At 56.5% G+C, this 52733-nt stretch carries 74 protein-coding genes and 1 pseudogene; 67 read left to right on the plus strand and 8 right to left on the minus strand.

The genetic code is table 11. From position 1 onward, the window contains the following. The 4 genes and pseudogenes from ACM14_RS31955 to ACM14_RS31110 all read left to right on the plus strand — a co-directional run. Window positions 1-429, plus strand: a pseudogene (locus ACM14_RS31955) (hypothetical protein); the annotation flags it as partial. Window positions 430-1431: 1002 nt separating this feature from the next. After that, entirely contained in the window at window positions 1432-1623 is a 192-nt protein-coding gene (locus ACM14_RS02170; protein WP_065345127.1) for a hypothetical protein, read from the plus strand. A gap of 1837 nt (window positions 1624-3460) precedes the next feature. Further along, window positions 3461-3802 (plus strand): hypothetical protein, encoded by a 342-nt coding sequence (locus ACM14_RS02180; RefSeq protein WP_065345129.1) that lies wholly within the window; start codon window positions 3461-3463, stop codon window positions 3800-3802. Between the two features lie 285 nt (window positions 3803-4087). Then, complete coding sequence (locus tag ACM14_RS31110) at window positions 4088-4840, plus strand: hypothetical protein (protein WP_139093292.1); 753 nt, start codon at window positions 4088-4090, stop codon at window positions 4838-4840. Window positions 4841-5185: 345 nt separating this feature from the next. Here ACM14_RS31110 and ACM14_RS31115 read toward each other — a convergent pair whose 3' ends face one another. After that, window positions 5186-5398, minus strand: a complete 213-nt coding sequence (locus ACM14_RS31115; RefSeq protein ID WP_139093293.1) for a hypothetical protein — start codon at window positions 5396-5398, stop codon at window positions 5186-5188. Between the two features lie 119 nt (window positions 5399-5517). Between ACM14_RS31115 and ACM14_RS02185 the strand changes: the two genes are divergently transcribed. The 33 genes from ACM14_RS02185 (at window position 5518) to ACM14_RS31965 (ending at window position 23122) form a co-directional block, all read left to right on the plus strand. After that, window positions 5518-6660 (plus strand): hypothetical protein, encoded by a 1143-nt coding sequence (locus tag ACM14_RS02185; RefSeq protein WP_065345130.1) that lies wholly within the window; start codon window positions 5518-5520, stop codon window positions 6658-6660. 159 nt (window positions 6661-6819) lie between these two features. Next, window positions 6820-8649, plus strand: a complete 1830-nt coding sequence (locus ACM14_RS02190) for a hypothetical protein (RefSeq protein ID WP_065345131.1) — start codon at window positions 6820-6822, stop codon at window positions 8647-8649. 117 nt (window positions 8650-8766) lie between these two features. Next, entirely contained in the window at window positions 8767-9426 is a 660-nt protein-coding gene (locus ACM14_RS02195) for a site-specific integrase (RefSeq protein WP_065345132.1), read from the plus strand. Continuing rightward, window positions 9426-9896: a helix-turn-helix transcriptional regulator gene (locus ACM14_RS31960; protein ID WP_175403221.1), complete on the plus strand. Its 471-nt coding sequence runs from the start codon at window positions 9426-9428 to the stop codon at window positions 9894-9896. The genes ACM14_RS02195 and ACM14_RS31960 overlap by 1 nt, the downstream gene beginning before the upstream one ends. Window positions 9897-9910: 14 nt before the next feature. Beyond that, window positions 9911-10294 carry a hypothetical protein gene (locus ACM14_RS02200; protein WP_065345133.1) on the plus strand — a complete coding sequence of 128 codons (384 nt, stop codon included), beginning with the start codon at window positions 9911-9913 and terminating at the stop codon, window positions 10292-10294. A gap of 17 nt (window positions 10295-10311) precedes the next feature. Continuing rightward, window positions 10312-10533, plus strand: coding sequence for a hypothetical protein (locus ACM14_RS02205; RefSeq protein WP_065345134.1), 222 nt, complete (start codon window positions 10312-10314; stop codon window positions 10531-10533). Next, window positions 10530-10844, plus strand: coding sequence for a hypothetical protein (locus ACM14_RS02210; protein ID WP_065345135.1), 315 nt, complete (start codon window positions 10530-10532; stop codon window positions 10842-10844). Before ACM14_RS02205 ends, ACM14_RS02210 begins: the two co-directional genes overlap by 4 nt. 378 nt (window positions 10845-11222) lie before the next feature. Further along, window positions 11223-11603, plus strand: coding sequence for a hypothetical protein (locus ACM14_RS02215; RefSeq protein WP_065345136.1), 381 nt, complete (start codon window positions 11223-11225; stop codon window positions 11601-11603). Window positions 11604-11622: 19 nt separating this feature from the next. Next, a complete protein-coding gene (locus tag ACM14_RS31120) occupies window positions 11623-11823 on the plus strand; it encodes a hypothetical protein (RefSeq protein ID WP_139093294.1) in 201 nt (66 codons plus the stop codon). A gap of 54 nt (window positions 11824-11877) precedes the next feature. After that, on the plus strand, window positions 11878-12081 hold the full coding sequence (locus ACM14_RS31125) for a hypothetical protein (protein WP_139093295.1): 204 nt from the start codon (window positions 11878-11880) through the stop codon (window positions 12079-12081). Window positions 12082-12749: 668 nt separating this feature from the next. Further along, window positions 12750-13016 carry a hypothetical protein gene (locus ACM14_RS02225; protein WP_065345138.1) on the plus strand — a complete coding sequence of 89 codons (267 nt, stop codon included), beginning with the start codon at window positions 12750-12752 and terminating at the stop codon, window positions 13014-13016. A 457-nt stretch (window positions 13017-13473) separates the two neighbouring features. Continuing rightward, the gene (locus tag ACM14_RS31130) at window positions 13474-13725 is read left to right on the plus strand and encodes a hypothetical protein (RefSeq protein ID WP_139093296.1); all 252 of its coding nucleotides are present in this window, start codon (window positions 13474-13476) and stop codon (window positions 13723-13725) included. Window positions 13726-13732: 7 nt separating this feature from the next. Further along, on the plus strand, window positions 13733-14002 hold the full coding sequence (locus ACM14_RS02230; RefSeq protein WP_139093297.1) for a hypothetical protein: 270 nt from the start codon (window positions 13733-13735) through the stop codon (window positions 14000-14002). A gap of 40 nt (window positions 14003-14042) precedes the next feature. Further along, window positions 14043-14405, plus strand: a complete 363-nt coding sequence (locus tag ACM14_RS31135; RefSeq protein WP_139093298.1) for a hypothetical protein — start codon at window positions 14043-14045, stop codon at window positions 14403-14405. 263 nt (window positions 14406-14668) lie between these two features. Then, on the plus strand, window positions 14669-14917 hold the full coding sequence (locus ACM14_RS02240; protein ID WP_065345141.1) for a hypothetical protein: 249 nt from the start codon (window positions 14669-14671) through the stop codon (window positions 14915-14917). An 862-nt stretch (window positions 14918-15779) separates the two neighbouring features. Beyond that, window positions 15780-16049 carry a hypothetical protein gene (locus ACM14_RS31140; protein WP_139093299.1) on the plus strand — a complete coding sequence of 90 codons (270 nt, stop codon included), beginning with the start codon at window positions 15780-15782 and terminating at the stop codon, window positions 16047-16049. Window positions 16050-16065: 16 nt separating this feature from the next. Next, a complete protein-coding gene (locus ACM14_RS02250) occupies window positions 16066-16308 on the plus strand; it encodes a hypothetical protein (protein WP_139093300.1) in 243 nt (80 codons plus the stop codon). Window positions 16309-16390: 82 nt separating this feature from the next. Further along, on the plus strand, window positions 16391-16597 hold the full coding sequence (locus ACM14_RS31145) for a hypothetical protein (RefSeq protein WP_139093301.1): 207 nt from the start codon (window positions 16391-16393) through the stop codon (window positions 16595-16597). A 271-nt stretch (window positions 16598-16868) separates the two neighbouring features. Next, a complete protein-coding gene (locus ACM14_RS31150) occupies window positions 16869-17069 on the plus strand; it encodes a hypothetical protein (protein ID WP_139093302.1) in 201 nt (66 codons plus the stop codon). Between the two features lie 164 nt (window positions 17070-17233). After that, window positions 17234-17437 carry a hypothetical protein gene (locus ACM14_RS02255; protein WP_065345144.1) on the plus strand — a complete coding sequence of 68 codons (204 nt, stop codon included), beginning with the start codon at window positions 17234-17236 and terminating at the stop codon, window positions 17435-17437. 15 nt (window positions 17438-17452) lie between these two features. Next, window positions 17453-17683, plus strand: coding sequence for a hypothetical protein (locus tag ACM14_RS31155; RefSeq protein ID WP_139093303.1), 231 nt, complete (start codon window positions 17453-17455; stop codon window positions 17681-17683). Between the two features lie 224 nt (window positions 17684-17907). Further along, window positions 17908-18315 carry a hypothetical protein gene (locus ACM14_RS02260; RefSeq protein WP_065345145.1) on the plus strand — a complete coding sequence of 136 codons (408 nt, stop codon included), beginning with the start codon at window positions 17908-17910 and terminating at the stop codon, window positions 18313-18315. A 38-nt stretch (window positions 18316-18353) separates the two neighbouring features. Continuing rightward, the gene (locus tag ACM14_RS02265; RefSeq protein ID WP_065345146.1) at window positions 18354-18959 is read left to right on the plus strand and encodes a YkgJ family cysteine cluster protein; all 606 of its coding nucleotides are present in this window, start codon (window positions 18354-18356) and stop codon (window positions 18957-18959) included. 217 nt (window positions 18960-19176) lie between these two features. Continuing rightward, window positions 19177-19722: a hypothetical protein gene (locus ACM14_RS02275; protein ID WP_139093304.1), complete on the plus strand. Its 546-nt coding sequence runs from the start codon at window positions 19177-19179 to the stop codon at window positions 19720-19722. Between the two features lie 19 nt (window positions 19723-19741). Further along, window positions 19742-19987, plus strand: coding sequence for a hypothetical protein (locus tag ACM14_RS31160; protein WP_139093305.1), 246 nt, complete (start codon window positions 19742-19744; stop codon window positions 19985-19987). A gap of 278 nt (window positions 19988-20265) precedes the next feature. Then, the gene (locus tag ACM14_RS02280; protein WP_139093306.1) at window positions 20266-20454 is read left to right on the plus strand and encodes a hypothetical protein; all 189 of its coding nucleotides are present in this window, start codon (window positions 20266-20268) and stop codon (window positions 20452-20454) included. A 10-nt stretch (window positions 20455-20464) separates the two neighbouring features. Continuing rightward, window positions 20465-20662, plus strand: coding sequence for a hypothetical protein (locus ACM14_RS02285; RefSeq protein WP_065345150.1), 198 nt, complete (start codon window positions 20465-20467; stop codon window positions 20660-20662). Between the two features lie 724 nt (window positions 20663-21386). Further along, window positions 21387-21620 (plus strand): hypothetical protein, encoded by a 234-nt coding sequence (locus ACM14_RS31165; protein WP_139093307.1) that lies wholly within the window; start codon window positions 21387-21389, stop codon window positions 21618-21620. A 56-nt stretch (window positions 21621-21676) separates the two neighbouring features. Further along, window positions 21677-21913, plus strand: a complete 237-nt coding sequence (locus ACM14_RS02290; RefSeq protein ID WP_065345151.1) for a hypothetical protein — start codon at window positions 21677-21679, stop codon at window positions 21911-21913. Window positions 21914-21932: 19 nt separating this feature from the next. After that, entirely contained in the window at window positions 21933-22382 is a 450-nt protein-coding gene (locus ACM14_RS32225) for a hypothetical protein (RefSeq protein ID WP_139093308.1), read from the plus strand. Between the two features lie 17 nt (window positions 22383-22399). Further along, on the plus strand, window positions 22400-22603 hold the full coding sequence (locus ACM14_RS02295) for a hypothetical protein (RefSeq protein ID WP_065345152.1): 204 nt from the start codon (window positions 22400-22402) through the stop codon (window positions 22601-22603). Between the two features lie 9 nt (window positions 22604-22612). Beyond that, window positions 22613-22864: a hypothetical protein gene (locus ACM14_RS02300; RefSeq protein ID WP_065345153.1), complete on the plus strand. Its 252-nt coding sequence runs from the start codon at window positions 22613-22615 to the stop codon at window positions 22862-22864. Window positions 22865-22972: 108 nt separating this feature from the next. Then, window positions 22973-23122, plus strand: coding sequence for a hypothetical protein (locus ACM14_RS31965; RefSeq protein ID WP_175403222.1), 150 nt, complete (start codon window positions 22973-22975; stop codon window positions 23120-23122). Window positions 23123-23732: 610 nt separating this feature from the next. On the opposite strand, the gene ACM14_RS31970 is transcribed toward ACM14_RS31965, so the two are convergent. After that, complete coding sequence (locus ACM14_RS31970; protein ID WP_175403223.1) at window positions 23733-23909, minus strand: hypothetical protein; 177 nt, start codon at window positions 23907-23909, stop codon at window positions 23733-23735. Between the two features lie 406 nt (window positions 23910-24315). Between ACM14_RS31970 and ACM14_RS31175 the strand changes: the two genes are divergently transcribed. The 22 genes from ACM14_RS31175 to ACM14_RS31215 all read left to right on the plus strand — a co-directional run bounded on the left by ACM14_RS31175 (window position 24316) and on the right by ACM14_RS31215 (window position 37918). Next, window positions 24316-24669 (plus strand): hypothetical protein, encoded by a 354-nt coding sequence (locus ACM14_RS31175; protein ID WP_139093309.1) that lies wholly within the window; start codon window positions 24316-24318, stop codon window positions 24667-24669. An 8-nt stretch (window positions 24670-24677) separates the two neighbouring features. After that, a complete protein-coding gene (locus ACM14_RS31180) occupies window positions 24678-25085 on the plus strand; it encodes a hypothetical protein (protein WP_139093310.1) in 408 nt (135 codons plus the stop codon). A 121-nt stretch (window positions 25086-25206) separates the two neighbouring features. Next, window positions 25207-25512, plus strand: a complete 306-nt coding sequence (locus ACM14_RS31185) for a hypothetical protein (protein ID WP_139093311.1) — start codon at window positions 25207-25209, stop codon at window positions 25510-25512. A gap of 22 nt (window positions 25513-25534) precedes the next feature. Next, entirely contained in the window at window positions 25535-26008 is a 474-nt protein-coding gene (locus ACM14_RS02310; protein ID WP_065345155.1) for a hypothetical protein, read from the plus strand. Window positions 26009-26548: 540 nt separating this feature from the next. Then, entirely contained in the window at window positions 26549-26779 is a 231-nt protein-coding gene (locus ACM14_RS02315; RefSeq protein ID WP_065345290.1) for a hypothetical protein, read from the plus strand. Window positions 26780-26794: 15 nt separating this feature from the next. Next, entirely contained in the window at window positions 26795-27055 is a 261-nt protein-coding gene (locus ACM14_RS02320) for a hypothetical protein (RefSeq protein ID WP_065345156.1), read from the plus strand. Between the two features lie 44 nt (window positions 27056-27099). Next, complete coding sequence (locus tag ACM14_RS02325) at window positions 27100-27696, plus strand: hypothetical protein (protein WP_065345157.1); 597 nt, start codon at window positions 27100-27102, stop codon at window positions 27694-27696. Window positions 27697-27708: 12 nt separating this feature from the next. Beyond that, window positions 27709-27954: a hypothetical protein gene (locus ACM14_RS31190; RefSeq protein ID WP_139093312.1), complete on the plus strand. Its 246-nt coding sequence runs from the start codon at window positions 27709-27711 to the stop codon at window positions 27952-27954. A 1-nt stretch (window position 27955) separates the two neighbouring features. Further along, window positions 27956-28246, plus strand: a complete 291-nt coding sequence (locus ACM14_RS31195; protein WP_139093313.1) for a hypothetical protein — start codon at window positions 27956-27958, stop codon at window positions 28244-28246. Window positions 28247-28261: 15 nt separating this feature from the next. After that, window positions 28262-28588 carry a DUF6283 family protein gene (locus ACM14_RS02330; RefSeq protein ID WP_065345158.1) on the plus strand — a complete coding sequence of 109 codons (327 nt, stop codon included), beginning with the start codon at window positions 28262-28264 and terminating at the stop codon, window positions 28586-28588. 8 nt (window positions 28589-28596) lie between these two features. Further along, a complete protein-coding gene (locus tag ACM14_RS31975) occupies window positions 28597-28743 on the plus strand; it encodes a hypothetical protein (RefSeq protein ID WP_175403224.1) in 147 nt (48 codons plus the stop codon). A gap of 18 nt (window positions 28744-28761) precedes the next feature. Further along, the gene (locus ACM14_RS31200; protein ID WP_139093314.1) at window positions 28762-28956 is read left to right on the plus strand and encodes a hypothetical protein; all 195 of its coding nucleotides are present in this window, start codon (window positions 28762-28764) and stop codon (window positions 28954-28956) included. Window positions 28957-29395: 439 nt separating this feature from the next. Beyond that, on the plus strand, window positions 29396-30028 hold the full coding sequence (locus tag ACM14_RS02340) for a hypothetical protein (RefSeq protein ID WP_065345160.1): 633 nt from the start codon (window positions 29396-29398) through the stop codon (window positions 30026-30028). Between the two features lie 18 nt (window positions 30029-30046). Next, the gene (locus ACM14_RS02345) at window positions 30047-30481 is read left to right on the plus strand and encodes an HD domain-containing protein (RefSeq protein ID WP_065345161.1); all 435 of its coding nucleotides are present in this window, start codon (window positions 30047-30049) and stop codon (window positions 30479-30481) included. 232 nt (window positions 30482-30713) lie between these two features. Next, a complete protein-coding gene (locus ACM14_RS02350) occupies window positions 30714-31049 on the plus strand; it encodes a hypothetical protein (protein WP_175403225.1) in 336 nt (111 codons plus the stop codon). A 232-nt stretch (window positions 31050-31281) separates the two neighbouring features. Beyond that, a complete protein-coding gene (locus ACM14_RS31205; protein WP_139093315.1) occupies window positions 31282-31521 on the plus strand; it encodes a hypothetical protein in 240 nt (79 codons plus the stop codon). A gap of 820 nt (window positions 31522-32341) precedes the next feature. Continuing rightward, window positions 32342-32830, plus strand: a complete 489-nt coding sequence (locus ACM14_RS31210; RefSeq protein WP_139093316.1) for a hypothetical protein — start codon at window positions 32342-32344, stop codon at window positions 32828-32830. 16 nt (window positions 32831-32846) lie between these two features. Beyond that, on the plus strand, window positions 32847-33065 hold the full coding sequence (locus tag ACM14_RS02365; RefSeq protein WP_065345164.1) for a hypothetical protein: 219 nt from the start codon (window positions 32847-32849) through the stop codon (window positions 33063-33065). A 2375-nt stretch (window positions 33066-35440) separates the two neighbouring features. Further along, window positions 35441-35722: a hypothetical protein gene (locus ACM14_RS02370; protein ID WP_065345165.1), complete on the plus strand. Its 282-nt coding sequence runs from the start codon at window positions 35441-35443 to the stop codon at window positions 35720-35722. A 363-nt stretch (window positions 35723-36085) separates the two neighbouring features. Then, window positions 36086-36508 (plus strand): type I-C CRISPR-associated protein Cas8c/Csd1, encoded by a 423-nt coding sequence (locus ACM14_RS32230; protein WP_217491949.1) that lies wholly within the window; start codon window positions 36086-36088, stop codon window positions 36506-36508. A 162-nt stretch (window positions 36509-36670) separates the two neighbouring features. After that, on the plus strand, window positions 36671-37111 hold the full coding sequence (locus ACM14_RS02385) for a hypothetical protein (RefSeq protein ID WP_065345167.1): 441 nt from the start codon (window positions 36671-36673) through the stop codon (window positions 37109-37111). A gap of 171 nt (window positions 37112-37282) precedes the next feature. Beyond that, the gene (locus ACM14_RS31215; protein WP_139093317.1) at window positions 37283-37918 is read left to right on the plus strand and encodes a hypothetical protein; all 636 of its coding nucleotides are present in this window, start codon (window positions 37283-37285) and stop codon (window positions 37916-37918) included. Window positions 37919-39639: 1721 nt separating this feature from the next. On the opposite strand, the gene ACM14_RS02400 is transcribed toward ACM14_RS31215, so the two are convergent. The 6 genes from ACM14_RS02400 to ACM14_RS02410 all read right to left on the minus strand — a co-directional run bounded on the left by ACM14_RS02400 (window position 39640) and on the right by ACM14_RS02410 (window position 42703). Then, window positions 39640-40158 carry a hypothetical protein gene (locus ACM14_RS02400; protein ID WP_065345170.1) on the minus strand — a complete coding sequence of 173 codons (519 nt, stop codon included), beginning with the start codon at window positions 40156-40158 and terminating at the stop codon, window positions 39640-39642. A gap of 224 nt (window positions 40159-40382) precedes the next feature. Further along, a complete protein-coding gene (locus ACM14_RS31220; protein WP_139093318.1) occupies window positions 40383-40709 on the minus strand; it encodes a DUF6283 family protein in 327 nt (108 codons plus the stop codon). A 9-nt stretch (window positions 40710-40718) separates the two neighbouring features. Next, window positions 40719-41165: a hypothetical protein gene (locus ACM14_RS31225; RefSeq protein ID WP_139093319.1), complete on the minus strand. Its 447-nt coding sequence runs from the start codon at window positions 41163-41165 to the stop codon at window positions 40719-40721. A 16-nt stretch (window positions 41166-41181) separates the two neighbouring features. After that, window positions 41182-41661, minus strand: a complete 480-nt coding sequence (locus ACM14_RS02405) for a hypothetical protein (RefSeq protein ID WP_139093320.1) — start codon at window positions 41659-41661, stop codon at window positions 41182-41184. A gap of 23 nt (window positions 41662-41684) precedes the next feature. Beyond that, a complete protein-coding gene (locus ACM14_RS31230) occupies window positions 41685-42077 on the minus strand; it encodes a hypothetical protein (RefSeq protein WP_139093321.1) in 393 nt (130 codons plus the stop codon). Window positions 42078-42217: 140 nt separating this feature from the next. Beyond that, the gene (locus tag ACM14_RS02410) at window positions 42218-42703 is read right to left on the minus strand and encodes a hypothetical protein (protein ID WP_065345172.1); all 486 of its coding nucleotides are present in this window, start codon (window positions 42701-42703) and stop codon (window positions 42218-42220) included. A gap of 84 nt (window positions 42704-42787) precedes the next feature. On the opposite strand from ACM14_RS02410, the gene ACM14_RS02415 reads away from it, so the two are divergent. The 8 genes from ACM14_RS02415 to ACM14_RS02450 all read left to right on the plus strand — a co-directional run bounded on the left by ACM14_RS02415 (window position 42788) and on the right by ACM14_RS02450 (window position 52658). Then, complete coding sequence (locus ACM14_RS02415; RefSeq protein ID WP_065345173.1) at window positions 42788-43417, plus strand: phospholipase D-like domain-containing protein; 630 nt, start codon at window positions 42788-42790, stop codon at window positions 43415-43417. A gap of 402 nt (window positions 43418-43819) precedes the next feature. Then, window positions 43820-44125, plus strand: coding sequence for an H-NS family nucleoid-associated regulatory protein (locus ACM14_RS02420; protein ID WP_065345174.1), 306 nt, complete (start codon window positions 43820-43822; stop codon window positions 44123-44125). A gap of 785 nt (window positions 44126-44910) precedes the next feature. Continuing rightward, on the plus strand, window positions 44911-45294 hold the full coding sequence (locus tag ACM14_RS02425; RefSeq protein ID WP_175403226.1) for a ProQ/FINO family protein: 384 nt from the start codon (window positions 44911-44913) through the stop codon (window positions 45292-45294). Window positions 45295-45633: 339 nt separating this feature from the next. After that, window positions 45634-49107, plus strand: coding sequence for a hypothetical protein (locus tag ACM14_RS02430; RefSeq protein ID WP_065345176.1), 3474 nt, complete (start codon window positions 45634-45636; stop codon window positions 49105-49107). A 300-nt stretch (window positions 49108-49407) separates the two neighbouring features. Continuing rightward, window positions 49408-49635: a translation initiation factor IF-1 gene (locus ACM14_RS32690; RefSeq protein WP_368072932.1), complete on the plus strand. Its 228-nt coding sequence runs from the start codon at window positions 49408-49410 to the stop codon at window positions 49633-49635. A gap of 107 nt (window positions 49636-49742) precedes the next feature. After that, window positions 49743-50645 carry a hypothetical protein gene (locus ACM14_RS02440; RefSeq protein ID WP_065345178.1) on the plus strand — a complete coding sequence of 301 codons (903 nt, stop codon included), beginning with the start codon at window positions 49743-49745 and terminating at the stop codon, window positions 50643-50645. A 144-nt stretch (window positions 50646-50789) separates the two neighbouring features. Further along, window positions 50790-52070 carry a transposase gene (locus ACM14_RS02445; RefSeq protein ID WP_139093324.1) on the plus strand — a complete coding sequence of 427 codons (1281 nt, stop codon included), beginning with the start codon at window positions 50790-50792 and terminating at the stop codon, window positions 52068-52070. Window positions 52071-52289: 219 nt separating this feature from the next. After that, on the plus strand, window positions 52290-52658 hold the full coding sequence (locus ACM14_RS02450) for a DUF1294 domain-containing protein (protein WP_084027259.1): 369 nt from the start codon (window positions 52290-52292) through the stop codon (window positions 52656-52658). Window positions 52659-52733 lie beyond the last annotated feature (75 nt).

Consider the following 52733-nt stretch of genomic DNA (forward strand, 5'->3'; position numbering starts at 1 on the left):
CAGCGGATGGTCAATATCGACCAGGTATCGGCTACCACTGCCATCGAGGTCCTGCGCGAGCGAGGCGACGGTGCTCTTGAGTTCTTGCGCAATAAGCTTCAGGAAGAGCAGGCCAAAGGCAAGACGAAGATCCGCCCTGCAGCAATTCGTGAGTGGTTTCCTCCCCGCAAAATTGCTGGGGGCATCATCACCTCAGTGCAAAGCGTGGTGGAGTCGTTGGATTCGAAGAAGCGGCGCGAGCTAGCCGAGCTTGAGAAGCTTCCTCCCTCAAAGTTGAAGGGCCGGAAGGTGGAAATCGACGCAGCGGTGATGCTCGAACTGGTTAGGAATTGGGGCAGCGCGATGGATGCACGAAAGGCAAAAGAGCAGTCAAAGAATGCTGAGAAACAGCGCCGAAGCCAGCAGACGATTCCCGGTACCGATGCCTAGTTCATCTCGGTAGACAGGAAAGGGCTCTCTTTCCGAGTACCCGGAACTCCAGCGTCCGACCACCTTTCGTTGCTACTCTCGGTCGCTTCTGTGATGAAGCCGCCGTGTTGGAAGCGAGGGCCTGGAGCTGGGCACGATTCATCTTCTATCCCGGCAAACTCCAGGCGCCAGTCCGGCGCCTGGATCTCCTTGCTGGGCTGCAGTAGTTTTTGCCCAGTGATGCAAGCCACGTCCTCGACAGATCACTCACTAGCCCTCTTAGAGGAGACAGCGGCCTATCTGCGCCGGTTACCACTCGTTCCGTCCACGCAGGAACTTATCCGCAAGATCGAGGCCCACCTGGCCAGTCCGAGCCTCCAGGCTGCGGCTATCGCCGCTCTCGAACCAACCGCTTGGGAAGGCCAGGTCACGACTGTTGCTGGGACCGTGCTGTTCAGCGTCTCTGTTGAAAATGGCCAAGCCTCCTTGTTGGCCCCGGTCTCAAGGCCAAGGGAGCATGGCATCCGGGGGCAGCAGGCCGTTCGTCGGCCGTTCCTGCCCACTGCTGGTTCCTCCCACCCAGACGACCCGATGGAAACTTTTCAAGGCCCGCCGCTTGACGCAATGAAGGCAGAGGCGGAGCTGGATCGCGCGCGGCTCCTGCGGCTTCACATGGGGGTGACGGTTGAATTGAAGCCTTCGCGATTCCCTTCAAGCCACGCACTCTTGGTCGAGGAGTCACGGTCCAACATCAAGGGGTGGCGTTAGCTGACTATCAGTCTTAAGGGCGCGGGACAAGATATCCAATGTCGCCCCCCACGCTGACGCCGTGTGCCAATTTCACGACATCTTGACTTAGGACGGAAGGTCAGTTGCGGGTGTCCTTGATGACCATATAGCTCGCACAACAGAAGTGATCCGGGAGGTGAGCGCGCAGCTGCCCTCGGATTTCCCGGAGCATGTGGCCGAACCGATCTTTAGCGGCCTGCAGGCCGCTGCCGTAAAACTGGAAGGAGTCCAAACATGATCGTTGAAAGCGACGAGCTCTACATCTTTACGAAGTCCGGAAATGAGGTGCGAACGATTTCCCGAGAGAAGCCCTGCATGAAGGCGCCCTGCTGGCTGGTGGAGCGGACGCAGGGGAAGAGCGTCGGCAAGCGGATGATCGTGCTGGAACGTGCGCTGAAGACCCGCGAGGTATTCGAGGCTGACTGAGCCGCGTCTACGTCGAGAGAACCCTCGCGCCCAACCACCTGCACTACCCTCATCACGCTATACGAACGGAACGAACGGAAGTTTGACGGGGGCTCTCGGTCTGAAGGGCCTTGAACTTAGCGCGGATCCGCGCTTGCCCCTGGCTTTCGAATGAGAGAGGGGCCGTGGGCGGCTTTGCGGCCCGATCATCAGCACCAGTCCCATCCGGTACTCAAGGGATCTCACCTGCGCTACGGAGAGCGTACTCAAGCATCTCGCTGAGCCTCCCCATCACAAGCCCAGAAGTAGACGGCCACAGGGCTCCTAGCGAGTCATTTGCCCGGCACAAAAGCCCTTGGATCGCAGTCAAGGGGACGACGACCTCATCAGCCAGGTGATGTACGAGCCTGTCATCTTGGATGCTGTATTCATATCGCGCCCAGGTAGCATGTCTTTCAATGGCAACGATCTGATGCACGGCCTCGCTCAGAGGCTGTGGGATGACGCCTACCTGCATGTCTCTTAGCATAGCGCCGAGATCTCTCAGGAGGAGCTGGAGGTTGTGAGAACTATGAACACGCTTGGCCTGACCTGGGGCCGGAAAGCCAGAAGACCGAATGCCCAGCCTCTCACGACGCGTTTGCACTTCGACTGCAAGTGAGAGCGGCGCCTTGAGGAGGAGCTCTGCCGCGTGACGCTGAAGGTAAAAAATGGGCAATGCGTGGTGGTCAAGCAGCCTCTTGTTTATGGCGGTTTGCAGCAATTCGCCCGCGCTCCAAAGATAGGCCTGGCAGTAGTTCGGTGTCCTTCGACCGCCCAGGCGGGCGACACCCGCCAAAACGTCACTCTCCGTGAGTTGAGGGGCCTTGCCCCAGGAGAACACACCGGCAGGCTCTTCTGGCCCAAGTGGGTAAAAGGTATACGGTAGCGTGGCCATCTATCCTCCGTGTTGTTCGAGCGGGAACCTGATCTCCATCGAATGCTGTCAGGCCGTCACGATCGCTTCATAAAACTCTAGAGCAGGCGCGGGACGCAGTCTCCAAGCCGACGTTGAACACGCCCATCGCTATCGGCACACCACCTACCCACGGGCTTGAACGACGCAACAGAGGCAGCTGCTTTGGGCGCGTCTCGCTCTTCGTGTAGGATTGACGCCCGGTCAGCATGCGACTTGGCAACGATGGCTTACCCAAGCCACACCTCGGAAGAGGGGGCTTGGGCAAATCTTCAGCCTGCCAGCGTGCTGCTGGTGGTAGATACGGTAGCTGCCGTGCCCTCGGGTGAACAAGCACTTTGCAGCGACGAAAGTCGCTTTTTCAAACCCCAGATAGGCACTTGATGCCTGATAGGGGCCAGTGTCTGTCACCTGCAACAGGAGACGGCACGTGAAACATGCCCTCCACCGCGTGGACCATGCGAGGGGGGCGGTACTGGAGCAAGCTGCACAGCAATGCGTAGGCTTGCTCGCTGGCGCCTTCCAAAGCGATGACGCCTGTGCATTCGTTCAGTAGCGATTCTTCATACCCTATCCTGCCAACGATTCAGGCCTGTACCAGCTTGTTGGATCGGGAGGATAAAGGCCCGTTCGAGGCTCAATCGCCGATATAGCTTCCTGGCAGTCTTGCTTGGCGGCGAGAAGGTGTTGAAACCTGCTGACGCTGATTCGAAAACGGATGCACTACCTTCCGGTATGTCGATGCCTTTCGGATGCCCGAGGAAACTCATACGAGTCCATTAAGTCTTTAGACGTTCAGTCTATTGACCGATCGCAATAACCCCAGCGCCAGCTGGTTTTTAACCCTGACGGGCCACAGCCCAAGGGGGCATGGTTCGTCGTTTCTGTAAAGGAGCATGAATCATGCAAGCAACTCAATTCCAAGGGGAAAATTCTAACCCTGCCAACGTTCCGAATCAACTCTATGCGGTGATTCGATTCAAGCGCCGTATTGCCCTTCCTCGCTTCACCATGGAAGCGGGCGAGCTCTGGGGCTTTGTGGTTTATGGCAAAAGCGAGAAGAGGTTAGAGCAGATAAAAAGCGGCGAACGCTTTGATTTTGCCGGTGCCCAAGTCCTGGCTCAGGATGTCGAAATAATCTATGAGGGTCAAAGCGGTCTCGAATATAGTGTCGCTTTAGGCTATATCACAGATTCTCAAATCATTGCGTCTTTGCGTAATAGCGAGAGGAAACATCTCCGCTGAAGCTCGGCGCTTTCTAAAATCCCGGCAGGAGCCGCAAAAGACACTTCTGCCCAGGTTTATGGAAGCAGAAAACTTCCTGAGGGTCCGGTTATGTCGAATCAACTGATAGCATACCAATCCTCTGAAGAACTCAGCAAAAATGGCGACCTCTGCTATTTACTATTAAATCTTGATAGCGACTCAGCTATGAAGGTTTAAATCATTAATCGGCTACGGCCGATCATTTTAAACCCTGACGGGCAAGGCCCGTTAGGGCTGCTGCCCGTCTCTCTTGGAGATGAAGCAATGTTGTTTGAAGAAAATCCGTGTGCAGAAGTAACATCCGCATGTAATGAAGCGGTCGGAAGGCTGATCATGCCGGAGGCGAAAAGCATCTCGATTCCTTCGCAGGTTTGGGCTGAGGCAGCCGACGCCTATTGCGGAGATCGGTTAAGCGAAACGGCTGTAGGCGATGTCGTGACGGTAAAGGAGTTCACGCACGGTGGCTTCCTATACGCCGTCTTTGCCACCAAGACAGGTGGATGGTCTGGCGACTATGTTGTGTATGCTTGGCAGCTTCATCCCTTGCAAGCCTATAGTGGGAGGACCACTGGGGCAATTTGTGCCTCAGAGTGGGATCGCCTGCGAGCGCGTGGGGACAAGACCGGAATGATCGTTAAAGTCCGAGGGAAAAAAATGGTCTGTGCCAAGCCGGTCAATTTTGTACGCTCGCTTCCGACTGTAACGCCACTCTCGATAGAAGAGGCCATCGCCTTTGAGTTGTCACTACGAAAAAGCGGCTGGCGAAGCTACAGTTTTCGCTATGCCACAACTATTTGGTCAAGCCTCGCCGGTCACCCCGTCTGTACGTATGCTCGTACAGATGCCACCCCGGAAGTTAATATCCTTTTCTGGAAGGGAAGTGGCACTATTCAGGAGCACATGCTCCAAAGGCGCGAACTGCTGAAGCTCCAGCAGGGGGGGGAACATCCCACTCCCACCCCGGTTTCCGTTAAGGAGGCGTCTACTCCCAATCTTTGTCAAGCCTCGCTATTCTGAGAGCGCTAGGCATATAAAGGGAAGACTGCTGCCGGCGTCCAAGCACGTAAAAATGGAAACGTGACTATCGAATCGAGTTGAGTAAGCCCCGGCTCGCAGACGCCGAAGCTCTAACCGTCGATTTTTAGGGCGAACACCTTTAGTTCCCCCTAACTCCTAAAAACAAAAAGCCCTGCGAACTTCGGTTCCGGGGCTTTTTTTTGTGCAGCTGATTCCGGAGTTTGCTTCACGGAATGGCTTATTGATCGATAGGTCCCTGTCCAAGTAGAAAGGAAAGTAGACGGCGGTTCATTTGTGAAGGAATGCTCGCTGTCGTAGTCCAAAAAGCCACTGGAGTTCCCGCTCTCAGGATGTCTTGCCTGGCGTCTTTTCCTTGACCGGCGCTGCATCGATAGCCGCGCGGAGCCACGCGCTGCCCAGGTGCTCGCGGAACTTGGCTTTCTGCGCGGCCGTAACGCTGCTGTTCAGCGATACCAGGGGTTCTCCATCGTCGGAGAGAGTTTTACGGCCCTGGCCGCGACCGGCGCCGCCATGAGTTGATTTCTTGTGTGGTTCCATTTCACGGATTCTATTTGAATTAATGCGCATGAAAACAACCCCGCAAAGGAGTCGGAAATGGGTAATCTTGATTTTATGCGCATACAATCAAAACATCGATTCTCCACCAGAGGTAGCACATGAAAACCACACACGACATCACCACATATCGCGGCTGGCTGGCGCTGGCGAGCGAGCTCCTTGGCGATAAGCCAGATTGGACAGCGCTTGTTCAAGGCGACCTTGGTTTCGTTGTGATCATCAACGGCCATGTTTGTGGTTTGGCGACTGAGGATGAGGGCCACATCTACAGCGAGCGCGATTGCTATGACTTTGATGCCAGTGCGTGGGACAGTGAGCGAGGATGTTGGGATGGGAGCACGCCCGAGGTGACGGCTAGTAGTGTGCTGGCTCCCAGGTTTGTGAATCTGGCGCACACTGGAGCCACTCTGGCTGCGCAGCCTATGCGGCAACAGTCACAGGTCGTTGGCGATTGCGGTGCCACGCGTTTGACGCTGCCGTCGCAACTTTCCTGGTTCACTGCCGAAGATCATCCTGCAATCGGTCTGACCATCGAAGACTATTTCGTGACGGACCCATACTACGATGTTGGTATGAGAGATAAGGTCGATCCGCAAGAATGCTGGGGCCTTAACGAGGAACAGGCGAAATTCATTGTGGGTCTCAATGAAGAGCTGCCTCTAGCGGTTCTTGATGCAATTAATGCTGGTTGCCAGCGTTTGCAGAAGTTCGCCGGAGTCTCTAAAGGCGTCTATGCCGATGGACACTTCGCAAACCCAGACGAATTCAATAAATTGATGGAAGTGTTCGCTTCTTACATTGTCGGAGAAATCAACAGCAATACGCTGACGAGCGTTAGTGTGATCGTGGAGAAAACTGGAGTTTTCCAGTCCTCCTATGAGCAGCATGCGGCGCGCGACGGACAAAGTTTCGTGCTGCTAGGGCCTGTTGACCCAGCTACCTACGATGCCGATGACGTTGGCCCGATGTACCGTGTGAAATTCGCAGACGGAGAGGTGATCGAGGCTTGGCCTGATGAGGTTAAATCAGCGTTGCCTCAACTCGGAGACGTGCAGGAAGATGCCAAGGAAGCAGCGAAGCATGAGTTGCAGAAAGCACTGAAGAAAGCCACGGAATGCGGCCTTCTGGATGACCTGGCTGGAGTACTTCACCCCGACGCCATCAATCGGTTCTGTGACGCTGTAGGTGCGCTTGATGAGCCTGAGAAGGCGCGTGACGAGTCACCGAGTCCAGGCGTGTAATTGCTTCTCAAACAAAGCCCTGAGAACTTCGGTTTCGGGGCTTTTTTCATGGTTAGCCGGTTTCCAACATTCCTAGATGTCGAGGCTTCAAGCGTCCGGAATGCAGAATATCCTGCCTCATGCAGCGTCCTGCCAATCGAAAACTAACCGGTAGTCACCATGGATCACGCCAAGATTTCCTACTACAGCGACCACCCCGACGAGGTTCCCGTTCCTGACTATCTTGCCCTTGCGATCCCCGTAACCGAGGAGGATTTCTCTTCCGGGCAACTCGCCCACCTCATGAGCGAGTTGAGCACGCACGGTGGGTTCAGGGACATGCAGGCTCAGCAGTTGCAGGCCTGCCTTGCCGCTGGGTTTGGATATGCCTCCTGGGATGCCCTTGTGGCACTGGACGGAGCGATGGCCGATGAAAGCCAGCTGCCCCCTAATAGCCAGAAACTGGAAGACGCGATCGCATGGCGAATGTATGTCGCAGGCTTTGTTGGGCTCTACGACGCGCTCGCGGCGGTCTCAGCCTCGTGGCGTTCTGGACTGCTGGCCGTTAGACGCTCGTACGGAAAATCGGGCTTCCGAGAGTCGCAAGACCACCGCAGCTGGGAAAACTTTTGCCACCGCCGAGTTCACGGTTTGGAGCCAAGCTGGTACATGTGGGACAAGATCGTCAAGACGGGGCCGGGGATGGTTCGAGTCAAATGTGCTGCCGAGTGCGCCTGGGAGGTGGCCAACATGTTTTGGTCTCCAGACTGCGGTGTCCCCCTGGAGAAATTGAATGAGGACATTGCGAGCGGCGCATACATGCCCACGCGCACCCTGACAGAGCGATCCTGGGGGCTCTTTGATGCATGGCCCACAGGCCTACAGCCCGTGCAGTTCGCGAACACTGACGGCACGCATGCAGGGTATGGCTGGGCTTGGCCGGAAGTTGGCCTGACCCATGGCAGTGTTTTTTCAACACCCTCAGACCTCAAGGAATCGGCGGTAGCCCTCTGGGAGCGACATCCGACGCAGGCTTATGCCCTGAAAGCCCTGCCCGAAAAGTTGGTGCAGGTGGAATTCAAAAATCCATGGTCTCCCAACGAATATCACGCAGACGTGACAGCCGCTCCGAACGCTCCTGTTGGTCTTGGGGACCCCTACCCGGAGGGGCCATTGCTGGAACTGCTGCCCACGCGCAATGGTCGGTTATTTCTTGGGCGCGAGTTGATGATAGATGGTGAGCCCTGGAGCGGGCCAGTACGCCTGATGCGGGCAGATCAGCTTGAGGGCATCATGGGATTGCAACTTCCATCGGTACTGGAAGCAAGACTAAAACTGCAAGGTGAGTGCGATTGGATGGAGGAGAAGGTCCCGTATGCTTTTGACCAGCATACCTTTGAAACGTCCCTCCGGCTGGCGGTGGCCATCACCGACCTGGCAGAAAGTGAGAGTATGTGGCTCAAGCAAGACCAGGCTGCGCTTGAAACCTTGAGCACGCTCCTAGCGTTGTCTGCCCTCAAGGCCAATCCGGTGGCCTCGCAAGAGGCACAGTTTGCGATGGAGGACCCCTGGGTTCGCGCGGTTGACGCTCCTGATGCCGCACGAGAGATGATCCATACCTACCCTGAACTCAGCCGCGTTAGTCCTGAAATTCTGGGCGACTATGGCGTGGCATTCTATGGCAAGGATGGTTTGCGTCATCACCATAAGCATACGGAGCGCGACGCGAAATTCATGGTCTACAGCGTATTGCGCAATCTTGGTACAGACCCCCAAATACAGACGCATACGGACATGATTGCGCTTTTCCGTCTAGTGAGGCTTCACACCCACGGCAAGGAAGCGGTGTGGCTGGACTCGAACCAGCGAGATACCCTGTCGCAACAGACGCGGGACCTCTGCGCTGAATTCTGGGCGTTGGCTTCGCTGTTTGACGTGCTCGACCACAGCCTCAGCCCATCCAGGTTGAGTAAGGCGGACGTTGCAGGGGCTGGTGAAGCCTCCGCATAGCCTTCGAGGCTCGTCCGACTTTCCTTGATGTGGCGCCGGCTCTCACGCTGCCAATAGGCAGGCACGCGCTCTACCGATACACTCTATGTAATTCGTCAACTACGCACAATTGCAAGAGTGCCAAAACCTCCCGTTATCGAAGACAAGCAGATCGAGCACCTGCTCAAGGCGACGGCTGCATGCAGCCGTGTCCCGCTACGCGATACCGCATTGCTCCTGACCCTATACGGCACGGCCATGTCGGTTACGGAGCTGGCCACCATCACGGTTGGCGACTATATCGACGCCAAGGGCAACGTCCGCGTCACGAGCGCAGTGCGCGTCGATGTCGCGCATAACGGAGTAGAGCGCCCCCTTTTCTGGTCGAATAGACGCGTTGTCGCGGCGATGGATGCCTACTTGATGTGGCGCTTGGAGCGCAAGCATGGCGCCACCGTCAGGAAAGGTGCGTACCGAGGTCTTGATCCCCAAAGCGCCTTGTTCCTAACCGAAGACGGCAGGCCCTATACCCTGACCAAGCGATTGCTCCCCTCTGGCGTATTGAGCTACTCATGCAACACGCTCGGTGCCTACATCTCCCGCCTTCATACGAACGCCGGAATCGAGGGCGGCAGCGCCCAGTCTGCTCGGCGCACCTTCGCAGTAAAGCAGCACCGCCAAGGCCGCGACCTGGTACACATCGCGGCGATCCTTGGGCATAAAAGCCTCAGCACTACGAAGCGGCTTGTTGAGGGCGATCCAGTGCGGCTGGCTGACATTGTGGCGAGGGCTGTTTGATGACGGGGCAGCAACTGGAAGCTATCCGTGAGCGCCTTGGGTTTACACAACAAATGATGGCTGAGCGCATGGCCTGTGACTATGTTGGCTACAAGCGGTACGCGACGGGTAGTAGACCTGTTCCGCGCTACATCGCTCGCTGCGCTCTGCTACTCGACCTCCTTCGCGACCGAGGAGCGCTTGAGCAGGTTGACCGCCTCTTGACAAGTAGCCAATGGCTACTAGAATCGGATCTACCTAACCACGAAGGCAAGCCAACTATGTTGATTGATTTGAAAGTATCTCGTCATCCTTCCGGGACGCTGACGCTGACGCGTAAAGACGAAGGTGACCGCATGGCTCGCGATTGCGAAGGCCCTCTGCACCTGAATAAAGACGGGGCGTCGTTCTATCGAGCCGTGGCCCACATGCTTCACGTGTTGCATCGCGAAGGGCATAACGTGTCCTACACCGATACAGCGACGAACTGATCGGAAAGTACGCAGTGGCTGAAAAGCTGTTTGATCGGCGGAAGTACAGAAAACAGGGGCGCTCGACCTTTAACGCCGGAGGGACTCTGCCTCCTGAATTTGCCGAGAGGAGTGAGGCCTACATTGAGTGGCACGTCGGTTACGAGGAGGCCAAGGCGGAGTCACAGGTTGGCGTCATGGCTCACGGCATTGCTCGCGCAGAATGGGATTGTCGCTTCAAGGCCCGCCTCGCAGAGCAGCTCGACCTGGCCAGTGAAGTCGATCCTTCATGGGCAGATGTCCCGGCGACCGAGCTGGCGAGCTGGCCAGAGCAGCCTATCGCGGCTTACCCACCCGAGTGGACAACCAAGCTACCCGAGGCGGCGGCAGACTTGAGCCTGAGCTACTGGACCTTTTGAGCAAAGAAAGCGCAGCCATGAGCAAGACCCTTGATGCGATCCGCATGCTGCCATACGTGTCAGCAGTAGACGATGAGCGTGAGGACGGTAGCTCAATCATTGTCACGTTGGAAGGCGAGTTCGAGTTTTGCAGCGAAGACCCTGGCTGTGGAGTCAAAGGCTTCGACACCGTGGCAGCGGCGCGTGCGGGCACTGCCCGTCGCGAAGTTCAACTGAGTGCGCCTGCGGGCGCGAAATGATCGGAAAAGTGGCTGTGCCGCGCTACAAGACGCCATCGTTCCAGGCGACATACGACGCCATGCTTTCGGCTGCGCGCGACCCATCGAGCGAGCTGTACTACGACGGCAAGCCGCATCGTGGCGCGGGCCACCGCACGGCGTTCTGGGACGGCTATGGCGGCTTGGCCAAGACCGCGAACGTGATCCCTGGAACGCTCAGCGCTGTCTGCTACGCGGCCGGCAAGGAGTTCGCACGGACGAACCCGGGGATTGCGTTCGAGGATGCAGTATGGACGCCCGGAGTGACCCACCAGGGTGGCTCCAAAGTCTGATCGGAAAATCATCATGGGTGTACGAGCTGGTCAAGGATATGGAGTCCCGAAGCCCAAGCGGCTGACGTGCCCAGAGTGCAAGAAACAAGGCGTGACGCAGTGGCGTGCGACAGGGGCAGGGCTGATGCGCTATTGCCAGTTTTGCCAATCCTCTTGGGGTGAGGCTGGATGGAAGGCTGTACTAGGCCATGCCGACCACTTGACGCACCCGTTCAAGGTCGAAGGTTGGGGGCCAACCATGCATGGTCGGAGAACGATGATTGGCCGAGCGATGTTCAAGACCGAGGCCGAAGCCGCAAGTTACGCCGCTGACGATGGTTTGCGCGTCCTGGCCTCAAAGCCCGGTGACGTTGAATTTGCATAACGAAGGAAACCACCATGAGTACCCCCGCACGCAAACACATTGCTAAGGCGATTTACTTCACCACATGGGTCGGGACTATTACCGTGCTGTGGCAAGCCGTCCGGTTCTGCCAAGGTCATGTCGGAGCAATAGCACTCGACCAGATAATTGCGCTGACAAACCAAATTTTGGGGGCAGATCCAGAGGCTGTTTCATCTGAGGTTGTTTCCTCGCCGTTGCAGATGGCCATGGTGCCCTATTTCAAGGCAATCTACTTCTTCGGTGGCATCGGCGCTTGGTTTGGAAGCGCTGGGATCGTTCTTATTTCTGGGCTGTCATTCGGCAAAATTATTGAAGTTGGATTCGAGAAGTTCAAAGCAGAGCGCCGATCCGCAAATGCTCCCATTGCAGGCTAAGAAACATCTAGGAAAGCAGATGAAAGTCAGTGATATAGAAGAGCGCATAGCCAAGATTGAAGCGGCTGCGTCAGAAACAGATGGTAAGGCTCACGAATTGGAGGGTGACTTATTCTTGGAGGTGCTAGAGGCTACTGCGAACGGGGCCAAAAATCCTAGAGCATTGGCAGCTGCGGCAATTAAATCCGCTGATTTGGAAATCAACCGCTGGTTTGAGTAAAAAAAACCTATCATAACCAAGGCGACTCAATATAAGTCAGACCACGGAAAGAACATGGCCATTTCATTCACCCCGCAGTACCACGTCCAGACCGAGCCGGGAATATGGCACAAGCCTTTGAACCCATTTGCTCCGTTCGGCAAATACCCATCGATGGGCGAAATCAAGCGGGTTTCCGAAGAAGCAGCAAAGATTGAAAGCCAAGGTGAAAAAGTCATCACCATGGCCTTCGACCCCAAGGGCGACTTTGGACGCTAAACGAGTAAGTAAAGCAGCTGGTCCATCGCGGCCAGCTCAAGGCCTCAGCGTTGAGCCCAACGGCTCACCAGTGCGGCTTTTCGCACGACTAAAGACCGGGGGGGCTATGAAAAATGGTTTGATCGCTATCGTTGCCATGGTTGCGGCCATGTCTGCCCAGGCTTCGCCTTCCAACGCGAAAGAAATTTACTGAGAGGAAAGACAGTGAATCAGACAACTCTGAAGTTCAATGCACAGCCTACCGTACTACATCTTTGCGGATGGAGTGGAACAGGCAAGTCGTTCCTTTTGGAGCGTTTCGCTGTAGAAAATCCTGGATCTATCCAGAGGCTTGTCCCATCTCACATGGGTGACATCTTTGAGCACTCGTTGGCGGACTTTCAGAATCATGCGGCTGTGGCAATTGATGACGTATGTATCTGGGAGCGCAACAGTCTCGTTGCTGGTGTCAGCGCGTTGGAGCTTGTAGCTCGGGCCAACGGCAAAAAACTTATTCTTGTTACAGAGACTCCTGATGACGTTCCTGCGGTTGGAGTACTCCTTGCAACAGAGCCATTGATCGTTCACTTGCACGGGCGCCAGGATGCACTGGACCTCCGCTTCGACGGCCGATCTATCCACGTCGCCAGGCCCACGGTCGTTTGACATCGCGTCTCAAAGGAAAGTCCATGGCTGTTTATTTCCACGCCAACTCGCTGATAGAGCTTGATGCAGACCAAGCTGCGCAAGCTTTGGCTCAGGGCTTCGAGCAGCTGAAAGGGCAAATCTGTGATCTGCCTGCTGGTTCGATCATCGTGGGCAGCACAAACGAGGTCGGGGGCTGGACTGGGGTGTACCGCAAGGAGGACCATCGCCAGTTGCCTATCCGTGTGGCGCGTTACCGCGACTTTTCCCGCACGCTGCGCCTTGCGCAACGACTGGCACCCAACAACTGAAAGGAAAGCTGAATGCCAGCCCTCACAGTTGCTGACGCTTTGCGTCTTGCGGTCAATGTTCTGAAGGATGCCGCTGAGTCGGCCGAATGCCATCTGGTATCGAACTGGATCAGTCCACGGCTAGTTTGCACGCTGATGCGGCTGAGACGCTGGAGTCGTCGCTAGCTGAAATGCAAGATCACGGATAAAGAAAGACGGAAAGCGCCTTATCCAAAGTGACACGCCAATTTTCATGGAAGATCAAGTAAAGCATGCAGAAGAATGCGTCAGGGCTTCCCAGTGAGACTTAGAGAAGGTGTAAGAAATGACATTTACTGGTTCAATGTTCCTTAGTGCGTGCATTTTTGGAGGGCTTTACGCGCTTGGAACTGAAATCAGAAGTGGATTAGTCCAAGCTGCTCAGATTGCAGCTCGGGCCCGTGAAGAAATTTCCGATGAGGAATAGGAAAGCAAACCCATGCCTATGACTCCAGAAGTTGCTCTTGCGCGAAAGGCTAAAAAAAGCAAAGAGAGCCGCGATTTTGCAGCGGCTATGGTCTTCGTGATTTCGTTGCTGCTCTTGCTGAATGTGGTCGCTTACCACTTCTTATTCGATTACAGTTGGGCTCCGCCCGCTCGCATAGCCTTACTCATTGCTGGCTTTGCAGGAACCGTTTATGTGTTTCTGTCTGCATTCAAGCGCTTGGGCACTAAACCAGGCCACAAATAGGAAAACAATGAAGCTGAACCCAGCACTCAAAGACCCGGAGATGAAGCATCCACGTCTGGCAAACGCTCTGCTGGACGTTGGGATGATTTTGATCATCGTCTCCTCGATTGCTCTGCTCTTCACGATTTTCTACGGGGGTGTTGGACAGTACATGTCTGGAGGCTTTCTGGCCTTGATTGCCGGTGCACTATTCGTTGCTGGTGCGAAGCGCGTATCAAAGACCCGCCGCCACCACACAATTTATGAAGTACGCCCGACCCTACGCCGGGGGAAGTGAAGAAGGAAACCAGATGCGAGGACTAGCAGCGCGGTGCCTGATGGCGCAAGCAGACATTGCCCACCTTGTGGGTGACCAATCCTGCCTGGTTACAGCATGGGAAGCGGAGATGATGGCATTCGCAGACGGCGCCGTGTCGGAAGCAACCGATGCGGAAGTCCCCCCGCTGCTCGCTGATGATCCTGGTCTGCGTGCGGCTTACCTCAATGGTCGCGAGAAGCGTTCGAACACAGAAGGCTTTGCCCGCGATGGCTGTTGGTACTGGCGTTGCTACCAGTGCAGCTCCTGTGACTACAACGGCGAAAGTGTCAGAGATGGACTTTGTACCAACTGTGCTTCCGAGCAGGAAGCTGCCGCCGCGCAAGACCTGCATGATCAGCTGATGTCAGCGTTGCTCCCGTGAATTTTTAAAGGTAAGCCATGATCGTTGCGCGCCCGGAAAGGGAAGATGAGTCGGATTTGCTGAATGGCCACGAGCACTGCGTTTTTCGCTTTGTCACAGGGGCTGGCGACCATGAGTTGGCGGCCCATCAGCCTCCCAAGGCAGGCTGGACACACGATGCACTCGACGCAATCGTCGTCCCCAAGGCTGAACCCTGGGACGCGTTTTTGGGCGCCCAGTGGGTCGGCAGTTCTGAGATTTGATTGGAAGGAAAAAGACAAGCCATGGACACCGGGCACATGGAATTTGCCGTGGTCGAACAGCAACTCTTGGTTGGCAACCAAGCGGAGCAAGATTGGTTGCGATGGTATCGCCAGGCCGAGCAGCTGCTGGGGGCCAACCTCGACGGAGACGGCGGATACGCGTCCAAGCTGCACGAGCTGGGCCTTGGTGATGCCGCTCGTGGTGTGTCGGCCGCAGCGAGGGGCCTTATTAACGCTGCCGAAAAAGCGGAAAAGCTGGCTGCCACCTGATCGAGGAAGAATGCTTGTGGCTTCGTACCGTTGTTTAGCATGCGATCGCAAGGTCGAAGCGGCGGGCGACGCGGGCTACCAGCCACCTACTGGTGGGCCGCGTCTTTACCCGGTCTTAGCGCTGGCCCCGGAGAAGCAGTCGCGCATCGGCCGAACAGTTTGAACATAAAAGGAGAGAGTGAAATATGCGATCGAGAATTTGGGTTGGCACTGCGGCCGTCGTGATCATGGCTTTGTCGGGCTTTCTTGCTCGAGTGCTTGTTGTTGATCTCGGTTGGCGCTGGACGTACCTGGTAGCCGCTCCTTTAGACGCTAGCAGCAGCATCCTTAGCTACTGGCTGATGGTCGGCGCGCTCTCGCCGATCGTCTTACTGTTCGGAGCGGTCATGCTGTGGTCATCGCTCAAGGGAGCTGCTCCTGCTGGGCACTGATTCCGGATGGAAGGAAAGCAGCGATGTTTGGAAGTAAAAAGGCCGATCTGGTTATCTCTGAGACTGATGTGCAGGCTGCACTGGATCACTTGCGCGGCTTGCCTTTCCGGCCCGCAGCACCTGCCGCCTGGGATCGCAAAAGACTGCTTGACCAGATAGGGGCAGTGACTGCGAAAGTTGAGGTTGGAGACTGCTTAGATGTTGCCCCCGGCGTGTACGCAATCATCAAGCCTTTCGGTGTTGACTTGCTGCGGGGTGAAGGTGGCTCCGATGGGCGCTTGCAAGTTTGGTTGTGCGTCCGCGCATGGGGCACAGACCCTGAGCGCGTGACCAGTTTGAATTGAAGGAAAGCCGCTGGCCCCGTCTGGGGTTGGCCCAGGCTCCAGCGGCAAGGCCAGAGTCTTGCCAGTGCAGCTTTAAACAGGAGAGGTATGCCTGAGTCTAAGAAAGTCGGAAAGAACGTCGCTGTAGTGTTTGCGTTCTTTGTAGCCCTTGTAGCAGGCTTTGCGGGCCTTACTGTTGGCGGGTACGTAGGCTACACGAAAGGCTACAAGCAAGGTGAGTTCGCTGGCCGATATGAGGCTTCGCGCTCAGCATCAGCAGCAACCGTAGAAATGATGGCTCGCGGTTTCGATGTCAAAAACTCCGATGGCTCGGTCAAGAACTACGTCTTGAAGCCAGTCGAATCAAAAAAGAACTGAGCAAGGAAAGCAGCTCGTGAGATCGCTGTCCGAGAACGAGATGACTGCCCTGCGACTGCTGGCTGAGGGAGGCGGGTCACTGATAGAGTGGCGTGTGCCAGAAACCAACGATAAAGACCCTGTTTTTGGAACCGTTACGCCAGGTCATACCACCTACCGCAGGCTGGAGAAGCTGGGGCTGGTGTTCTACACGGAAGAAGAGCCGTTTGATCTGCCCGGCGATCCTTTGGTCGGGTTCTGCTTCTCCCGTGATATCTAAATTGATGATGCGGGCCGCGAAGCGCTGCGGGTCAACCAGGCTGGCCGTGAGATGGCAAATTGAATACGAGAAAAGACGAAATATGACGCGTACAGCTATGAAATGGGGTTTTGTTTGTGCCGTTCTTAATACATCAGCACTCATCGCGGTAGCATTATTGACAAGATTTTTACCGTTATCTTATGGCGAAGCCATGTTAGTGGGATTAGGTTTCGTGATTGCATCGGCATGGCCGTTTCAAAAAGCGATCAATGCCCAAGACGCTGCTGATTCAGGGGGGGCGCCATGACTTGAAAAGTGACGGCACAAGCGGTTTTCAACAAGGCCTTTGAGCAGGGCGCGAGCCACGCATCGATGCATACAAGCAAGGTGTTCTGGCATGCCCGCGCGTTCGCATTGACGGCATCAAGCATGTGAAGAACCCATACCCGGCGTGGTCTGCTGAGTCCGTTGCCTACTATGTAGGTGCTTCCGAAGGCCACGCTCTATCCCCCGTGGTTAACGATCCCGAGGGCTTTGGTGGCCCGGTTTCAATAACGATTTGAAAGATAGGAAAGCCCATGACGCCAGATGAAATCAAAGGCAAAATTGGTCAAAAAATCACACAAGCAGAGATGGTAGACATGCTGAAGACCAACCCCATCGGCATCGGCCCGAACGATGTGCGTGTGCGCGGTGGAGTCCTTAGTTTTTCCTTTGGCCCTGAAGGGGTCAAGCTGACAGGTGCCGAGGTTCGCACGCCCCGCAATCCTGCCGAATAAGGGCAACCGGAGCGGATCATGGAAGCAGTAAGCATCGAACCCAACTACAATTGCAAGTAAACTGCCGGGATTTTCAGGGTTAGATATTCCGGCAGCTATGACGCATGCAAAAGCTGGCGTGCAGGTCAAGGCGAGTCAGTTTAGCGATCAAGGAAAGTGACACCATGGCTTTTGAAGAATTCAACGCACAGACTGCAGTGATGGACGGTCTCAAGGCGCACGCGAATGGGATCAAGGACCTATTGCTCGAAAATCCATTGCTAAAGGAACGTCGGTATTCCAAGGCGCTAGCGACCCTAGAAGAGGCTGTTTGCCTGCTCGTTCAAGCTCACGATGAAATTGGCGTTGTAGAGCGTCTACAAGACTGACCACCGGAAAGGATCATGGAGAAGAATCTCAGCGCATGGGTTGTCTTTACCTTGAGTGCGGCCGTTCTGTTCGCAGGAGTTGGCCCAGCTCCTGCGGAACTCAATCGCGCAATTGGCGTGGTCGCTTCGATGGTCAGCTTCATCATTGGATTCGAACAAGCGAGGAATGCGGCCCCGTCTTGCTTGCTTTCGTTCTTAGTGAGCGCGTCCGGCCTGGTCGTCGCACTTATTCAGTTAAACGGATAGAGCATGAAAAATATAGGACGTTTGGCTAAACGTATGGCCTTCTACTCACTAATTCGTCGAAAGGCACTGGGACTATCCGTTGGGAAGAAGATTGGATTTGTGGACCGTTCGGGCCGCCCGTTGGAATTGACGTTCGACTCGCAACAGCGCGAATGGTCCACAACAGTTATTGTGCCTATGACTGGCTCCGTCTAGCGACCCAAGAGGAAAGTTGAAGGAAAGACATGAAAGTAGATAGCGTTGGCATAGCCTTTCACCGAAAACTGGGCGCTGTACATATCGACCAAGCGTGCGTTGCCCTGCAGGTCAAGAACCCAGATGCCTCGACTGCATTTGTAGTGCATGAGGGAGACGTCAAGGAGGTGACCCGTGCGCTCCTGTTGAGCGTGGACAGCGGAGAGGCGATCGCAGCTGAAATGAAGGAACTGCTATGGCAGCGTGTCGAGCCACCTCTTTGGTGGCCCGCCATCGAGGATCACGTCATTGCGGATGGTGTCCTAGGTAGCCTGCGCGCGCACATGGTGCGTGGCCATGTGGAACCGGGGCTGATTGTTGACAACGCACATGTGATCGGCGAGGCGGACTGGCCTGATGCCTTGTACAGCAACGTGCCAAGTCACCTTTCCAAATGAACGAAAGTAGAAGAACTGTCCGCAAGGGGAACTCTGATATGACAGATAAGCCTACGATTGATACCGCTCGTTTGGAGGCCTCAGAAAAGTTCATGGAGCTTCAGCGAGCCTCACACATTAAGGCTCTTCCTACGGCATTCATTGTGGAAGCGACCGAGCGAACTAAGCAAATTGCCATCATGAATGCTTCGCCGCGTGCAAAGCTCGGCAAACTATATACGTTGGTTGATGAATACGCTGCTGTGCGCCAGCCGTACGTTGCGTGCAAGGAAGGTTGCGATTCCTGCTGCCACATGAAAGTTGAGCTCACGAATGTTGAGGCTGAGCGTATTGCGAAAGCCACGGGGATAGCAGCACGGCCTTTAGGGTTCAGTACAAACAATTCTGACGAGAAGTTTGCGGGCCTCCCGTGCCCTTTTCTCAAGGACCATAAGTGCAGCATTTATGACGACAGGCCACTGACCTGTCGTGGGCATGCCTCATTTGATTCCGACAGTTACTGGTGTGCAACCGAGCGCATGTTGGCTGTGAAACTTCCGATGGTGTCCATAGGTGAGGCGCTCGCGGTCAATCGTCTCATTGCGCAGACCACAGCCTATCCCGTTATTGCGGACATACGTGAATTCTTCCCATCACTGCAATGAGTGAAGATGCTTCAATGTTTAACGCCAAACGGAAGTCCTTGAAGCGCGCGGCGATGTACAGGCCAGTAGTAGCGACCTTTCTTGCCGTGGCCATGTTTGTCTTAATGCATCTCTTCGAAGTCGCGGACGCGCTTTCTGGCGCGCTGCCGAACATGGATCACGAGGGAGGCCTTTTCGTTGTGCCCGCGACTCGGGCTTAACGATCAAGGAAAAATCAGTGACTAAAGCTTCATGGAGCGTCGTTCGATTAATGTGTGCAGCTGTTGGCTTTGTTTTGCTTATAGCAGTCTTGGCTCATCCGCTGATGAATTCTCTGAGCGATAAAATGATGGAAATGCGAGGTGGATCACCAGGTGAGAAAGACGCCTTTAGCGGGTTGACCTTGTTTCTTATGTTCTGGGTTGGCTGCATTTTGATTTCCGGCGTATATATCATCGAAGGTTTGATTGATGCGGAAGATGCCTTTCGCGCGGACAGCTCGCTCGAAAGAGTTGATGTTGTGATTGACGGGAAGAGGTTGATTGGGGCAAACGCCAAGGTCGTCGCTCGATGCGAGAGTGAGATTGCAGCAGTTGGGCCCTTGCGAATTTCGCACCTGTGCCAAACCAACACAGGGCAGTGGTTTGAGCACAACATACAAGTTCCATACGGCCCTCAAGTAGAACAGAGATTTAAGTTCATAACTGAGGTTGAAGCTAAGGATTGGTTAGCAGGCAATATTGAGCTTTATGAGAAGAATTTCGGTAAACGTGAAGTCGCCTGAAGCAAGGGAAAACAGAACCGTGAGCAGCATGGCAGCACCAACTGGGCACAACTTGCGCCGCATTGCCCGGGTCGCAGCCAGGAACGCTTTTCGACGGGTGCAAATCGCTGATGCGCAGCTGCTGGACGAAGCTAGGATGACGGATCGCTTCAGCTGCACTGATGCCGAGATGCTAGTGCTGCTGCTTGCAGAACTGGCACGCGTGCAAGGTCAAAGTCGCGGCGGTCATGTGACTGCTGTTCGCCGCAAAATCACCAAAGCCTGATGAAGGAAAGCGTGAAATTCGCCAAGCTGCTTGATGACGCTTGCAGGTCTGTCTGAGAGCCTGTAGCGGTGCCTGGATGCGTGTCATTTGATGCGCGAGAGGGCGTTGCGCATGCCTGGGATGAGGATGCCCGTGCACTCATCGCTATGATGGTGAAAGCTCGCGTCGTTTGGATGGGTGCAGCAGGTATTCGACTGGAGGGCATGGCCCCTTGAAGGCCTTGATGGTACCCAGTACCGAGCCATGGAATGGCAGCAGATTTTCTGATGGGAAAACACATGAGCAACTTCAAAAAACAGGTACTGGTTCACGCGGCTCTTTTACTAATGATGGTGGGCTGCATGACCGTCGCGCAAAAGCCGGGAATGGAGTTGTTCTACTTCTTGGTAGGAATACTTTTTATGCCTGTGTTTGGTTCTATGCGCGATCTGTTTTGCACTATTAGCCAGCCAATCCGCAACTCCTAGGAAACATGATATGAAGAATGTGATTCCGAAGGATGAGCGTGAAGTCGTCGAAATGGCTGATGTGCTCAAGCAGCGCGTGATCGAAGGCCAGCCGGTGGTGGTGAGTGGCAAGCTGGATGACTCCACGGCAAAGATGCATGCGGCCACAGTCAATGGTCTGCTGGAAGGAACAGGCCAAGCGGTCTTCGTTGTGCACATCCCCCACTGATCGGAAATCAGATGACTCAGGAAAAGCTTCTCAAAGCGGAGCAACAGCTAAACGCCTTCAGCTTTGGACAACTGCCGTGAACTTGGCAACGCTGACAGTAGGAATTTCGGTGGCAGTGGCAGCGTTTCTTGGTTTCCTGCCTCCTTTAGGCTAGGAACTCACTGCCCGCAAGGATGGTGCGTAGGCCTTGGTGCAAAGCGGTCACGCTTTCAACAACCGTAGGGCAGTCTCAAAACCTTCGGGAGCCCTTGCGTGCTGCGGAGCGGCGCCGGTCCAGGTAGGCGGCATCGACCACCTGCAGCAGCTGCTGGTGCCCGGACCAAAGACTGGGTCCTGGGCCGCCCGGGGGGCTAACCTTGTCCAGCCTCATCTCCACCGCCTGCAACTCGTGCCACAGCTGCTACTGGCGACCTGGTGTGGCGTGGTGGAGCAGCTGGCGTCGGGCGACGGCCGAGGCCTGGGCAGCCTCACGGGCGCGGCATCGTCCAGCTGGAGCAGCTGCGGTGCACGGATCGAGGACCAAGTTCTCGGCCGCCCGGAGCAAATATCCCCGTTCTCATGTTGGGTCATCACTGCGGAGTGCCAACTACAGAGATTTCTCGACCGACCGTGGCCGATGTGACGCATCCATACACCAAGATGCCCACAATGGTAAATCGATGTGAGCAAAGAGACTCTGTGCCCCATGTTTGCCGACGCCGTATAGCTTTGGCACAATGGGTACATGAACCCCGCTAAAACAAACAACGACCGCCTGCGCGAATTAGTGGAGGCAAGCGGCCTCAGCCAACCTGCAGCACTTGCTGTTTTCAACCTTGGGCTTGGGCCCGCTGCGTACTCAATCAACACCTTCAAGGCATTCCTGGTTCGTGCCGACTCCCCAAAGTTCAGGGCTCTAAAGGATGAGCTTCTTGCTCATGCTGAAAAGAATTTCAAGCAGCACATCAAAACATCTTGACATAGGGTACAAGTACCCCAATAATGGAGGCATCAAACAGCGCTAGGAAGCCCGTCATGACCGTGGTTCTCACGCAACCGCAAGCCGAAGCCGTCTACCTGGCCATGCATGCGATGAACAATGTGGGCGCCACCATCAGAGCAAGCATCCCTCCCGCTGAGGAAGGTCGTCGGTGGGTTCCCGTTGAAGAGTGCGCGGACAGCGGGCAAATCACGCTGGCCACGGGCTTGCGCCGCGTCGCGTGTCACTCCAATCAGAGCACCTTCGCTGCCGCCTACGGCCTGGCCACGTGATCAAGGAGAACCGCAAGATATGAGCCTGGATTTGTTTCCTGAGACGCTGACCGAGCAATCGGCAGCACCTTTGCACACCGACTCTACCGAGTGGCGAGGAAACAGTTTGTGCAAGTGGGGACACCCTCGTGTTGAGGCTCGCCTCATACCCGTGTGGGACGCCGCGCGCGGGTGGACTGTCGGCTGGCTCGCTCATGTCGAGAGCTGCCTGGATGAGTGGCACCCAAAGAACCCGGACGGCTGGAGGTCACATTCTGGCTATCCGTGGCATCGCCTTGATGAAATGCCGAACTCGGTTTACCACTCCGTGGCATGTGGCAGTGCTTCCCGAGGCCTGCGGATGGTGCTGGAGCAGTTTTTGATGTCGGGCTACATCGCGCCCGAGCTGCACGCAGAGACGCGGGCAATCTCAGATCAAATCGAGGCACAGGCACAAGCTTGGCTGACAAGTGCGGCCACGAGCCGTTAGAAAGGAATCCTGCCGAGATGAACGAACTGACCGATGGCGGGTACGAGATGCTTCGGGCCGCAGTCAACGCTGCGCGGCAGTTCCAGTGCCAGAGCGTCCAGATACTGAAGGACCGCCTTCTGCTGACCTTTCCCGGCCGTGAAGTCGAGATCAACGAGGCCATCCAGTTTTGGGCTGAAAGCGTTCGCCAGAGGCACCCCAACGGCGTACCTGCCAACTGAAAGGAAACCATGCGAACGCTAGAAGTTGCCGAGGGCATCCTGTTCCATTACGACTCTGATGTCGAGACGGGTGATGTGATTATCGAAACTCCTCAAGGGGAAATTCGCTTGCAGGGTGCGCACATCTTGCAGTTCGTTGCTACGGCATTTGTTGCACCCGCGAAGATCGCGTTGCACGAAGAACTTGGTACGGACTCAGAAAAAACTATTAATGGCCTGCGGCATGCGTCTCCCAAAGAGTTGCTGGTCGGGGTGGTCTAATCAAGGAAAGCCGATGCGAGGACTAGAAGCGCGGTGCCTGATGGCCCAAGCTCACGTTGCCTACCTTGTGGGTGACCTATCCTGTCTGGTTACAGCGTGGGAAGCGGGATGAAGGCATTCGCAGACGGTGCCGTGTCGGCAGCCACCGATGCGGAAGTCCCCCCGTTGCTCGCTGATGATCCTGATCTGCGTGCTGCCTATCTCACCGGGCGCGAGAAGCGTTCGAACACAGAAGGCTTTGCCCTCGATGGCTTTTAGTTCTGGCGCTGCTATCAGTGCTGCTCCTGTGACTACAACGGCGAAAGTGTCAAAGATGGGCTTTGCAGCAACTGTGCTGGCGAACAGGAAGCAGCCGCCAGGCAAGACCTGCATGATCAGCTGATGTCGGCGTTGCGCCCGTGAGTTGTTAAAGGAAAGAAATGGCTACAAGAAAAGACTGGTCGGTGACTCTTGGACTGATCTGCGTGTGAAGTCTGGGCTGGTACAGGTGCGCCGGGGTCGAGACTTTGTAGTAGGGTCCACGCGCAGCTTTGACGAAGGTGAAATCGCTTCCGATCTTGCGTTTGAAGGTATGCCAAATACCTATGATGATGCTAGTAACCCAATTGCATGTCCTAGAAGCTATGAGGCTAACAAACGAAAAATAGAGAAATCGCGCCGCAACCTAACCCTTCTGCGGCGGCTCCAATGGTTTATTAGCTTCGTCACTCTAATTGGCGGGTTGCTTTGTATCGCGGGTTCAGTTTTGTTGGCAAAACTTCCATTGTTCTCTCTTTTGATACTCGGAATCGGTCTGTGGCTTATCTGGACGGCGTGGGATCTAGTGGGTGATGCATATGCTGACACGCATGGAACTCTACCCTGGTGGTCATTCCGCAGGATCGTGCCAAAGCGCCGCATGTGAGTAGAGGTCGCAGAAAGGAAAGCCGCCATGCAGGGAGTATCTATCGTCCGTGAGAATGCCGAGCAGCTGGGCATATTCATTGCTAAGCGGGCGCGCTTTCTTTCTGACGCCCGAGTGGCTGGATGAAAAAGTCATCACCATGACCGTCGACTCCAAGGGCGACTTTTTGCGCTAAACGAGTCACCTTTCAAAGTGAAGGAAAGAGATTCAATGAATATTTGGCTGTGGTGGAAAAAAAACTGGCCAGGAGACCCATCGTCACTGGCTACTGCGTCCGCTGCTGCAGGGGCGACGCTGACCTGGGCACTCTGGCACGGGTCAGTTAGGGGCTGGGGTATGTGGAGTTGGATATTTCTCAGCATATCAACCCTATTATTTCTTGTCTCAGCTGCCATTCAGTCAAACGTTTGGGGTCGTCTGCAGGAAGCGTCCAGAGATTCTGTTGTCTGTCCTAATTCCCACCAATGAAGTCAAGGACAGCACAGCGATGAGGAACCTAAAACATGGTGCGCTTGATGAACAGGTGATATCGAAGCGGCCCAATTAATTGTTGTTGAGTACCGACTGGCATTTTTTCGGTAAAGGTGAGAAGCATCGGGCTATTGGCGCCTTCCGCAACACACACGAGCATACGCTTCTGACTCTGTTCCGATCATTAAAGGATGATGTGAAGCGAGCCATAGTTGCAGGCTTAATTGGCGCTTCACCTGCATTGGTTGATCTGTCTGAGAATGACTTCGAAGAAGTGATGACGCGACACCTGGAAGCCGTCTGGCTAGGCGAGGACGTTACCTCGCTAGCAAGTCACTACAAGACATGCACGGCGGCGGATACCAACAAGAGCGGTGACTTCCGCGCTCTGCCAAAGGGTGCTACATCGACCGCAGATCAACCCATCTGACCAGCCCTATGCAATTGACCATACAAGACAGCGAGTACCGCTCCAATCTTCTCGAAGCACTTCTTGCCGAGGCGCAGCAACTTCTAGCGCTGAACAAGCATGCTGAGATCGCTGCCATCAATGCACGCATTGCTGAAGAAGTTCTAGGCTGGCACACGGAGGTTAGAGACCCGCGTCGCCTGTGGAGAGCGAAAAATGGTGAGCCAATAACTCTCAATTTTTCGTGGCTCACGTGTGTTCATTTTGTGTGTAAACATCCTTGGGTTGAGGGCGTAAATAGGCTAGAAGATTCGTCGTTTTCCCCTGGGCACAACTATCACAAAGATTTCCACGACTGGGTTCTATGGACACGCGATGCACTGCTGGACCCAGAACACCTTGCGGGACGGAAATCGCATTTCGTGATCGTGGAATAGTGACAATGGTGGAATTGGACGCAGCGCAGATAAGGGCATTGGATGACGAGCAGGCCGCGAGGAAAGTGATTTCAACAAGTGGAAGGAAAGCAATGTACTCTTTTTTTCGGTGATTCTTGGTTTGCTGTTCGCCTATAGTGCATTGGTTTTTGGTGCGGGAGCGGTCACGCCCAGAACAGGTTTTAGCAGCCGCCTTGGAAGCTCTTCTCTTGCGTTGGTTTTCACAGGAATGCTGTTGTATCTCACATTTGTGTCGGCTGACCGTGACGCCAATGTTGTTGTTTGGAATGCCTTTGGCATGTCCGCGAAATTGACCCGACAGACAGGTGAGGGCTTGTTTCGGCTTCACGCCTTCTCGCCGCTGTTGAGCTTCATTCCGCTAGTTCTTGGGCTCACGATTGGTGCTTTGATCCGCCGCGCCAGATAGGTCACGACCTCGGCCCGCCGCTATGACCAACCTGTTGACCTACGCCCGCGATTTCCGCGAAGTAGTCCTGCAAGGCGATTCCAGCGAACGGATGTGCGTGGCGCTGTCTGCCCCACTGCACGCTGCGTTTCATGCTCAGGGCATTCCAACTCAGCTCGTGGTCTCGGATCTCGGCGAGTGCGAGCACATCTTCCTGCAGCTTGTCGACGGTCAGGTGTTGGATCCCACGGCGGACCAATTCAACTGGAGCTCGCGCCAGAGGCTGCCGGGCGTCTACCTGGGAGCCCCGGCCTGCATCCACGAAGGCGCGGTACCGTGGCCAGGTGGCCAGGAATGGCACGAGCTGATGACGGTGTTGAAGCGCCTGTATCCTGCGCTCAACGCCGCAGACGTGGGCCGCACCGTCTCCGTGGCGCTGCGGACGCTTCCGCCAGGCCTGTGCGAATTCACCTCGGCCACTGGTCTGCGGGCAGCGGACGCGCGCTGGCCCAGGTAGGCTGCATCGACCAGCTGCAGCTGCTGGTGCCCGTGTCAAGGACCAGGTCCTGGGCCGCCCGGGGCCTATGCTTGGCCAGCTTCATGACCACCGCCTGCAAATCATCGTGGACGTGCTGCCGGCGACCTGGTGCCACCTGCACGCGCGCTTTCTTAGGTTGGCGGGCTCGACCAGCGGCAGCTGCAGCTGCCGCTGATTCCCCGACTCTGTGAGCCATGTTTGCCGACGCCCAATAGCTTTGGCACTATGGGTACATGAACCCCGTTAAACAAACAATGATCGCCTGCGCGAATTAGTGGAGGCAAGTGGCCTCAGCCAACCTGCAGCACTTGCTGTTTTCAACTTGGGACTTGGGTCCGCTGCATACTCAATCAACACCTTCAAGGCATTCCTGGTTCGTGCTGACTCCCCAAAGTTCAGGGCTCTGAAGGAGGAGCTTCTGGCTCATGCCGAAAAGAACTTCAAGCAGCACCATAAAACATCTTGACGAAGGGTACAAGTACCCTAATAATGGAGGCATTCAACAGAGCCAGGAACGCCATGAACGCACAGCGCCGCAAAGAGATAGAAGAAGTGCTCAACGAGCTCGCTGATTTGCGGAGCCGCGTTGATGCGCTGCATGGAGAGGAACAGGATGCCTATGACAACATGCCTGAAGGTCTGAAGGCATCCGAACGGGGTCAAGCAAGCGAGGCTGCGGCTTCTTCGCTGGATGACGCTTTGACAGCCTTTGACGATATCGAATCCTCGCTGAACGACGCGATGGCCTAAAAGGCAGGTGCGACCATGGCAAAGACGAAAACTCGCCCCTCCGAAACCCTTCGCCGTTTAGGCGGGTGGGCAGGCGGTTCCATCGGTCAGGCTGAATCCCTGGCTGGCATCAACGTGCAGTCGGAAGCAGAGCGCAAGGCGCTTTGGGATCAGTTCAAGCACTTGTACTCAGGCGACTCGCAAGTCTTGATTGATGCGGTGGTCGATCATTGCGCCGCCATCACCCTGGGGCGTGTCCATCGCGGTGAGCTGTCACTGCTGGGCACTCGGACTTGAAGCGGAAGCACACAATGCAAACATACCCTGTCGCAGGCCCCAGCATGTTGGACCCTATATGGTTCAACACGGTGCGGTATGGCCAGCACGCGGCTGAGGTCGCAGTAGATGGGAGCCTGACCGTCGCGGGTGTCAGACTTCGGTTGTGCAACGCTACCCTGGATGCCGGCACGGCCGTCAATGTGTGGCTCAACGGCTTGGGCTACTTTGTCTGCGCCACATGTGACGAGATAGAGCGCGAGGCGCAAGCTTGGCGTGATGCCCAGGCGGCGAAGGCCGAGGATAGACGGCGAAAGCTCAACTCGCTCCGCGCTGAGGCCGAAGCCTTTAATGCGCGGATGGAGCTGCCGGTGCGCTGGGATGTGGGGATCAAGGATGTGCTTTCCGGCCTCTCTGAGACCTCCTGGGGCGATGGCCGAAGCAAAGCAACCGTGGAACATGTCTACCTGCTTGAGGACCTGGAGGTGGGCCGTTTGAAGCGCCGAGCCGGCGACCTCCTGTGCACCACGGCCAGCGGCACGAACGGCAAGCGCTGGTCATCCACTGTGGCGCAAGGCCTTGATGGCGACGGCACACTTTTTCAGCCCAAGGTCACGTGCAAAGCCTGCCTGGCCCACGCCAAGCGTTGGATGAAGACTTAGTTCGAGAAAGCCATGACTGCGCCCACCATCCGCCAGATGCGTGCTCGAATGAACAGTGGTCACCGTCAAGTCTTAGAGGCGGTGCGTGATGGCCGCAAGCTTGTCGCGGCGCGGATCAGCGACGCCAACGGTCTGATGACATGCCGCGCAACGCTGATCGGCTGGGGGGCAATCGAAGACGATCGTCTGACCGACGTTGGGCGGGATCTGCTTGCACTACAAGCGGCAAAACCTATCGAGGGACAAAGCTATGCCTAGTATGAAAAAAACGACTGAAGCGTTCCCGCCTCGAATCCTGAAACTCTTGAAAGAGGTTGCTGATCGGAGAGGCACCGCGACGAGTGGGCCTTGGGAAGACGAACAGGGAGAGCCTCTGCAAGATGACGCTGAAGCGGCGTTGAATTGGATCAATGCCCAAGCCGAATTGGTTAAGCTGGCCGAGCGAGTTGCTGGGCTTCACGCTTCGGCTGGCGAGATAGGTGCTGGAGTGCTGGCCCAGCTTGTTCAACAGGCAAATGCGGCTCTGGCTGAGCGACGCTTTGCAAACTGAAGGGATTCCAAGAACGTGCCCATCACCAAACGGCCCTGTGCCAACTGCCCTTTCCGTTGCGACGGTGCGGGCATCGAGCTGAACCCTGGTCGGTTGGAGGGCATCGTGTCCCATCTGCTGGCTGACGACCAGCAGACCTTCGTGTGCCACAAGACGCTGGAGAAAGAGCGCATGACTTGCGCAGGAGCCGTTGCCCTCATGTCCAAGCTGGGACGCTTGCCGGTAATAGCGCGACTGGGCTTGGCCTATGGCGTCATTACTGAGGACGACATTGTGGCCAGTGCCGCGATGGTGATCGAACCGAGCACCTTGACGCTGTCATCGCAGGACGCCACAAACTGAACGGAAAAATGAACCTGAGGCCTCTACTGACAGTTGCATTCGTCGGCGGCATTCTGCTGGCCGCGTATGCCTATGGCGAAGGCCATAACAAGACCGCCATGGCAAGCATGGCCATTACGCTGGCGAGTGTGCTTCGCATCAAGCCAATGAACTGAAGACGAAGGAGAGCAGACATGCACCACGAGTTGAAATCGGCAGGCGTTGATCAAGTTCAGCGGGCCCTCAGTGCAGGTGGATCAGTGGTGGCGATGCCAACCTCGTTTTACAGCGGTGGATTCACCTACACCCATGTGCTGACGACGAAGAGCGGTACGCAATATCGCGTCAGCAAGCAAGTCATGCGCGCCGTGGGCCCGTCAACAAGGTGAAGGAAAGACGATCTTGGCTTCGTACCGTTGTTTCGCATGCGATCGCGTGATCCGTCGGCCGACCCCGTTCTTGGCTGACACAAGAGATGACCAAGTGGTCCATGTCGGCCCCGAGTGTCTACGCAAGATCGAGGCGGCGGGCGACGCTGGTTACCAGCCGCCTGCTGGTGGGCCTCGTCTTTACCCGGTCTCGGCCTGTCCCCGGAGATGCAGTCGCGCATCGGCCGAACAGCTTGAACATCAGAGGAAAAAGGATGGCAAAAAAGCTCACCAAGGCGGCGCAGAAGCTGCTTGACGAGGCTGGCTGCAGTGAGATCGCTGATGACTAGGTGGTGCTCGGTTAAACCGATCTGCGAATCCTTTTGCCAGACGCTGCAGTCGAGGATCTGAACCAACAGGCCCGCGAACAGGCCGATTTGAACAAGTGAAGGAAATCAAAATGCCACCCTCGATCGACGCCTCACCACAACTTGCACAGCTGGCCTCCAAGATCGCCCAGGCCCGCGCAAAGGCGACCGAGGTGAAGTCGGAGCTAAAGAAGGCTGAGCGCCGCGCCGACCGTGCCGCCGATGTCGTAGCCACACTGCAGGAGGCCTACGACCACGAGCGGCTGCGCCTGTGGGGCGCCAAGCCAGATGTGGCCGCGCTGTTGGAGTCGGGAGGCAGTATGGCCTTCCACTATGCCGGCGAAGCACTGGCGGGAGCCTGCGGCCTTGGATGGGGCATGAAGTGGGCGGATACCAATCAGACGGTGCTGCATGTTCGCCTGAATCGCGGAGAGCTCGGCGCGGTCCAGCGCAGCAAGGCGGCGGTGCTCCACTTTGCTCCGTTCATTAAGCCCAAGAAAGGGTATGTCCGCTTTGGCGTCCAGCACCACGAGAGCAGTGAATTTGCCGTCGAGCTGCGCTATTCGCTCAAGACCGGCGCAGCGCAAGTTGACCGTCTGCACCTTGGCCATAAAGCCGGCGTGCAGTCTTTCAAGACCTTAGACGCTGCGCTGGCTCACATCCAGGAGAACCACTGGCTCGAAGACTTTATTGAAATGCCTGGCGCGACCGTGCTGCTCGGCTAACACTATGGAATTAGACGCATGGATTTGATTGAGGTGTACCAACTAGCTTGCCGTTTGCACACGGGCCAGGTGGACAAGTCGGGGCGCCCCTACATCGAGCACCTGTCGAGGGTATTTCTTCGCGTCCAAGCGGCGGGAGGCGACCTCACCCAGCAGATCGCCTCACTGCTTCATGACGCAATCGAAGACGGCAAGGTGAGCGCCGAGCAACTGCTGTGGCTTGGCTTGCCGTCAGATGCGGTTGAGCTGGTGGTGATACTTACGAAGCGCAAGGGGCAGCGCTATGAGGATTACCTGGGCGGTGTGAAACGCAGTCCGGCGGCACTTGTGGTGAAGCTGGCCGACTTGGACGACAACAGTGATCCCGAGCGTCTTGCGGCTCTGCCAGAGGCAGTAGCGCAGCGTTTGCGGATGAAGTACGACCGAGCCAGGCAGTTCTTGGCGGCGGCGTGAAAGGAACGGAACTTGGCCCTTCTCGACCCCGACGAGTTGCACATTCTGAGGCGAGAGCTTCAGCGTCCGGAGCTGCGTGTGTACACGGCAGTGGTCTTGGCTAGCCGCGATCTTGACAATGGAGATATTCCTGGAGCCTTGGCTAGGTTGCGTGTCGATGCAGACAAGCTACGCAGCCACGAAACTCGAATTACACAGCTGCTACGAGAAGCAAGTGAAGTTAGGACAAACCGTGCGTAAATTCAATCTGAAGCGTGAGTCGTTGGATACGATCACGGAACTTGAAGTTGCCTTTGGAACCACCAAGCTCCTGCCGCCTTTCGACGTGGTGCCAAGTGAGTTCAAGCGCGGAAACGACTACACGAAGTTGCTGGACCACTTGTTTTCTGGCCAGCCATTACCGCAAGGGGACATCGTGTTTCGTGAAGGCTTCGACGATGCGGATGCGCCGGCACTCCTGAACCGCGTGGTGATGGCTCATCTGCGCTCGTTCGAGCCCAAACACGAACACAAAATCGCGGGTCTCGGCTACCTCATCAGCCAGGCATGCGAAGTCAGTTTCATCTAAAGAAAAACCATGATCGTCGCCAGACCCGTAAGCGATGACGAGCCGGCTTTGCTTAGTGGACACGAGCACTGCACGCTTCGTTTTTTCACAGTGCCTGGCGTCCATGAGCTGGCGACCCTCCAGCTTCCCCAGGAGGCTGGACGCTAAATGCTCTCGACGAAGTCGTTCTGCCCACTGTTGAACCCGGGGAAGCGTTGCTAGGAACCCAATGGGTCGAGAGTTCTGAGATCTGATGACCAAGGAAATCAAAGCAGTGAAAAAATCCGTACGTGACTTTACGTCTACTGACAATAAGGTGAAGCTCGCTTGTGTTGGGGCTACGGCAATTGCGTTCTCCTACATTTTCCTTTTTGTCCAAGGAGCAGGCCCTGCTTTTTTCGCTTTGGCTTGGCTTGGAATGATTCTCTGCGCTCCCTTCTGCTATGACGGGCTTGCCTTTTTGCTCAAAAAAAAGGAAATCGGACCAATATGAAAACCGGGCACTGTCTGGCCTAAAATGGAAGCAGGAAATGAATTGGAGTGACGCGTCTATCTCAGAGAAAGCCATTCGGTTGGTTGCCATAGCGATAGGAACCATCTTCCTGCGGTACCAAATATCCCTCGATGAGGGTACCGTCTTTGATGTTTTCCTTATGATTTCAGCGTGGTGCCTACTTCTGGCTGGGATGTTTCTATTCCGTGCAAAAAAACAATTTTGGCCTGTCCTGATAGGTATAGGGGGCTGCTTTGTAGCAATAATCTCGGCCATCTGAGATAAAGAAATGCATCCATGAAACGCAATCGATCCCATTGTCGTCTCGTCGAAGACTTGGAGCGCGCTGTTCATCGTGCAGTAAAATCCGCATGCTAGCTTGCACTAGCTAGGCTCACATGAACCCAAGGAGAGAAATAGTGGAATTGTCAGTATTTGGGCTTTTTACGGTTTTATCTGGTATGGCGATGGATCGGGGAAACTCCTGGACTGCGGTAGCGTGCCTGAGTGTCGCGTTGCTATCCTTAGCATTGGCCGCAATCGAGCGATTTCGAAGCAGCCGTAAATGACTGCAGTTAGAATTGAGGTAGAAGCCGTTTACAGTTGCTCGGGAGGCACTCCTTCGACTTTGATCGCCTATATATAGAACCCGTTATGGATTAAATGGCTTGGCAGAGGTGCTTTGAATTTGCAAAGGGCCTCGCTGCAGGGTTGCACAGTCGCCTTAAGGAATAGAAGAGGGGGTTGAGCGCTCCAGCCACCACGGGCTGAGGTACGCAGAGACCCCTGGATTTAACCAACTTCACGAGGTAAACATTCAATGAGGCTGACCGTTAAACAGCTCGCGGCGTTGCATGAGGCAGATAAGGACAAGATCTTTCAACTCCCCGAGCGTCGTAGACATAGTCCTGGAGTATTGGCCACGCTCGTTAGGGCTGGGCTCCTAGAAGCAACGTCTGTGGGTGTGATCTGGAATATCACGGATGCCGGCCGAGCCAAGCTAGCTTGCCTTCGATCAGAGACGGGAAATCCATCCGTTGTGCCCCGCACGTCCACAACCGTTGCAGCGCTTGAACAGACAGAGTGGGCCAAACAGTTCAAGGTCGATTCCCCCGTCAGCTATAAGGCAGCGCTCCAATACGCTCTCCAAGACGAGCTTTCAGTGTTCATCGAGCGCTCGTTCGAGACCGGTGATCCTGTATGGGCTGTGCGGGTCTTTGATGATCCTGAATTCTGGATGGAGGCGAAGCCCACGAAGGTACAGGCAATAGAGTTGTGCCGAGAAATGGGTTGGAAAATCGTGGAATGAGCGATTGGAGGGAGAAATGACGGCATCGGACATTTTTAGTCGCGTGGCACACTGGTATTGCAGCGGGTTGCCTGAGTTAGGCCTGACCACTGCGGAGCGGGATGAGGTAATCGAGAGCGCTCAATGCTCGTACTTGGCTGAGCATGTTGCAAGTACGGAAGATGAGTTGCGCGCCATGGATGATTGTTCGCTGGTTGCCGCGCATTATTCGGCCATGGTCGATGCTTCGCGGTGAAGAGAGATTTTCATAGACAAACAGATCGGGAAAGCACGGCGGGCGCCTGCGTCCCAATGGAGACTATATGTTGATAACCCGCAGAATTAAAGAATTTACTGTTTACGCGGTGGCATTTGTTGTTGTGGCAACTTTTTTATACTGGATCGAGATGCCAAATGGTCCGATTGTGTCAACGTTAAGACCTTTGGGCAGGGTGTTGGAGGTGAAGGGTTGTAATTCAGGAAAGTATTCATTAAATTGCACCGTGCGCACTTCTACGCACATATGGGTGACGGATATCACCGATTGGCCTGGTAACGTTATCCAAATTGGTGATGAACTTGCTTACCGATTTGACGAAACAAAGAGCGCGCAGGAGCAATGGGTATGCAGGAATGGTGTATGCAGGCAGAAGTCTAGGTCCTACTGTTGGAATTGGTCGCCATGCGCTAAGCCTATAGCTTAATTCTGCTTCTCGTTGGTGAGAAGCAACTCCCTCAAGGGAAAGTCGATTGCGCCAGTGTTGCTGGATATGTGATCGTGGGCCTAAGAAGATCAGCCTGGATGGTTGTATATGCGGCGCCAGAAATTCAGGAATTACAGCAAATGTGGGGGCAAGAATATCTTGATGAAGGTACGAGTTGTCATTAGCGCGGAGATTGACCTTTCTGAAATCTATAGCTTGTGCACGCCAGTAGATGGACGGAAGTGTCTTGCAGCTATCCGTGAGTATGTCGCTTTTCAAATAAGTATGCGAGCTGGCCCGGACGGCGGATGGCTGTATCCAGAGTGCGAAATGATAGTACAATACCTAATTGATAAGGGCCTCGCGACACACCGAGGCGGTGTTGCCGTGGGATAGCATTTATCCTTGTCCGAGGTGCCGCGTTGGTGTCAGAGGTTAGGTCTCCGTTCGATGCAGCAAGTTCGGAGCAAAACAGATAGGACATATGGGTATGAACATAGTATTTTGTATATTTGCTTTGCTGTCTTGGTTTGCTGGAACCGCACAGTTCTTGACGAATAATCCTCTGGCCGGTGCGGGAGGGTTTATTGCCTCCGGGCTGTTCGCAATCGCTTGGGCTATCTACGCAAAGAAGTAGTACGAAGAAGGTGCACCATGCGTTTCAGAATGTCTGAGGAGCCTTAAAAGTGTCGAGGGGCAGCGCTGCGATGAGAAACATAGACCTCGTAACCCCGCTTGAGCCATTGAACCCGCTTCACTATGACGAGGATCGAGTGATGATTGGACATCCAGTAGACCCCATGGAGCAATCATCCGACGGAGTATTTTGGTGCCGTGTCTGTGGTGGTCACCCAGAGGACCCTATTCATCAGTCAGGATTTCTAGCTTAAGGGAGTGTGATCCGATTATGGTTAAGCAAAGCAGGACTGACCGATTGTTGAGGCTATCGGAGGGCCGCTGCCCAATCCACGGGATACCAATGGTGCAAATGGGCCTTAAAGGTTCGCTCTTCGTCGCTCTTTGTCCGCGAAGGGACTGCGGTATTTCCGGTACTGCGTCGGTGTCTCATGGGCCTGTGACGCTGGATCAAGAGCATCAAGAGTGGCTCAATTAGGCTGCTTTATCGCGCTATCTATAAGCCCGCTGTCGATGAGGTGGCGGGTTTTTTTGCTTTTATGGGCAGAGAGGGACGTGACGTGCTCCCGTCGTTGAGCTGGCCGACACGCGGCCAGCGCTAGCCTGGATGACCGTGGGCACGGCCAGGCTTGCGCTGGCGCGAATAGGAGTCTGATAGCTTCATCCGGCCGGGTAGCCGCGGCGCCAATGGTTTTTGATTCGCTGAACCTATAGATGTACCCGGCCGCTGGCCAGGGCGTGGGGGATCGCCCCAGGCAAGCACTGGTTGCGGCACGTGGATGGCTGCCCACTCGCTGGAGGAGATCCCTGGGTTGCCCGATGCGGATCGATGCATTTGTGTGCGGCATTAGGACTGCTGCAACTGACCGAGGGTTGCCTCATTTTCTACCACTGGGCAGTCTAGGGAGGAGCTACTGTGGCCTGGGTAGGCAGCGGCCATGGCAATGCGATCGGGCGTGTCGTGCTGGCGCTGCGCATTGTTCCTGACTCCTCCGCGCGATGCACATCATGACCAGGTACGAAGTCTCTCTGGGGAAGCCCTGGCCGTACGGGGCGCTCCGCTGCGCGGAGGGGTGTGGCCACGGCAGGGCTCGCAGCCGCGTGTTGTGCTTTTTCTATTCGGGTCTTGCACAAGGTTGGCTAAGTGAGCCACGGAAACCCTACGCGAGCGTTGTGGGGCGAAGCCGAGCCTTGCGTCGAGTCGATGGTTGCATGTTTTTCATGTTGTACCTATTATTAGGTACATAGCAGGGCCAACCGGGCTGGCGAAATGCCAAGAAAGGGCAACTTCATGCAGGTACTCCTCCAGACCAATGCCGCCGACCTTCAGCCCGTTGAGCTCATGGGCCACTGCGCCTCCAACCCGCAAGCCGCCGTACTGCTCGGCGTCCACCGAGCCTCCGACTACAAGGGCGGCACCTACGAGGTGCACAGTGTCTACATCGGCTTCTTGCGCAACAAAACAGTTGGTCGCAAGCACAGCCAGTACTACGAATGGTTTATGGGCGACGCTGGCTGCACTTTCCCCACGCGCGTTGAAGCGGAAGCTCATGCCGCAAAGCTGATTGCCTAAGATGCAGATCGTCCACGCAATTAACACGTACGGCGCGGAGGCTGTCTATGTGGCAGCGCACCGCCACATGGGTGGGGATGCGCGCGGAGGCCTCGCCACTGTGGGGCTGCCGCCGCGCACAATGGGCGACGTTTGGCGCGCAATGAGCGCCGCATACGCTGCGCTTGGCAGTGCTGCGCGTGCCCTGGATTGCGCACAGGCTACGGCAGCATTGGAGACCATGTGAGAGTTGAGACTGCAGACAAGCTGAGCGACATGTACGTACTGGGTCAAATAGCCCGAGTCGTGTACGCAGCCAATGAGCGCGGAGTACCCCCCAACGTCCTCACCATGTTGCTATCGCGGCCGAGTGTGGGGCTTGGCATGATGCTTCAATCACCCGAGGCACGCACAGCACTTGATGAGCGGCGGGACGCGTATGACGAACGCCTGCGGTCGTTGGTTGACCGCTTGCCGGCATCGTTGCCCGACTCCGTTCGGCTTGAGGAGCAAGGGCCTTTCTGGCTAGGCTGGTACCACACGCCGCCATGGCCCATCAAAAGGGACATACATGGCCTGCGCGAAGCTGGTGAGGCGCTTTTTGGCCATCAGTGGCAGACGGCCCTGGCAGGCGCTCTTGGTCTGTCGGACGCGCGCAGGGTGCGCCAGTGGTTGTCTGGTGAGCGTCGTATCCCCGATGGAATCTGGGGCGACGTCAAGCGGCTGCTCAAGGAGCGGGCGAACAAAGCCGTCGCGGTATCGGAGGGCCTGGACACCGCACCAGCCAGCGCCGATGCCAAACGATGAGTCTGATCCTGGTGCAACTTTTGGCCCAGGAGCGTACACGGCATGCATACATGCTCCTGGATTGGATCAGACGATCCCAGGAGGGTTGGGTCGCACAGCTGCAGCAGTGCCGGCTTCGAGGTTGAAACTGCAGGGCGCCGTTTGCGCCATAGAAGGAATGCGATGCAATTGAAGGCAGAACGGGCAATGATTGCCCTCGTAAGCTATCTCCATGGGTTGCGTGATGGGGGCGTAGAGCTGGGCCATGACAGCTTTGCATTCCCTCAGTTCTTGGACGAAGCGATCGAGGACGTGATGACTGAGGCGGCGCAGACGGATGAGAACGCGCCTGATCCGGGTCGTGATCCGTTCGAGCGGTGGGGCAAGTGGCACAGGGCGGCGAATATCTTGACGGTTGCGTTGGATCGTGTGTCGAAACAGATGACGCAGGGCTATGAGTACCCGGAGGGATTGCCCAGGAGTGACGGGCTGCATGAGGCGCTGATGGGCGCGATGCGTAGACACAAGCGCTGGGAAGTGCAACCCGATTGCTATTCGGGTGGCGCTTATGGCGAAGCCCGGGGTGGTGGTCTCGATGCTGGCCCAGATGTGCCACAGCGCTAGGGTAGTGCTTACAGGCAAGGCCGCATGACTCGGGGCTCTTCACCTTTTCCTCGGAATCACCCGCTGTTTCTTCACGTCATGGTAGGCGGGCGTCCCTGGAGTCCGAGAGGCACTTATCGCATCACGCGGGTCTACTTTGGGCCTTCGCATATCAGGGGCGGTGATTGGTGGATGTTGTCTAGTGATGTGAAGAGACAAGGTCCATCCCAATTTCCCGAGCTGACAGATGATCAGCTCCTCTTTTTTCCTGCAGGTTACTGGGATGTTGATCTGCAGGAATGGGTGCTGGACCCTCGCTTCCCCGCGCAGCTGGCACGCGGATGGGATCAGCAGGCGTATTCCGCGTTCATGTCGGTTGCATTGGAGAGACGAACCTTCGCTCCTATGCGTCCGCCCAAGGAGGTGCCTACGCGTGACGGCTTTGTGATGGAAGCAGGGCTGGAAGTGATGTTTGTGGGTGGCAAGGTGCTGCATCGACATCACTGGGACACCACCAAGCTGCTCGGCCGCAGGATGATCGCTTGGCATCGATTTGGCGCTTGGGATTTTCGCCGCTCTCCCTGGCGAAGTTATGGCGATGACTACATCAAGGTGCTGGAGCATGGCCCGCACGCGGCGCCGCTCGCTTGGTGTGTGATCCCTGAAGAGGAAAAGCAGCCTTTTCTTATCGAGGGGCGCAATTTTGTGTGCGACTTCAGTTCGCTTTACATCGAAGACCCAACGGTCTCATTGATGACGATTGACGGGCGCAGATTGTCACCAGTTTGCCCGCCTGTTCCCGAATGCGAACAACCTATGCCCGCATGACCCGTTTGCTCCACGTCGCTCCCACCGACCTGCGGCTGGTGCGTCGGCGCGGCGGACGTTCAGGCGATAGCAGCTGGTGGCCCTTAGTAGGTGCGGGCGCCAGCCCCATCTTGAATTTTCCAGGGGGCGCGAGGCATGCGCCGGCACGATTTTTGAGGGTCCGTCTGGGCGGAGCGTCTCGCTGGTGCACGCTGAAGTGCGCGGCCGGGGAGCTGGCGCTACCTGGCCACGACACCCGATGCGCTGAGATCCGGACTCGGCTCGCCAGCAGCGCCACTGTTTCGGAGCGTGGCGCAATCTCCTGTGACGACCGCTCGGTCAGCTGGGCGAGCCGCCGCTGCTGATTCTGTAGACCCTGCTGACGACTTTGAAGTGGTGGGCCCGGGTGAGGTTGAGCATACTCAGGTCGAGCCAGTAGCTGAACACTTGATGGTGGCGCTGGTCGCCGCAAGGTAGCTGCAGCTGGTAGACGGCGGCAGCGCGGGCCGCGCTTCGTTCTGGTGGGTAAAGGGAGCGGCGAGGCCAACGCCAGAGCCATCCCGAGGCAGGGTACGCCGAGCGGTGCGGAAGAGTTACACCGCCCATGGTGGGGATGAGGCTCGCTCGATGCTCTACTGGCAAGCGTGCTGCACGCGGCTCAGCGCAGCAGATGCGGCTTCGTCTGAGCCTGGCTGACCGGACCTTCTGGCGTTGCGCGCAGGGATGGCCACGTGGTGTGCGGAGGCGATGGGTGCACCCTGTGCATCAAGTGCCGATGTTGCTGGAGGAGACTCGCGCTGGTGGCTTGGGCGAAGTTTTGGTGAGTGCGCACGGGTCGCGCTTGACTGGGGCCCTGGCCGTGTGCGCTGCAGTGCCAGATCATTGGCTTGGCAACTGGACATATCGGAACAGGGACTAGGGAAGTAGGCCAAAGCAGGCCTCGGCACGCAGATGTGCTGGCGCTAGATGAGGTCGTAGTCCAAGGTGGTCTTATGCGCGCGAATGGCGCGATATTGGGCCAGCTGAAGCTGGCCGATGGCGGCCGCAGCTCCGGGTTGACTGCACAGGACGTGCCTGGCTTCCAGCGCCGAGCGCAGGTGCGCTCCCCTCAGCAACGCTGCCTGAAAAGAAAAGGGCTGAACGGCGGCAACCGTCAGCCCTTCGGCGAAGCACCTGCGGCGGCAACCGCACAAGCTTCTTGATCTAGACCCTTAGACAGAATGAAATCACGGACGCGATTATATGGTAGCCACGCGCTATACGCAAGGCACGCTGAGTGCGCGTGGCCATCGATGGCTTGCTAAACACTCACACCGGCGCCTGGCCCAGCACCTGCAAATCAAGCTGGCGCATCAGAATACACCCGCTCATATTCCACCCCTTCGCAAAATTATTGCCTATCTTGGCTGCCGTTTAAGAAGGCGCATCAGCCGAATAGTTAGAGGATCTAAGGCTACATGCGCGCACACTGCAAATGCCCACAGGGGAACGAGCCAGCGATATATTGGATAAAACATCGTTTGCATTGTTTCAATCCGGTCATCGGGCGGCTGCGTCCAGATCAGCCAACTCAGTGTGCAGGAGCTGGCGAATACAGCTAGGACCACGCATCCGTGAATCAGCTGAACACGGCGGTACTTTGTCATTGTAAAAATAATCATTTCTAGTCATGGCCGTCCGCAATATTTCATTGAGGAAGGTCTCTGCTAACGCATGCTAACAGCACTTTGACATCGGTTAAATTAGAATAAAAGACCGCCGATCATTACGCCAGCGAGAAATGGCATGGCCCCACTGGCAGGGCCTCGCGGCGCCGAACTTTCTGCAATCTTCAACTTTTGCGCATATGCCTCCACCGCGCGTTCAAGTTCATATATTCGTATTGCCAAGGCCTCGTGTCCCAAAGCCACCTCTGTGACCCCCGCCTTTGTGAGGATGTCGGATAGTTGATCCGCGCGGGCCTGATTTTTCTCTTGCTCGGCCTCTCTTTTGTCGAGCTCGGCTGTTAGGCGGACGAATTCAGACCGTGTCACAGGGCGAACTGAATCAGCTAGAAGTGATTTGACGTGTTCTAGCAAAGCATCTTTCCCTTTGTGTCTATGAAGATATTTTTGGACCAAGTCTTCAATGTAGACCCAATCAGCTTTCGGCTCATAACCTGCCTCAGCCAGTAGCTTTTGCGCGCTCTGGGACATCGCCACCTTCTCGACGGACGTAGCGCCCGTATCAACCGGCTTGATTTTATTAAAAGCACTCGTCATATCTAGTTTCCTTGGTCGTCAACAGCTTTGGCTGAAGACCCGCTCTGTTCCTGAAATGCATGCTCGTGGCCGACGCCGAGCGGAGAGACTGCATCCAAAGACGCCACATGTAGAGGCCCTCGGGCTGCAGGCCGATGTTTTACGGGGACGATGAACCGTGTTGCGAACTGCATCTGAGCGATCAAGAAAAGCTGCACAGCGCTCCGTCCAGGCTTGGCTGGTTTTCAGCTTGTGCAGTCGGTCGATGGTAGAGCCAAATCGCTGGGCTCTATCACCATTCCGGCGCTGGCCTCAATGTCCGCCTGGGAGATGACATCAAGGGCCAAGCCGATGCGCGCAATCACTGGCAAACGGCCCAGCTTGAACATTAGGCCTACTGCTCCTGCGCAGGTCATACGGTCCTTGTCCAAGGTTTTGTGACAAACAAATGTTTTACTGTCGTCGGACAGCAGGTCGGATACTATGCTCTCAATCCGTCCGGTGTGCAGCTCAATGCCGGCACCATCACATCGGAATGGGCAGTTTGCACAGGGACGCTTGGCTATCGGCATGATCTTCCTTCAAGAGCCTGCGCTCATTTCTGCCGAGGCGACCATGTGAGGAAGCCCGATGAAGCGGCGAGGGCCGAGTACCAAAAGATTGAGGCCTGCGCAGGTCAGTGTGCACGCCCAATAGATGGCCGTCAGAGTGTTCGTCGCCTCATCGATCGCCTGTTGAATTGAGACGGGCTTGAACTGTGACGCGAGACGAGTAGGGGGAACCACGTTGCCATCGAACACGACAGCTTCTTGCACACTAGCCACAAGTACCGTGCCAGGCGGCGCGGACCGAAACGCCTCATCGCCCCATTGGAATGCGCTTGAAACGGCATCACGGATGGGCGTGCCGCCAGCCAAACCGGCAATAAATAATGCGCTTCCCAAGGCAATGGATGGCCACACCACAAACACTTCAAATACGCGTTTTAAAACGTTTTTCCCCCAGCGTAAATGATCTACTGTTCGCATAAAGCTTCGACCCCCACTACTTTGATTGAAGCTCACACCGAAGACGATATAGCGTAATGATACAGAGGACCATTGGAAGAGCGACAACCGCGATCCATGCAAATGCCTCTATCAAGCCAAATGCCGTAGTGGTCAGGTTTGCATCCATTTCTGCGAGACGTGAGGGTCCCTGGTCCGGAAGCGCTGGCAAGCTAGTAATGGCAATCGCCATTGCCCCGGCTGTCAGAAGCAACAGACCTACGATTTTGGCTGCAACAAAAAATATTTTCATCAGGCGCTCTCTAGGCCCTTCTCGCAGGAGAAGCGTCAGCAGGACGGCTAAAATACTAGCCGCTGCCCCGCACGCCAAGGCCCAAGTCGGGAGCGCGAATGCCTGGATGCCGTAGTGCACAATAGCCACGACTGCTGCGAGTGCGGCCATTATGACGGGAAGCATTGTCCATGCACCCCATATTAGAAGTGCACCGATAGAAATTGCCTTTGCCTGGTTCTTCATGGTGATGTCTTCTCCCCTCTCGCTCACTCTCGTTCACCATACGCTCTGCGCATTTCGTTGCTACGCTCGACAGACTCTTCTGATGGGTAGGAGCCGTTGCAGCAAACAACGGCTATTGCCAAGAGCACAATTCCAAAAGGAAGGAAGCACAATGCGCGCATCCAAAATGGAAGCCCGATGAATGTGACTTGCCATGCATGGATGTCATATTCACCGGTATAAGCCTCAAGCAGAAAGTGTCCCAATGGGCCGATCAGCCATGCCATAAGCGCCGTCGCGACAATCAGTGCTGGGACAGCAAAACTCATCACTTGAAGAGCTTCCTGCCACCACCGTCTGCGCGCGTCACTCAACGTGTCCATTGCCATATTGCATTCCTTTTCTCTAGGCCATCCTTCATCGGTGTCGATGTGCATGGCGCACCGCGCTGCGCTTGCGCCTATCGACACGGTCACGACCGGAGGTGCAGAATCCAGCTACCCTAGCAGGGCTAGGCTCGCAAAGTTTGCTCCCTCGCAGTGTCGCAGCCGATCTCTAGCTGAGAGCCGCTACGCGATCAGGGCTGTGTAGGCGCGCCGGTTTTGATTTCTCGTGCCGCCGTACGGGCCGTCAGCTCGGGGTACTTTGTCAGGTTAGCAGGCCACTTGATCTTGAGGCTGTCTGCATAGAAGACCCTGTACGTGTCGCCCACGATGAAATTCATTTTCTTCGTGTATTCGATGGGGGGAAGCACTGCGACGTTCCCATCAGGCTTCTTGAGGTGAAATTGGTAGCTGTACACAGCACCGGAGCTAACAAGCGATGCTGCATTGATTACAGCACCCACACCGCCCAAAACGCCATGCGTCGGCAGCGCCTGACCAGCAAGGTCAACAACGTCGGATGTGGTCTTCGACTCAACGGCCTGCACTAGTACGCCTTCGTGCCACTCGGTCACTTGGGGCGAACCAATGTAGATCTGAGCCAAATCCGACTGACTTGCCTTTGTGCCGCAACCAGCCAGGGCGACTGCGACGATGGCGGGGAGGAGGAAGCGATGCATGTGATCTCCAATAAAAAGTGTCTTTGTGTAATTGTATCATCAATTATTTGAGTTAAGATAATTGCATCAATTAATTCCAATTCTATGATCAATTATCGAATTGTCTCCAAAGCTGCGCTCGCGATTACCGCGACCGCGTTCGTCACATTGGCTGCGGGCTTCGACGGTGCAGATCTGCGCAGTGCTGTAGGGCGGGTGGCTCGCTCGATCGTAGACTCCCCGGTCAGGGTCCCTTCTGCGGGGACTGTCGAAATAGCGTTCAGCCCGAAGGGGGGCGCAGAAGGCCTTGTTGTACGGGTGATCGATGCCGCCCAAGTTGATATCAAGGTGCTGGCATATGCATTCACCTCGGCCCGCGTCACCCAAGCCCTGCTCCGCGCGAGAAAGCGAGGTGTATCTGTCGCGCTGGTGGTGGATGAGAACCACAATCTGTCTCGGGAGTCGGATGGACGGGCTCGCGCCGCCTTGAGCGCCTTGAGCACCGCTGGCGCTGATGTACGCGTGGTGTCGGCGTTTGCAATCCACCATGACAAGCTGATCTTGTCGGATAGCAAACATGTGCAGACCGGCAGCTTCAACTACACGGTGTCGGCAGAGACCCGCAACAGCGAGTACGTGACAGTGAACTGGGACAACCCAGCGCTAGCCGAGGCATTCCTCCCGCATTTCAAGAGAAATCAATCTCTTGCTACGCAATTTGCCACTAAATACTGATTGGCAAGAATTGGCAGTAGTTGCTGCACGGCTTCGCGATCCAATTTGCGTTGATACAGTAGCAGCCGGATTCACGGCGGGGGTACGATGCCCCCGTCGTTTGTGCACCGCTTTGGTGCTGGCGGTCCATCAAGACTTCTTGGCGATTACAGGCTACGCGTGTTGCAGGGATGCTGATTGCAGGCGGCGACACGGGATGTGACCACTCAGTCTCACAGCTCGCGAGGGTGAGAAAGTGTGGGCATCGGGTTTGCCTTGGCTCGGATGCGATTGGGCAAGGATGGTTTGCAAGAAATTGCAATTGAGGCGATAAGGAAATTTGCAAATACATCGCCCACGGATTGATTTTTTGCGTGATAATTCAACGGTTACTAACCGATTTGATGTCAGGAGAAATACAGCATGAGCATGAGCTACAAGGAACTGCTGCAACAGCGCCAAGCGCTGGAAGCCCAGATCGCAGCCGCGCGCCAGAATGAAGTGTCCGGCGCGGTTAAGGAAATTCGCGACCTGGTGGCCGAGTTTGGCCTGACCGCCCAAGACATCTTCCCGTCCGGTCGCCGTGGTCGCGCCGCCTCGACTGGGGCAGGTAGCGTCGGCGTCCCCAAGTACCGCGACCCCGCCACTGGCGCGACTTGGACGGGCCGGGGCAAGCCCCCGAACTGGATCAATGGAAAGGACCGCGATCAGTTCTTGATCGAAGCCTAAAAAGCCAACTGCTTAGCGAAACCCGGCACCGTGCTCATGGCACTGCCGGGTTTTTGTTTGCTGTTGCGACTATTGGCGTGCGATAGCTGGGACTGCGGTGTAGCAACAGTGCCCTTGCGCCGTGCGAATGCGCCGAGGCGGTGCTGTTTCCCTCGTCGGCGCCAGTGACCTCTGAGCGTCTCAAGACGCGAGCGCGTAGATGGCCACTGCGCAGTTGCTTCACGCTGCGCTTTCTTGCGCACCCCCAAGCCGGTGAATGGAGCAGGTCCAAGGGATCTCTGCGGCGACCAGTGCGGGAAGGCATTCGACGCGGCGTCCTTGTCGCATCCCATCGATCATCACCCTTGTCGCAGTCTCCGGGGATTCCTGGGCGTTGTGGAGTATTGATGCGGCGCATCCACACTCGGAACGTGTGATGAGTGTGTATCTGTGCGCCAGACATTGGCGGGCGAAGGAATGGGCATTCATGGGTGGGCCTTTCTCAATTTTTTGGCCAAGAGGCTCGAATGCTTGGATGAAAGCCAGCCAGCTGCAGCCTGTGTCGAGGCAGCGATGCTCCAAAGTTGAAAAAGCACGCCTAGGATCGGCGCTCACCGATTGGCGCCACAAGTTGGGTCGCTGCGAGAGAGCCGGTCTCACCGCATGCTTGGGCGACGTACCTCATTAAGGTTTCGCCGATCGGCCGTGGAAGCGAATCGTTGCTGTGAAACACATTGTCAATTATAATTGCAATTGTGTGTTAAATATTTTTCGAATTATTCGAGTCAAATCACAGGAGCAGCATGATGGAAGATTCCTCCAGCCAGACGTCGGCACTCGCGGCAAGTCACGGCGCGCCCTTCGACTATGAAGCTGTCAGCGAGGAGATGGAGAGTCGCTGGCCGCACTTGTTCGGGCATGGGATACATCTTCCCCTGAAGGTAGGCATTACCAAGGATCTTCATCAGGAGGCCTTGGCCAATGGGTCCAGTCTCTCAAAGCGCAAGATCAGCCTGTATCTGGAGCGGTACTGCAAGGATCCAAGGTATCTTCGCAAAATCGCTGACGGGTGTGCTCGACATGACATAAACGGCCTCGCCATTGACGATGACATTCAGGCGCGCCATGTGAGAAATGCGAACAAACATCTGACACGCTTGAAAACTCGTTCCGAGTCTTCGGAGGGGTGAAATCACGGCCGCTGCGCTTGAACCACGGCAAATCCGAACATCCAGTGCTCCACGCAGAAGGAGCAACTGCCATCTCTGCACTCTTGCCATCCCGCGCAAGGAGCATTTGGCTTCGCCTCCGCTGGTGCTCTCGCCCCCGACCTTGGCGATCGGCTGGGTTCGACAGCGGGCCTCAAACTACCGCGTACCCCGGGACCGCAGTGCCAGCAGCAATTGCAATTTTTGTTGCCTTAATTGGATTGCAATTACTATTAATTAAATTACAATTGCATAATTCGTCACTGCGAGCTGACTGCTCGCCCAACATCGGTGGCAAAAATGCAAGAAAATTCAGCGCTCATGGTGCAGCAGTTAGATGGCGAACCCGAGGTTCAGACCATCGCTCGCTTTCAATCTCTCCAAGCAGGTCAATACTGGCGCGCGCTAGAGGAAATTCCTCAAGAAGGAATTTCAGCAGGCACCGTCCTGCTCATCGTCTCGGTCCGACTCGTAGACGACAAGCCGCACACCATCATCCTGCGGCCTCACCCGCTGCAATTTGGCAGCGGGCGCACGCTGCGCTGGCGCAACAAAACGGGGCAGGCACAGCACGCCTGGCACGGATTCAAAGAGCATCGAGTTCTGCTCGTGGATTTCCTTAGCCTTTTCGAATTCGAGCCAGACCACGAAGCTGTGCGTGCAAAAGAGGTGGCGCAGATACAAGCGAACATGGCGCGGCTGCAGGCCGAGATGGTGGAGGCCCAGGCCGACCCGGGGCGGATGAACGCCATCGTGGAAGCGGGACTTCGTGAGGCTCGGGCGAAGTCGTTAGGCCACACCCCCAGGCCTCGGGACCAAAATCAGGATGAGGATAGTGAGGAATGCGTGGCTTGCGCTGCCGAGCCACAACGTGCTTCCCATTCTGATGAGCTAGCGGTTCCTGTGTCGCAACCGACCGTGGATCCGAGCATTGTTGCTATTGCTACGGGAACGCTTTCCGACGCCCTAGGAACCGGCATCACGGACCAGAGGATTGGCGCTCTACGAACGGCCGCCCAGCAAGAACTTCAGATCGCAACCATCAAGGCCAGCTGGATCCAAGGCAAGGCGGGCGAGATCTCGTCCGAGCTGGCCAAGCTCACGCCCTTTTTTGACGAAAAGGCCCATGCAGCGCTCGCCCACACGGAAGAGGTTCGCAACTATGTCGGCGAACTTCTCGATGGTATTGGCTCCCTGAATCTCTATGTTGGAGAAGACGTGGTGGTGCAAACCATCTGCGAAGGCGCGGGCGCTCCCCGCTCCGAGCCGCTGACATTCGTCCAGGCCAAGAAGCTGATGGACGAGGAGCTGGCCGTGTTTGAAGACCTGGACCAGCGGTTCGACTTTGACTCAGAAGCGAGATTCTTCAACGCGCTTCGGGTGCATCCAGCCCTCATCGAGCAGATTTTCCCCACGCAGCGCTGTGTGCTGGTCATGTGCGTGTCCCGACGCCATATCGACTACGGCGACACCTGGACGAACACCGTGCGCAACGAGGAGAACGCGAAGGTATTCATGCTGGTGCGCAACGGCCAAAACATCCATCGTGTGTTCTCGCCTGTTGAGTCGCATCTGGGAAGCGCAAGGCTCTTCCCGACCAAGGCTGATGACCAGAGTATGTTCTTTCGAGGGATCGACGGCACCAAGATTCGCTTCGAGGACGTTGCCTACTCCGATGCACTCAACGCTCACGAAAAGCATGCCCTGCACTACAAACGATTTCTGATCCTGGCAGCAGGCCTCGATCATCGCCTCAAGCTCTTTGGCGACTTCCATGATGAGGGCGAGTCGCTGGCCTTCGTTTCGCAGCGCTTCCAGGATCGCTGGTGCCGGTTCCTTCACGACGACGACGCCAGCAGCATGCTTGACGGCGGTGTGGCGCGTCCCAGCTATCAGAGCTGGATAGACGCAAAGAACGCCTATCTACGCCCCGGCTCTCGCGTTCTGTGCCAGTGGCGCGACCTCATCAATCCCGACACCGCCTCGGGAATTACGAAACGCACCTATCGGGACCATGGACGCGGTTTCACTATGACGGCAAATGCGCTGTCTCCCATGGACTGCGTTGTGGCTTACAAGGACGGCTGCGACGTTTGCGTGGATGTCCATGTTCAGATCGACTCATTCCGCAGTGATCGCCAGTTCAACGCGAAAGTGCGCGTTTCGAAATTTCGCCCCAACTATTGGGACCACGAAGAAATGCCGTATCTGGTACTTGATGCTGTGGAGCCTGAGGATCTGCGCTGGTATATCCATCACCGGAACACGCGCGTCAATCACCTCTCGTACATCAGGTTTTTCAAACGCGCACTAAAGCTTGTGGAGGCCGAGCGCGCTGCCGAAGAACCGGCCCGTCAGGCTTTGCTGCAAGCCTTGAATGATGGCTGCGTGGGCCTGGAGCATGAGCGTCCTGCCTTGGTCCACCGGGCGGTGATTGCCTGGCGGGCTGCACACCGTGGCAAGCCGCTGCCGCACCCCCAACAGAAGACGACGGCCGAATGGCGGAGGCTGCTGGACCAGATGTTTTCGCTATCCCGCGAAGGCATGGATCTGGTCGCTCGGGTGCAAGAATTCGCGGAGCGCCAAGGATACGCGCCGCTGCGCCTGGTGCTTTCCGGCACGTCAAAGCACGTGCTGTACGCGGCACCCCAGGAAGAGGAATGCGACAACCGCCTGATGTCGCATGCGTGGGTGCACCGGATCACGCTGACACACACCAAGACCCGCTTCACCGAGGTATCGCGTAAGTGGGCTCTGCTGCCGTCCAAGGCAGCATCCGAGACCACGCAGCACGAATGGCCAGGAGCGCAGGAGTGGGTACGCGATTCGAACTTCGGCTCCTTCGAGCGCAAGCAGGAAATCATGGGGCTCTGCGAGCGTTTTGAGCAGTCAGTCGCCCCCTTCCTTTCGACGCCGGACACAGCTACGTTTGGGCAGATGGCCGCCGACTACCTTGCTGCCCTGCGGGACTCCCTGGACACGTCCAAGACATCGGTAGTGCTGCCGGTTCTGGCTTTTCCCATCGCGCTGGTGAGCCACAAGAACACAGGCGAGATGGGCTACCTGTGCATTGCAAACAGGCGCGCCTATCGCTTGTTGGCTTCGCTGGCGCCAGACGATGACGTTTCTGCCAGGTACATCCGGGATATCAAGCGACTGATGTCCAGATCGTTCGCCGACCAGGAGCGGTTCCAAGACTACTGGAATCGTGCGCGGGATATTCGCAGTGACTGGCAGCTCATCGAGCTAGATGTCTCTGCGTTTTCAGGAGAGTCGCCTTACATCAAGGCCCAGGCAATCAAATCGGTATCCCAAGCCGCTCGTCCGCCGCTCAGCGCCCTCATGGCAGACTGGTACGAGAAGTGGCACAAGGATGCGTCACGCTTCTGCAGGATCTGGCATCCGGAAGCTCATATTGACGCCAATGGAAGGCTCCTGATCGACGCCATGTTGGGCATCGAGCAACCACAGGGCTATTGCCCCGTTCATGCGAGGCTTGTGACTTATTCCTCGCACAGCCGAGACGAGGGTGTGGCCGCTCCTCAGTATGCGCGTTGGCTCGATGTGGCACCGATTGACTCCGAGCTGCCTGATTGCCCTAGGCCGGAGATCGGCATCGGCATGAGTAGCTCTACCTCGGAATACCTCAACCGCGCGGAGGCAATCGCGGCGATGACTCAAACGGAGACATCTCGCGGGAGCTTGCTTGTTCCCTCACACGAAAGGCCTGATGCGCCGCAGCCTCCGCAGGGTGTCGAGCGGCTGCTCATCATTCCGTGCGAGGAAGGCCTCTGACTCGGCTTCTCGCCCTGCTTTCTAGAACCGCCCAGGCTATGCGTTTGACCACACTCCTCCGCTCTTTCATCGGGCTTTTACGGTCGCAGTTTCGCGAAGCTGGCGCTGGTCTGAGAGTTGTATTCAAGCCGCACTCTTGCGTTTGCGCAGGTGACAGCCCCCTTACCACTCGCCCCAAGATGGCTCGTCTTAGGTTCTACACTGAGCTGGAGGGCACCGGCCTGGATATCTTGCCTGCACCTGTCGGGATTCGGCGTGCTGTCGCTGGCTGGCCGTTCATTTTTCGAAATCGAGGAATCCATGAGTTTGCGTGATGACATCACTTCACATAGAGGCCGTGTAGAAGCGGTGGGTGAGGGCGGGCGGTTCGAAGTCCGACTGGACAGCGGCCTGCTTATTTCCAGCGGCGTAGATAAGGCGATGCGTCGTTGGGAGGTAGCGATCGTTGCTGGGGATCGAGTGACCGTAGAGTTCCCTGAAGGAAGTCCAGATCGTGCGCGCATCGTATTCCGGCACCTCCAAGCCTGAGGCACTCACGCAGACAATGTTTTGATATCGCGTTTTGTGGTTGATCCTGCGGCTGGCGCTGCGAGTGGCCAGCGCCAGCCACCAGCCGCTGACGCTAGAAGGCAACCATGCTTAAGCCCTTGATCATTCCCGTGATACATCACCGTGACCGTGAAACGACCCTGGCGGAAGCGAAGCTAGCGATCGAATGTGATGCCGATGGTGTCATGCTCATCTCCCACGCCGGCAAGGACGAAGAGCTTTTGGAAGTGGCTGGCGCCGCTCAGCGTGCTTCTCGGCTTTTCCCGGTCGGGGTGAATCTGCTTTCCATGTCTGCGATAGATGCCGCCAAGCGCGCACAGGAGTTGGGGTTGAGCTGGGTGTGGGCCGATGCGATGGGAGTGACCTCGCGCGGCTTGGATGAGATGGGGCAGCAGCTGCAAGACTTTGCCCGGATGCATCCGCAGATGACGTTGTTTGCCGGCGTGGCGTTCAAGTACCAGGAGCCAGAGCCGGATCCAGTCGAGGCTGCTCATCAGGCACGCTTGGCGGGTTTTGTTCCTACCACCAGCGGGGCCGCCACGGGGCACGCCCCAGACATTGAGAAGATCCGTTCAATGGGTAGGTCCGGGGTCCTGGCCATTGCCAGCGGCATGACGCCGGAGAACGTAGGCTCCTATGCACCTTTCCTCACGCACGTCTTCGTTGCCACAGGTGTCGGTCGTACTGAGTACCACATCGACCCAGCCAAGCTGTCTAGGCTCGTCAAGGTGGCAAGGGAGGCCGCCCTAGAGGGTGCAGACATCTATGGCCTCATGGCCGACATGATGGCATCCAGTCTCACGGGACGCATGATGGGTTTCTCGCGCGAGGAATTGATCGCGCGCTTCAAAGCCAGTCAGCCCAACGCCATCGCATTCCGGCAGCTTGTGCTGAAAAGCCTAGCCGATGCGAAGGCTGCAATGGTCTCGCGGGCTGATGGTTCGCAGTTCGCAGGCCCTGTCATCGACCTCACTGGCCTGAAGCACTGAAGTGCGGCTTGGAATGCCCGTAGGCAAATCCCTGTGTGACGACAGGAGCGCTCTCACCTTGCTGGCGCTGGTTGCGCTGGCCACCCAAATGCGAGGCCTCGCTATGTGCGCGGGCGAACGTGCGATGAATGTCAGGATGTCGAAGTGAGTTTCCGCCCCTGCTCTGATGTTCCTGGCATCTCTCCGATGTACAAGGTGTCTTTTTGCGAAGAGTCCGACACGGTGATTCGACTTCACGCAGAGGTGCTGGCTGGTACCAACGACTGCCCCTTTTGTCGCTCCCGCGAAGTTGGCGCCTGGGGACAGCGCAGCGTGACCCTTCTGGATATGCCGCGAAGAGGAAAGCGCGTCGAGATCGTGGCCACGGCCCGCCGACTGCGATGCAAGAACAAGGCGGGCTGCGGCAAGTTGTTCCAGCAGCCCCTGCCCGACACTAGCGAACACCACAATATGACCAAGCGGCTTCGCCGCTGGATTGGAGAGCAAGGGCGTATTCGCACGTTCGTGGCCATCGCGCGAGATCTGCAAATTGCGGAGGCCACTGTGCGACAGGTCTTCGGGGACTGCATTCGCGAAATTGAGAGCGCGATGCGGATTCTGCCCCCCACGATCCTTGCACTTGTGAACGTGCAAGTACACCAGGCTTGTCGTGTGGCGGCCGTAAATGCAGAGCTTGGAACGCTGGTCGGTCTTGTGGACAAGGAGGAAGCTGCAGCGCTAGCTGCTTACCTTGCCGAGATCTATGGTCGGGACAAGGTGGGGTTCGTCTCTCTCGGCCCGTCTGGCCCTGCCCTGGCCGCCGTGGACCTGGTACTGCCTGACGCCGTACCATTTCTGGACAAGCCCCATGTGCTGGGCATGGTTGATAGAGCGGTACAGGGCGTTCGCCGTGCTGTGCGCTGCGACGTGACTCGACAAGTGCGCAACAAGCATCTGCTCGATGACAGGCTGATCCTGGAGCAGCGACTGCGCGATATGACGGAGGAGCATCTTTCAGCTTTGGAGATGTGGCGCGCGAGTCTCCCGGCACTGTCCGATGCACTGGAAGCGGCCGAAGGCGTGCGCCGCATCTACGACACGGACGCTGGGATACGCGACGGCTCGGACGCTGCAGATGCGCTGGCCGCTGCCGTAGGCGGGCTTGGCGGTTTGTGTGCCCCGCACTTCCAGCCGTTGGTGAGTACCCTGAGGGCCTGGCGAGGCCCCTGGTCCAACTACTTCACGCATGCGGGAGCCAGGGCAGGCGGGCTGGAGCGGCTTGACGAGATACAGGCACTTGGCACGGTGTTGGAGGAGCTGGGCAGGAGCCACGCCTTCGGCGCCGTACGCGCGAATCTGCTGCTTCCGCCAGCCCTGCCTGCCCGTTCCTTCTCTTCGCGAGGTGTCTCGATATCGAGGCTGGTTGCTGGCGCTGGACTAGTCTAGGGGGCACTTGACAGCCATTCTGAAATCGAATTTTTGGGTTGTTTTTTTAGCGACCCTTTGCGCGTGTGGCCGTGGGCGCGCCGTGCCGCACCGGCGCACTTCGGTCTTCTTTGGCCCCTAGGTCGCGGTGACGCAGCCCCTTCCCAGTTGCGCCCCTTTTTTTGACGCCGCAGACGTTCCACGGCGCGGTACCCCCAACCGAACATGGCAAACCAAGACATGAATCCATTCGCATCGATCACCCTGAAACTGTTCTCCTACCTGGCAGCTGCAGCGCTGGCGGTGGCGCTGTGGGTGGGCTGGAGATCGGGTGCTCTACCTGGAATCTTGATCAAGGCCTACGCCTGCGCCAGCATCCTGTCTTTCGTGGCCTATACGATCGATAAGGGATCCGCTATGGGGCGGCGTCGGCGCCTGGGGGAGCGCAGCTTGTTGCTTTTGGATGTTGCTGGAGGGTGGCCTGGCGGCGTGCTCGCCCAGCAGCTCCTGCGCCACAAGACCAGCAAGATCTCCTACCAGGGATGGTTCTGGTGCGCCGTGGTGATCAACGTTTGTGCCTTGGCCACCTACTGGTGGTACATCCCTTGAGGTGGCACGGCTGCAAGCAAGGGGTGCGTGCTGCTTATCCCCTAGGCCCCTAGGCGCTCAATCTAACCGAGCTCA

Origin of the sequence: Delftia sp. JD2, assembly GCF_001682645.1 — a bacterium.
Taxonomy (GTDB): domain Bacteria; phylum Pseudomonadota; class Gammaproteobacteria; order Burkholderiales; family Burkholderiaceae_C; genus Comamonas; species Comamonas acidovorans.

Bases quoted from the DNA above. Each gene is read 5' to 3' on its own strand.
- ACM14_RS02370 (WP_065345165.1), top strand. From the start codon at position 35,441: ATGCAGGTACTCCTCCAGACCAATGCCGCCGACCTTCAGCCCGTTGAG.
- ACM14_RS02325 (WP_065345157.1), top strand. From the start codon at position 27,100: ATGTTGGACCCTATATGGTTCAACACGGTGCGGTATGGCCAGCACGCG.
- ACM14_RS02300 (WP_065345153.1), top strand. From the start codon at position 22,613: ATGCGAACGCTAGAAGTTGCCGAGGGCATCCTGTTCCATTACGACTCT.
- ACM14_RS31130 (WP_139093296.1), top strand. From the start codon at position 13,474: ATGCCTATGACTCCAGAAGTTGCTCTTGCGCGAAAGGCTAAAAAAAGC.
- ACM14_RS02180 (WP_065345129.1), top strand. From the start codon at position 3,461: ATGCAAGCAACTCAATTCCAAGGGGAAAATTCTAACCCTGCCAACGTT.
- ACM14_RS02290 (WP_065345151.1), top strand. From the start codon at position 21,677: ATGACCGTGGTTCTCACGCAACCGCAAGCCGAAGCCGTCTACCTGGCC.
- ACM14_RS02240 (WP_065345141.1), top strand. From the start codon at position 14,669: ATGGACACCGGGCACATGGAATTTGCCGTGGTCGAACAGCAACTCTTG.
- ACM14_RS02385 (WP_065345167.1), top strand. From the start codon at position 36,671: ATGCAATTGAAGGCAGAACGGGCAATGATTGCCCTCGTAAGCTATCTC.
- ACM14_RS31135 (WP_139093298.1), top strand. From the start codon at position 14,043: ATGGCGCAAGCAGACATTGCCCACCTTGTGGGTGACCAATCCTGCCTG.
- ACM14_RS31145 (WP_139093301.1), top strand. From the start codon at position 16,391: ATGACGCGTACAGCTATGAAATGGGGTTTTGTTTGTGCCGTTCTTAAT.
- ACM14_RS02225 (WP_065345138.1), top strand. From the start codon at position 12,750: ATGGCTGTTTATTTCCACGCCAACTCGCTGATAGAGCTTGATGCAGAC.
- ACM14_RS02190 (WP_065345131.1), top strand. From the start codon at position 6,820: ATGGATCACGCCAAGATTTCCTACTACAGCGACCACCCCGACGAGGTT.
- ACM14_RS02405 (WP_139093320.1), bottom strand. From the start codon at position 41,661: ATGAAGAACCAGGCAAAGGCAATTTCTATCGGTGCACTTCTAATATGG.
- ACM14_RS02320 (WP_065345156.1), top strand. From the start codon at position 26,795: ATGGCAAAGACGAAAACTCGCCCCTCCGAAACCCTTCGCCGTTTAGGC.
- ACM14_RS02215 (WP_065345136.1), top strand. From the start codon at position 11,223: ATGAGTACCCCCGCACGCAAACACATTGCTAAGGCGATTTACTTCACC.
- ACM14_RS31970 (WP_175403223.1), bottom strand. From the start codon at position 23,909: ATGGTGATGACTTTTTCATCCAGCCACTCGGGCGTCAGAAAGAAAGCG.
- ACM14_RS31230 (WP_139093321.1), bottom strand. From the start codon at position 42,077: ATGCACATCGACACCGATGAAGGATGGCCTAGAGAAAAGGAATGCAAT.
- ACM14_RS31110 (WP_139093292.1), top strand. From the start codon at position 4,088: ATGTTGTTTGAAGAAAATCCGTGTGCAGAAGTAACATCCGCATGTAAT.
- ACM14_RS02365 (WP_065345164.1), top strand. From the start codon at position 32,847: ATGACGGCATCGGACATTTTTAGTCGCGTGGCACACTGGTATTGCAGC.
- ACM14_RS02265 (WP_065345146.1), top strand. From the start codon at position 18,354: ATGACAGATAAGCCTACGATTGATACCGCTCGTTTGGAGGCCTCAGAA.
- ACM14_RS31125 (WP_139093295.1), top strand. From the start codon at position 11,878: ATGGCCATTTCATTCACCCCGCAGTACCACGTCCAGACCGAGCCGGGA.
- ACM14_RS02280 (WP_139093306.1), top strand. From the start codon at position 20,266: ATGAGCAACTTCAAAAAACAGGTACTGGTTCACGCGGCTCTTTTACTA.
- ACM14_RS02260 (WP_065345145.1), top strand. From the start codon at position 17,908: ATGAAAGTAGATAGCGTTGGCATAGCCTTTCACCGAAAACTGGGCGCT.
- ACM14_RS31115 (WP_139093293.1), bottom strand. From the start codon at position 5,398: ATGGAACCACACAAGAAATCAACTCATGGCGGCGCCGGTCGCGGCCAG.
- ACM14_RS02315 (WP_065345290.1), top strand. From the start codon at position 26,549: ATGAACGCACAGCGCCGCAAAGAGATAGAAGAAGTGCTCAACGAGCTC.
- ACM14_RS31200 (WP_139093314.1), top strand. From the start codon at position 28,762: ATGCACCACGAGTTGAAATCGGCAGGCGTTGATCAAGTTCAGCGGGCC.
- ACM14_RS02230 (WP_139093297.1), top strand. From the start codon at position 13,733: ATGAAGCTGAACCCAGCACTCAAAGACCCGGAGATGAAGCATCCACGT.
- ACM14_RS31120 (WP_139093294.1), top strand. From the start codon at position 11,623: ATGAAAGTCAGTGATATAGAAGAGCGCATAGCCAAGATTGAAGCGGCT.
- ACM14_RS02415 (WP_065345173.1), top strand. From the start codon at position 42,788: ATGATCAATTATCGAATTGTCTCCAAAGCTGCGCTCGCGATTACCGCG.
- ACM14_RS31140 (WP_139093299.1), top strand. From the start codon at position 15,780: ATGCCTGAGTCTAAGAAAGTCGGAAAGAACGTCGCTGTAGTGTTTGCG.
- ACM14_RS31210 (WP_139093316.1), top strand. From the start codon at position 32,342: ATGAGGCTGACCGTTAAACAGCTCGCGGCGTTGCATGAGGCAGATAAG.
- ACM14_RS31195 (WP_139093313.1), top strand. From the start codon at position 27,956: ATGAAAAAAACGACTGAAGCGTTCCCGCCTCGAATCCTGAAACTCTTG.
- ACM14_RS31960 (WP_175403221.1), top strand. From the start codon at position 9,426: ATGACGGGGCAGCAACTGGAAGCTATCCGTGAGCGCCTTGGGTTTACA.
- ACM14_RS31180 (WP_139093310.1), top strand. From the start codon at position 24,678: ATGCAATTGACCATACAAGACAGCGAGTACCGCTCCAATCTTCTCGAA.
- ACM14_RS31190 (WP_139093312.1), top strand. From the start codon at position 27,709: ATGACTGCGCCCACCATCCGCCAGATGCGTGCTCGAATGAACAGTGGT.
- ACM14_RS31205 (WP_139093315.1), top strand. From the start codon at position 31,282: ATGACCAAGGAAATCAAAGCAGTGAAAAAATCCGTACGTGACTTTACG.
- ACM14_RS02340 (WP_065345160.1), top strand. From the start codon at position 29,396: ATGCCACCCTCGATCGACGCCTCACCACAACTTGCACAGCTGGCCTCC.
- ACM14_RS31215 (WP_139093317.1), top strand. From the start codon at position 37,283: ATGTTGTCTAGTGATGTGAAGAGACAAGGTCCATCCCAATTTCCCGAG.
- ACM14_RS31155 (WP_139093303.1), top strand. From the start codon at position 17,453: ATGGAGAAGAATCTCAGCGCATGGGTTGTCTTTACCTTGAGTGCGGCC.
- ACM14_RS31150 (WP_139093302.1), top strand. From the start codon at position 16,869: ATGACGCCAGATGAAATCAAAGGCAAAATTGGTCAAAAAATCACACAA.
- ACM14_RS02440 (WP_065345178.1), top strand. From the start codon at position 49,743: ATGCTTAAGCCCTTGATCATTCCCGTGATACATCACCGTGACCGTGAA.
- ACM14_RS31225 (WP_139093319.1), bottom strand. From the start codon at position 41,165: ATGCGAACAGTAGATCATTTACGCTGGGGGAAAAACGTTTTAAAACGC.
- ACM14_RS32690 (WP_368072932.1), top strand. From the start codon at position 49,408: ATGAGTTTGCGTGATGACATCACTTCACATAGAGGCCGTGTAGAAGCG.
- ACM14_RS02430 (WP_065345176.1), top strand. From the start codon at position 45,634: ATGGTGCAGCAGTTAGATGGCGAACCCGAGGTTCAGACCATCGCTCGC.
- ACM14_RS31975 (WP_175403224.1), top strand. From the start codon at position 28,597: ATGAACCTGAGGCCTCTACTGACAGTTGCATTCGTCGGCGGCATTCTG.
- ACM14_RS02170 (WP_065345127.1), top strand. From the start codon at position 1,432: ATGATCGTTGAAAGCGACGAGCTCTACATCTTTACGAAGTCCGGAAAT.
- ACM14_RS02255 (WP_065345144.1), top strand. From the start codon at position 17,234: ATGGCTTTTGAAGAATTCAACGCACAGACTGCAGTGATGGACGGTCTC.
- ACM14_RS02410 (WP_065345172.1), bottom strand. From the start codon at position 42,703: ATGCATCGCTTCCTCCTCCCCGCCATCGTCGCAGTCGCCCTGGCTGGT.
- ACM14_RS31965 (WP_175403222.1), top strand. From the start codon at position 22,973: ATGAAGGCATTCGCAGACGGTGCCGTGTCGGCAGCCACCGATGCGGAA.
- ACM14_RS31220 (WP_139093318.1), bottom strand. From the start codon at position 40,709: ATGCCGATAGCCAAGCGTCCCTGTGCAAACTGCCCATTCCGATGTGAT.
- ACM14_RS32225 (WP_139093308.1), top strand. From the start codon at position 21,933: ATGAGCCTGGATTTGTTTCCTGAGACGCTGACCGAGCAATCGGCAGCA.
- ACM14_RS32230 (WP_217491949.1), top strand. From the start codon at position 36,086: ATGATGCTTCAATCACCCGAGGCACGCACAGCACTTGATGAGCGGCGG.
- ACM14_RS02420 (WP_065345174.1), top strand. From the start codon at position 43,820: ATGAGCATGAGCTACAAGGAACTGCTGCAACAGCGCCAAGCGCTGGAA.
- ACM14_RS02345 (WP_065345161.1), top strand. From the start codon at position 30,047: ATGGATTTGATTGAGGTGTACCAACTAGCTTGCCGTTTGCACACGGGC.
- ACM14_RS02285 (WP_065345150.1), top strand. From the start codon at position 20,465: ATGAAGAATGTGATTCCGAAGGATGAGCGTGAAGTCGTCGAAATGGCT.
- ACM14_RS02310 (WP_065345155.1), top strand. From the start codon at position 25,535: ATGACCAACCTGTTGACCTACGCCCGCGATTTCCGCGAAGTAGTCCTG.
- ACM14_RS02400 (WP_065345170.1), bottom strand. From the start codon at position 40,158: ATGACGAGTGCTTTTAATAAAATCAAGCCGGTTGATACGGGCGCTACG.
- ACM14_RS02295 (WP_065345152.1), top strand. From the start codon at position 22,400: ATGAACGAACTGACCGATGGCGGGTACGAGATGCTTCGGGCCGCAGTC.
- ACM14_RS02450 (WP_084027259.1), top strand. From the start codon at position 52,290: ATGAATCCATTCGCATCGATCACCCTGAAACTGTTCTCCTACCTGGCA.
- ACM14_RS02425 (WP_175403226.1), top strand. From the start codon at position 44,911: ATGGAAGATTCCTCCAGCCAGACGTCGGCACTCGCGGCAAGTCACGGC.
- ACM14_RS02210 (WP_065345135.1), top strand. From the start codon at position 10,530: ATGATCGGAAAAGTGGCTGTGCCGCGCTACAAGACGCCATCGTTCCAG.
- ACM14_RS31165 (WP_139093307.1), top strand. From the start codon at position 21,387: ATGAACCCCGCTAAAACAAACAACGACCGCCTGCGCGAATTAGTGGAG.
- ACM14_RS02185 (WP_065345130.1), top strand. From the start codon at position 5,518: ATGAAAACCACACACGACATCACCACATATCGCGGCTGGCTGGCGCTG.
- ACM14_RS02205 (WP_065345134.1), top strand. From the start codon at position 10,312: ATGAGCAAGACCCTTGATGCGATCCGCATGCTGCCATACGTGTCAGCA.